The 41,695-nt window shown below is 69.2% G+C and carries 35 protein-coding genes; 31 read left to right on the top strand and 4 right to left on the bottom strand.

Annotated features, from left to right (window positions below):
- From D7V77_RS45675 to D7V77_RS11790, 20 genes are all read left to right on the top strand, one after another.
- Positions 1-1,879: tetratricopeptide repeat protein (locus D7V77_RS45675; RefSeq protein WP_147452045.1), on the top strand; the 1,879-nt coding region annotated here is incomplete at its 5' end.
- A gap of 3 nt (positions 1,880-1,882) precedes the next feature.
- Positions 1,883-3,001 carry a DUF4388 domain-containing protein gene (locus tag D7V77_RS11700; protein ID WP_120576352.1) on the top strand — a complete coding sequence of 373 codons (1,119 nt, stop codon included), beginning with the start codon at positions 1,883-1,885 and terminating at the stop codon, positions 2,999-3,001.
- A gap of 95 nt (positions 3,002-3,096) precedes the next feature.
- The gene (locus D7V77_RS11705; protein WP_120576353.1) at positions 3,097-4,176 is read left to right on the top strand and encodes a PhoH family protein; all 1,080 of its coding nucleotides are present in this window, start codon (positions 3,097-3,099) and stop codon (positions 4,174-4,176) included.
- Positions 4,177-4,390: 214 nt separating this feature from the next.
- Positions 4,391-6,904, top strand: a complete 2,514-nt coding sequence (locus tag D7V77_RS11710) for an HDIG domain-containing metalloprotein (protein WP_120576354.1) — start codon at positions 4,391-4,393, stop codon at positions 6,902-6,904.
- Positions 6,901-7,782 carry an rRNA maturation RNase YbeY gene (ybeY, locus tag D7V77_RS11715; protein ID WP_167548707.1) on the top strand — a complete coding sequence of 294 codons (882 nt, stop codon included), beginning with the start codon at positions 6,901-6,903 and terminating at the stop codon, positions 7,780-7,782. The genes D7V77_RS11710 and ybeY overlap by 4 nt, the downstream gene beginning before the upstream one ends.
- 51 nt (positions 7,783-7,833) lie before the next feature.
- Positions 7,834-9,156 carry a DUF4105 domain-containing protein gene (locus D7V77_RS11720; RefSeq protein ID WP_120576355.1) on the top strand — a complete coding sequence of 441 codons (1,323 nt, stop codon included), beginning with the start codon at positions 7,834-7,836 and terminating at the stop codon, positions 9,154-9,156.
- Positions 9,157-9,206: 50 nt separating this feature from the next.
- A protein-coding gene (gene prfB, locus D7V77_RS11725) for a peptide chain release factor 2 (RefSeq protein WP_233596844.1) occupies positions 9,207-10,329 on the top strand; the annotation gives its coding sequence in 2 pieces (ribosomal slippage) (positions 9,207-9,275 and positions 9,277-10,329; 1,122 coding nt in all).
- 156 nt (positions 10,330-10,485) lie between these two features.
- On the top strand, positions 10,486-11,118 hold the full coding sequence (locus tag D7V77_RS11730) for an RNA polymerase sigma factor (protein WP_120576356.1): 633 nt from the start codon (positions 10,486-10,488) through the stop codon (positions 11,116-11,118).
- Positions 11,115-11,495 (top strand): anti-sigma factor, encoded by a 381-nt coding sequence (locus tag D7V77_RS11735; RefSeq protein WP_120576357.1) that lies wholly within the window; start codon positions 11,115-11,117, stop codon positions 11,493-11,495. Before D7V77_RS11730 ends, D7V77_RS11735 begins: the two co-directional genes overlap by 4 nt.
- 89 nt (positions 11,496-11,584) lie before the next feature.
- The gene (gene lysS / locus D7V77_RS11740; protein WP_120576358.1) at positions 11,585-13,144 is read left to right on the top strand and encodes a lysine--tRNA ligase; all 1,560 of its coding nucleotides are present in this window, start codon (positions 11,585-11,587) and stop codon (positions 13,142-13,144) included.
- A gap of 12 nt (positions 13,145-13,156) precedes the next feature.
- On the top strand, positions 13,157-15,526 hold the full coding sequence (locus D7V77_RS11745) for an ABC transporter permease (protein ID WP_120576359.1): 2,370 nt from the start codon (positions 13,157-13,159) through the stop codon (positions 15,524-15,526).
- 2 nt (positions 15,527-15,528) lie between these two features.
- The gene (locus tag D7V77_RS11750; protein ID WP_120576360.1) at positions 15,529-16,203 is read left to right on the top strand and encodes an ABC transporter ATP-binding protein; all 675 of its coding nucleotides are present in this window, start codon (positions 15,529-15,531) and stop codon (positions 16,201-16,203) included.
- Between the two features lie 76 nt (positions 16,204-16,279).
- Positions 16,280-18,751, top strand: coding sequence for an outer membrane protein assembly factor BamA (gene bamA / locus D7V77_RS11755; protein ID WP_233596847.1), 2,472 nt, complete (start codon positions 16,280-16,282; stop codon positions 18,749-18,751).
- A 119-nt stretch (positions 18,752-18,870) separates the two neighbouring features.
- On the top strand, positions 18,871-19,437 hold the full coding sequence (locus tag D7V77_RS11760; protein ID WP_014395493.1) for an OmpH family outer membrane protein: 567 nt from the start codon (positions 18,871-18,873) through the stop codon (positions 19,435-19,437).
- Between the two features lie 15 nt (positions 19,438-19,452).
- A complete protein-coding gene (lpxD, locus tag D7V77_RS11765; protein ID WP_120576382.1) occupies positions 19,453-20,517 on the top strand; it encodes a UDP-3-O-(3-hydroxymyristoyl)glucosamine N-acyltransferase in 1,065 nt (354 codons plus the stop codon).
- Complete coding sequence (gene fabZ, locus D7V77_RS11770; protein WP_206797923.1) at positions 20,514-20,984, top strand: 3-hydroxyacyl-ACP dehydratase FabZ; 471 nt, start codon at positions 20,514-20,516, stop codon at positions 20,982-20,984. The genes lpxD and fabZ overlap by 4 nt, the downstream gene beginning before the upstream one ends.
- Before the next feature lie 34 nt (positions 20,985-21,018).
- Positions 21,019-21,795, top strand: coding sequence for an acyl-ACP--UDP-N-acetylglucosamine O-acyltransferase (gene lpxA / locus D7V77_RS11775; RefSeq protein ID WP_120576362.1), 777 nt, complete (start codon positions 21,019-21,021; stop codon positions 21,793-21,795).
- 30 nt (positions 21,796-21,825) lie between these two features.
- Entirely contained in the window at positions 21,826-22,629 is an 804-nt protein-coding gene (locus D7V77_RS11780) for an LpxI family protein (protein WP_120576363.1), read from the top strand.
- 74 nt (positions 22,630-22,703) lie between these two features.
- Positions 22,704-23,729: an OmpA family protein gene (locus D7V77_RS11785; RefSeq protein ID WP_120576364.1), complete on the top strand. Its 1,026-nt coding sequence runs from the start codon at positions 22,704-22,706 to the stop codon at positions 23,727-23,729.
- An 8-nt stretch (positions 23,730-23,737) separates the two neighbouring features.
- Positions 23,738-24,208 carry a hypothetical protein gene (locus D7V77_RS11790; RefSeq protein WP_120576365.1) on the top strand — a complete coding sequence of 157 codons (471 nt, stop codon included), beginning with the start codon at positions 23,738-23,740 and terminating at the stop codon, positions 24,206-24,208.
- Here the strand turns inward: D7V77_RS11790 and D7V77_RS11795 are convergent.
- The 3 genes from D7V77_RS11795 to lpxB form a co-directional block, all read right to left on the bottom strand.
- Complete coding sequence (locus tag D7V77_RS11795) at positions 24,201-24,830, bottom strand: MarC family protein (protein ID WP_120576366.1); 630 nt, start codon at positions 24,828-24,830, stop codon at positions 24,201-24,203. The genes D7V77_RS11790 and D7V77_RS11795 overlap by 8 nt on opposite strands.
- Positions 24,831-24,842: 12 nt before the next feature.
- Positions 24,843-25,547 carry a polyprenol monophosphomannose synthase gene (locus tag D7V77_RS11800; RefSeq protein ID WP_120576367.1) on the bottom strand — a complete coding sequence of 235 codons (705 nt, stop codon included), beginning with the start codon at positions 25,545-25,547 and terminating at the stop codon, positions 24,843-24,845.
- Between the two features lie 71 nt (positions 25,548-25,618).
- Positions 25,619-26,779 carry a lipid-A-disaccharide synthase gene (gene lpxB / locus D7V77_RS11805; RefSeq protein WP_120576368.1) on the bottom strand — a complete coding sequence of 387 codons (1,161 nt, stop codon included), beginning with the start codon at positions 26,777-26,779 and terminating at the stop codon, positions 25,619-25,621.
- 63 nt (positions 26,780-26,842) lie between these two features.
- Between lpxB and D7V77_RS11810 the strand changes: the two genes are divergently transcribed.
- The 9 genes from D7V77_RS11810 to D7V77_RS11850 all read left to right on the top strand — a co-directional run bounded on the left by D7V77_RS11810 (position 26,843) and on the right by D7V77_RS11850 (position 37,836).
- Positions 26,843-28,729 (top strand): DUF4388 domain-containing protein, encoded by a 1,887-nt coding sequence (locus tag D7V77_RS11810; RefSeq protein WP_120576369.1) that lies wholly within the window; start codon positions 26,843-26,845, stop codon positions 28,727-28,729.
- A 2-nt stretch (positions 28,730-28,731) separates the two neighbouring features.
- Entirely contained in the window at positions 28,732-30,516 is a 1,785-nt protein-coding gene (locus D7V77_RS11815; protein ID WP_120576370.1) for an ABC transporter ATP-binding protein, read from the top strand.
- Between the two features lie 220 nt (positions 30,517-30,736).
- Complete coding sequence (locus D7V77_RS11820; RefSeq protein ID WP_120576371.1) at positions 30,737-31,912, top strand: PHP domain-containing protein; 1,176 nt, start codon at positions 30,737-30,739, stop codon at positions 31,910-31,912.
- A gap of 20 nt (positions 31,913-31,932) precedes the next feature.
- Positions 31,933-33,201: a 3-deoxy-D-manno-octulosonic acid transferase gene (locus D7V77_RS11825; RefSeq protein WP_120576372.1), complete on the top strand. Its 1,269-nt coding sequence runs from the start codon at positions 31,933-31,935 to the stop codon at positions 33,199-33,201.
- Positions 33,198-34,199 (top strand): glycosyltransferase family 4 protein, encoded by a 1,002-nt coding sequence (locus tag D7V77_RS11830; protein ID WP_120576373.1) that lies wholly within the window; start codon positions 33,198-33,200, stop codon positions 34,197-34,199. Before D7V77_RS11825 ends, D7V77_RS11830 begins: the two co-directional genes overlap by 4 nt.
- The gene (locus D7V77_RS11835; RefSeq protein WP_120576374.1) at positions 34,199-35,230 is read left to right on the top strand and encodes a glycosyltransferase; all 1,032 of its coding nucleotides are present in this window, start codon (positions 34,199-34,201) and stop codon (positions 35,228-35,230) included. The genes D7V77_RS11830 and D7V77_RS11835 overlap by 1 nt, the downstream gene beginning before the upstream one ends.
- Positions 35,227-36,306, top strand: coding sequence for a tetraacyldisaccharide 4'-kinase (gene lpxK, locus D7V77_RS11840; RefSeq protein WP_120576375.1), 1,080 nt, complete (start codon positions 35,227-35,229; stop codon positions 36,304-36,306). Before D7V77_RS11835 ends, lpxK begins: the two co-directional genes overlap by 4 nt.
- Before the next feature lie 31 nt (positions 36,307-36,337).
- Positions 36,338-37,351: a bifunctional heptose 7-phosphate kinase/heptose 1-phosphate adenyltransferase gene (locus tag D7V77_RS11845; protein ID WP_120576376.1), complete on the top strand. Its 1,014-nt coding sequence runs from the start codon at positions 36,338-36,340 to the stop codon at positions 37,349-37,351.
- Positions 37,348-37,836 carry an adenylyltransferase/cytidyltransferase family protein gene (locus D7V77_RS11850; protein ID WP_120576377.1) on the top strand — a complete coding sequence of 163 codons (489 nt, stop codon included), beginning with the start codon at positions 37,348-37,350 and terminating at the stop codon, positions 37,834-37,836. Before D7V77_RS11845 ends, D7V77_RS11850 begins: the two co-directional genes overlap by 4 nt.
- Positions 37,837-38,005: 169 nt before the next feature.
- On the opposite strand, the gene D7V77_RS11855 is transcribed toward D7V77_RS11850, so the two are convergent.
- Entirely contained in the window at positions 38,006-39,115 is a 1,110-nt protein-coding gene (locus tag D7V77_RS11855) for a glycosyltransferase family 9 protein (protein ID WP_120576378.1), read from the bottom strand.
- Between the two features lie 82 nt (positions 39,116-39,197).
- Between D7V77_RS11855 and D7V77_RS11860 the strand changes: the two genes are divergently transcribed.
- Complete coding sequence (locus tag D7V77_RS11860) at positions 39,198-40,076, top strand: YicC/YloC family endoribonuclease (protein ID WP_120576379.1); 879 nt, start codon at positions 39,198-39,200, stop codon at positions 40,074-40,076.
- Positions 40,073-40,696, top strand: coding sequence for a guanylate kinase (gene gmk / locus D7V77_RS11865; protein WP_120576380.1), 624 nt, complete (start codon positions 40,073-40,075; stop codon positions 40,694-40,696). Before D7V77_RS11860 ends, gmk begins: the two co-directional genes overlap by 4 nt.
- Positions 40,697-41,695 lie beyond the last annotated feature (999 nt).

The following is a 41,695-nucleotide window of genomic DNA, read 5'->3' on the forward strand; positions in this document are numbered from 1 at the left end:
CCCGCCCGTCATCGTCCCGTCCCGTCCCGCGCTCACCCCGGTGATGGCGCCGAAGGTGACGGACGCGGAGCTTCTGGCCACCTGGGAGAAGTGGAAGTCGGCCCGTTCCCGCAATGATCTCGCCGCGGCGGAGGCCGCCCAGAAGGAACTGCTCACGCTGCGCGAGGAGGTGCTCGCCTCCGACCTGGAACCCCTGAGCATGGGCTTCGTGCGCGAGGCCGGGGTCCGCCGCCGCGCCGGAGACCTGAAGGGCGCGCTCGCGCTCCTGGACGTGGCCGTGACCCTGTCGCCCGGGCTGCCCGCCGCGCGCTTCGCCCGGGCGGAGGCGTACGTGGTGGAGGAGCCGCTGAACGTGCCGCGCGGGCTGGGCGAGTGGAAGACCGCCCTCGTGACGCTGCTCGGAGACGCCCGCTACCGCCGGCCCGCGCTCACGGACCTGGGCGCGCTGGTGCTCGCGGCGTGGGCGGCCACGGCGGTGGCGGTGGTCGCGGTGCTGTTCCTGCGGCGGATCCGCTACGCGCTGCATGACTTCCACCACCTGCTCCCCCGGGCGGTGACGCGCTGGCAGTCCGGGCTCCTGGGCTTGATGCTCCTGTCGCTGCCCGCGGTGCTGGGCGCGGGGCTGGTGCCGGTGCTGCTCCTGCTCTTCGCCTCGGTCGCGCTGTACGTGGGCCGCGCCGAGCGCTGGGTGGCCGCGGTGCTGCTCATGGGCCTGGGCGTGATGCCGCTGGCCGCGGGGACGCTGACGCGCTTCACCGTCTTCGCCGGCACGCCCGCGGAGGACGTCTATCTGCTGGAGCGCGGGGGCCTGTCCGCGGGGGGCGCGGCGGCCCGCGTGCGTGCCCGCGCGGAGGCTCGCACCGCCCGCTTCCAGGAGCTGGGCGCGCTCGCCTGGTACGAAACGCGCCGGGGACTGCTGGAGGCGGCGCGGGCGGACTTCAAGGCCGCCTCCGCCCTCAAGTCAGGCGACGCGCGGATGCTCACGCGCTTCGGCAACGCGCTCATGGGCCTGGGCGACGTGGACGGCGCGGTGCTCCTCTACACGCAGGCGTCCAAGGCGGATCCGTCCATGGCGGATCCGCACTACAACCTGGGGCAGGTGTACCGGCGCCGGGCCCGGCTCCTGCCGGATGATCAGCTGGGCAAGGAGCTGGACCGCTCCACCTCCGCCATCGCCCAGGCGCAGACCCTGGACAACTCGCTGCTGCGCCGGGATCCGCCCCCGGAGGACCGCCCCCTGCTCAACCTCCTGCTGCTGGCCCCGACGGTGCCGGAGCGCGACTGGATGGAGCTGGCGGACGGCACCCAGGAGGGCGCCCGCGTGGAGGGCCAGGTGGGCCGGTGGCTGTCGCCCATCCTGCCTGCGGGCCCGGTGGGCTGGGGGCTGACCGCGGCGCTCGCGGCCCTGGTCGCCGTCTTCGGAGAGGCCTCCTGGCGCATGAAGGCGTCGCGCGGCTGCGAGCGGTGCGGAAACGCCGTCTGCCTCCGCTGCGACAAGGACCTGTCCGTGGGCAGCGCGATGTGCGGCCAGTGCGTCCACGTCTACGCGCGCAAGAGCCAGGTGCCCAAGGAGTTCCGCTCGCGCAAGCAGGGCGAGGTGGACCGCCACCAGGCCTGGACGAAGCGGGTGACGTACGCGCTGGGCAGCCTGGTGTCCGGCGCGGGCCACGTGGGCACGGGCCTTCCGGTGCGGGGCGCCCTCTATGCCTTCCTGTTCAGCTTCGCGGTGGCCGCGCTGGTGCTCCACCGGGGCCTCGTCCGCACGCCGTACGGGGATGCTCCGCTGTACCTCAAGCTCGTGCCCGCGGGCACGGTCCTCTTCTTCGTCTACCTGCTGACCCTGCGCGGCCTGCGCCGCCACCAGCGGGGGGAGGCCTGAGCCATGGCCCTCAAGGGCACCCTCAAGGATTTCGGAATCGGCGACATCCTGCAGCTGATTGGTCAGCAGCAGAAGACGGGCACGCTCCACCTGCGCAACAAGGACCAGGAGGTGCGCGTCGGCTTCCAGGACGGCCACATCATCAAGGCCGAAAGCCTCACCCGGAAGCGCAAGGAGCTCATCGGCGCCATGCTCGTGCGCGCCGAGATCATCACGGAGACGCAGCTGGTGGCCGCGCTGGAGGTCCAGAAGCGCACCCTCAAGCGGCTGGGTGACGTGCTGGTGCAGAGCCACGCCCTCACCGCGGAACGCTTCCAGCACATGGCCCAGCTCCAGGTGACGGAGACGCTCTACCGCCTCTTCACCTGGAAGGCGGGCACCTACGAGTTCATCCAGGAGCCCGTGGAGCCCGGCCCCGAAGGCATCACCCCGCTGCGCGCGGAGACGGTGCTGATGGAGGGCTTCCGGATGGTGGACGAGTGGCCCGTCATCCGGAAGCGCATCCACCGCGACGACATGACCTTCGAGCGCGTCAAGGCGCTCCCGCCGCCCCGCGCCAACGCCGACGAGGGCGGGGAGCTGGGCGTCATCGGTCCGACGGAGCGCCACGTCTACGAGGAGATCGCCGTGGGGCGCGACCTGCGCCGCATGGTGGACCTCAGCGGCCTGGGCGAGTTCGAGACCTGCAAGGCGCTCTACAACCTGGTCAAGGGCGACTATGTGCGCGCCATCGACCCGGAAGGCCGCGCGCCCGTGCCGGAGGACAACCGCCTCGTCGCGCGGGTGGCCGGCCCCCTGGGGCGCATCGCGGTGACCATGGCGGTCATCGCGGGGCTGGCCTTCATCGCGTCCCGCTGGGTCGGGGGGAGCGGGCACGAGCCCGGCGCCTCCCGCCTGGGGGATCCCGCCGCCCAGCGTCAGATTGCCCATGCGCAGCGCGTCCGCATCGAGGCCGCGCTGGAGGTGTTCCAGCTGGAGAAGGGGACCCTCCCGGAGCGGTTGGATGCTCTGGTGGATGCCGGATTGTTGAGTCCGGAGGAACTGCGCTACCCGTGGCGGGAGGAGTACTATTACCGTCGCACGGACGCCCGGCAGTTCATCCTCCTACCGCCCGTGCGCTAGCCCGGGGGCAGGCTCGCCGTCGAGAGATGGCGGGCGTGGGGGGAGGGGTGGCGTTAAATTAGGGCAAGCGATCACTGAACGAGGAATGACGCGCATTGCGAAATCCCGCCACGCTGGAAGTGCCCGCAGCCCGCGCTGAAACCACTCCCACCTCCGCCAAGGTGGACGTCCGTGACAACGAGACGACCCTGGCCCTTTGCGGAAATCAGAACGAAAACCTCAAGCTGATGGAGCGGCGCCTGGGGGTCCGGGTGGGGCAGCGCGGTACGGAGCTGCTCCTATCGGGGCCCGCGGACGCGGTCGCCTTCGCGGTGCGCCTCGTGGAGAACCTGGAGGGGATGATCCGCGCCGGACGCCCCGTCTACCGCGAGGACGTGGAGCAGGCCATCAAGGTCCTGGGCCGCGGCACGGAGTCGTTGCAGGAGGTGATGCTCGGCACCGTCCTCAAGAGCTCCGGCAACCGGCAGATCGCCCCCAAGAGCATCGCGCAGAAGCGCTACGTGGACGCCATCCGCAACCACGACATCGTCTTCGGCGTGGGCCCCGCCGGCACCGGCAAGACGTACCTCGCCATGGCCATGGCGGTCGCCTTCCTCCAGGAGCGCAAGGTCAAGCGCATCATCCTGGCGCGCCCCGCCGTGGAGGCCGGTGAGAAGCTCGGCTTCCTCCCCGGCGACCTGGCGGAGAAGGTGAACCCGTACCTGCGCCCGCTCTACGACGCGCTGCACGACATGATGGCCGTGGAGCGCGCCCAGGCCCTGGTGGAGCAGGGAGTGGTGGAGGTCGCGCCGCTCGCGTTCATGCGCGGCCGCACCCTCAACGACGCCTTCGTCATCCTCGACGAGGCGCAGAACACCACCGTGGAGCAGATGAAGATGTTCCTCACCCGCCTGGGCTACAACAGCAAGGCGGTCATCACCGGCGACGTGACGCAGGTGGACCTGCCCACGGGCAAGCTGTCCGGCCTGAACCACGCGCGCTCCGTGCTGAAGAACATCGACGGCATCCACTTCTCGGAGTTCTCCGACGTGGACGTCGTGCGCCACCCGCTCGTGCAGGAGGTCATCCGCGCCTACGAGCGCTCCGAGGCCGCCCAGAAGGCCGCCCCGGCGGCCCGCGAGGCTGCCTCGGCCTCCGAAGGCGCTGCCCCCGCGGTGGAACGCACGGAGTCCTGACGTCGTGACGCCGCACCCGCCACCCCCGCTCCCAGCCTTGCGCCGGGACGGGGGTGGAGTCGCTGGGTAACCCACACTGCTGCCTGTTGGCTTACCTGCAAATATCGCAGAGCGAACTGGCGTCCGGGCGGCGGCTGTCCCACCCTCACGAATTTTCCCCGTCGCTGCTTCCTTCTAGGGAGCCTGACGTCTTCGCAGGGTGAGGAGTTCCCCCATGGCCGATCCTGAATCACCAACCCCCGGGCCCAGTCCGCTGGACGCGCTCGCGGTGCGCCTGGGGCTCGGGCGGCGTGGGGAGTGGGGTCGGCGCATCGTGCAGGCCTTGTTGCTGCTCGTCGTCTCGGTGGGGGCGGGCTTCGTCATCTCCCCGGGCCTCTACAGCCAGCAGATTCCGGCGCTCACCACGGAGAACCTGGGCAAGCCCTTCCGGGCCAACTCGCCCGCCGGCTTCAAGGCCGCGCGCGACTACGACATCGTCCACCAGTCGATGACGGAGCAGCGCCGCCGCGAGGCCCGGAGCGCCGTGCGCCCGGTGTACGACCTCAACCCGGCGGTGGTGGGCAACCTGCGCGCGTCCGTGCGTGCGGGCTTCGCCTCCGCTCGCGAGCACCTGGAAGAGGAGAAGGACGCCCGCGCCGAGGAGACCCCGCAGGAGGACGGCCAGACCAAACGCCGCCGCGCCGCGCCGCTCACGCCGGAGGCCCTGGAGCGCCAGCGCCGCGACCGCGAGGAGATGCAGGCCCGGTTCCAGGAGCAGCTCTTCGGCCAGAGGGACGCGGGGCTGGAGTCCGAGGACTTCCAGGCGCTCGTCGCCAACGGCTTCTCGGAGGAGTCGGAGACCGCCACCCTGGTGCTGCTGGACCGGGCCTACCGCGCGGACGGCAGCCAGGTGTACGTGGCCGGCTCGCGGGAGGAACTGGTGCGTGAGGCACCCCAGGGCCTCACAGTGCGCGACGTGCAGCACAAGAACGAGGAGACGCTGCCCGCGGGCGCCGCCCAGGTGGTGGACATGCGGGAGGCGCACCAGGAGATGGACCGGTTCGCCTCCGTGCCCGGCAACGTGATGCCGGAGGCCCCGGCGGTGCAGCGCCGCGCGGTGCTGCGCATCGCCAAGCGACTCGTGCGCCCCAGCCTGACCATCAACATCGCGGAGACGGACCTGCGCCGCCGGCTCGCGGGCGACGCGGTGAAGGACGCCGTCATCGCCATCAAGAAGGGCCAGCGTGTCATCGGCGACGGCGAGCTCGTCAACGAAACGCACCTCGTCATGCTGCGCGGGATGCGCGCGCAGACGGACCGACTGGACCTGCTCCAGCTCCAGGTGGGCGGCACGGGCCTGGTGGCCCTGCTGGTGGTGGCCTTCTACGGCTTCTGCCGCGCGGCCTTCCGCCGCTTCCGCCCCACGCGCAAGGATGGCATGTTGCTGGGCCTGTTGCTGGTGGGCCTGTTGGGCCTGCTCCAGGTCTGGGTGTCCATCGCGGACGCGGTGCAGGACCGCTACACGGCGCTGCCGATTGAGGCGTTCTATTACGCCTTCCCGGTCGCGGCGGGCGCCATGCTGGTGCGCTTCATCCTCGCGCAGGAGCTGGCGCTGTTCTTCGCCATGGTGTTCGCGTGCCTGGCGGGCGTGATGCTGGGCAACTCGCTGGCGTTCGGCATCTACACGCTGGTGGGCTCGCTGGTGGCGGCGGACCGCATCGTCAAGGCGAAGGACCGCGTGGGCATCTTCCGTGCGGGCCTCGTCACAGGCATCGCCAACCTCATCGCGGTGATCTTCCTGTTCCTCGTGGAGGGCAAGGGCCTGGCCGGGGACACGCTGATTACCGCGGTGTGTGCGTTCTTCGGCACCGCGCTCGCCGTCCCGGTCATGGTGATGGCGCTGACGCCGCTCATCGAGGCCACGTTCGGCTACGCGTCGGACATCAAGCTCTTGGAGCTGGCGAACCTGAACCACCCGGCGCTCAAGGAGCTCATCGTCCAGGCGCCCGGCACGTACCACCACTCCATCATCATCGGCACGCTGGTGGAGAACGCGGCGGAGACGATTGGCGCGAACCCGCTGCTGGCGCGCTCGTGCGCGTACTACCACGACATCGGAAAGGGCCGGAACCCGCTCTACTTCGGGGAGAACCAGAAGGGGGAGAACCGGCATGACGGGCTGGCGCCCGCGATGAGCGCGGTCATCATCAAGCGCCACGTGACGGAAGGCCTGGAGATGGCCCGGCAGTACCGCCTGCCCAAGCTGGTGGCGGACGCGATTCCGCAGCACCACGGCACGCGCACGGTGGGCTTCTTCTTCCACAAGGCCATGAAGGAGCAGGAGGGCAAGGAAGGCGCGCCCCCCATCGACGAGAGCATCTACCGCTACCCGGGCCCCAAGCCGCAGTTCCGCGAGGCGGCGCTGGTGATGATCGCCGACGCGGTGGAGGCCTCCACGCGCTCCATGCCGGACCCCACCAGCGCGAAGCTCCAGGCGCAGGTGCAGAAGATCATCAACATCATCTTCTCCGAGGGCCAGCTCGACGAGTGCGACCTGACGCTCAAGGACCTGAACCTCATCGCCCAGTCCTTCCTGCACACGCTGGAAGGCATCTACCACACGCGCCCCGTCTACCCGGCGGGCGCGATGGGTGGGGGCAAGGGCGGAGGCGCGCCGCTGATGATGGCGCCCGCCCCCGCCAAGACGGAAGCGAAGGACACGAAGGTGCGAACGGCGGGCATGTCATGAGCCGCAAGGTGGAGGGCGTGAAGCTGCGCAAGGGCAAGGTGATTCCGCGCGACGACGGCAAGCGCATCGAGGAGTTCGTGGGCGTGGCCAGCACGCAGACGGAGTCCGCGTCCGTGGCGCGCATGCGGGCGCCTCCGGGCTGGAGCGAACCCGCGCAGAAGCCTGAGTTCGACGAGGTGGTGCTCGTCCTCACGGGCGAGCTCACCCTGGTGGTGGACGGCAAGCGCGAGCGCATTGGCGCGGGCGAAGTGGGCCTGGTGCCGCGCGGCAAGCGCGTGGTGTACCGCAACGACTCGCAGGGCGCGTGTGACTACTGGTCCATCTGCGCCCCGGCGTTCCGCGTGGAGCTGGCGCACATGGAGAAGCCGGCGCCCAAGGCGAAGGCCGCGGACAACCACGTGACGGTGCAGGTGGCGCACGGCCAGGGCGCGGACTACGAGCGCCTGCTCACCACCTGGTCCCGCGACTACCTGAAGCGACTGGGCCTCACCGACTGCGAGCTGTCGCTGTCGCTCGTGGGGGACCGGGCCATCCGCCGGCTCAACCGCACCTGGCGCCAGAAGGACAAGGCCACGGACGTGCTGTCCTTCCCCGCGGGCGACCTGCCCAAGGGCACCCCGGGCCCGCGCCCGCTGGGCGACGTGGTCATCTCCCTGGATACGGCGAAGCGGCAGGCGAAGGAGTACGGCCGCACGCTGGAGTCGGAGATGGGCCGCTACCTGGCGCATGGCCTCCTGCACCTGCTGGGGCATGACCATGAGAAGCCTCGCGACGCGAAGCGCATGGCGGCCCTGGAGGAGCAGCTCCTGGGTGAGCGGGGCATGGTGGCGGACTCGCTGACCATCGACTCGCGCGCCCGCCGCGCGAAGCTCATCTGAAATCCCCGCCGGGGGGCTTGCGGCCCTCCGTGCCTCGTGTTGGATGGAACGATGCCCCGCCTGTCGTCTCTCATCGTCGCAAGCCTGTTGGGTCTCCTGCTGTCCGCGTCCCCCGCGCGCGCCGCGTCGGTGCCGCCGTGGGGCACGGGCGAGAGCCGGGGCGAGGACCTGTCCATCTGGCTGGTGACCTTCAGCCCAGGTGACGACGTCTTCTCATGGTGGGGCCACGGCTCGCTGGTGGTGGAGGACCGCGCCCGCCACATGCAGCGGCTCTACAACTACGGGATGTACTCGTTCGACGACCAGACGGTGGTGCACTTCGCCAAGGGCCGCCTGGAGTTCTGGGTCGGTGAGTCGAGCGTCAACGGCACCTTCCGCTTCTACAAGTCGCTGGGGCGCGACGTGCGCGTGCAGGAGCTCAACCTCACGCCGGAGCAGCGCGTGACGGTGGCGAAGAAGCTGGCGGACAACGTGCTGCCGGAGAACCGCGACTACCTCTACGAGCACTACAGCGACAACTGCGTGACGCGGCTGCGCGACATGATCGACGTGGCCGTGGGTGGCCGGCTGTCCGAAGCGGAGAAGGCCCCGGCCCGCATGACGCTGCGCGAGCACACGCGGCGCTACACGTCGGTGAGCCCGCCCGTGAGCTTCCTGCTCGACTTCATGATGAATGACTCCATCGACAAGCCCATCACCCGCCGCGAGGAGGCCTTCCTCCCGGACGAGCTGGAGCAGCAGGTGGCGGAGCTGAAGGTGCCGGGCCCGGACGGGCAGCCGGTGTCGCTGGTGGAGAAGCAGTGGGACTTCTACGCGTCGCCCACGCGTCCGCGGCCCCCCGCGCAGCCCCCGAACTTCGGTCCGTGGATCCTCGCGCTGGGCGTGCTCCTGGGCGGCGCCGCGCTGGGCCTGGCCGCTTGGGAGAAGAAGGGCAGTCGCGCGGCGCGCATCCTCCTGGGCCTGGAGAACGTGGTGGTGGGCCTGGTGCTGGGCATTCCCGGGCTGGCGCTCGTCATCATGTGGGTGGGCACGAACCACGTCGTCACGCACCACAACGAGAACCTCTTCCTCGCGAACCCGCTGACGCTCCTGGCCGTGCCGTACGGCCTGCGCCTCACCTGGAACAGCGCGAAGGCGCGGGCGCGGCTCAAGTGGGTGTGGGGCCTGCTGGTGGCCACGGGCGCGCTGGGACTGGTGCTCAAGGTGCTGCCCTGGTCCGACCAGGACAACTGGCGCGCCATCGCGCTCATCCTGCCCATCTCCCTGGGCATGGCCGGCGCGTTCTGGCTGGACCGGCTCCGGGCGCTCGTGCCAGGAACGGCGCGCACGCCGCCCCGTCAGGACGCGCAGGTGTCCTCGCTCAAGGCCTCCTGAAACACCCCGGCTTTCCCAACTGTTTCGCAACGAAGGAGACGACGAACACCATGGCGAACGATTCGATGGAGAAGATCCACGCCCTGAAGGAGCGCCTCAACGCGCTCCGGGGGCATCTTTGACCTCGACCGCAAGCGGTCCCGCATTGCGCTGATCGAGCGTGACTCCACGCAGCCCGACTTCTGGAACGACAACACCAGGGCCCAGGGCCTGCTGAAGGAGAAGTCCGCGCTGGAGGCCAGCGTGGGCGCCTTCGACAAGACGATGCGTGGGCTGGACGACGCGCAGACGCTGCTGGAGCTGGCGGCGGAGATGAACGACGAGGCGAGCGCGCAGGAGGCGGAAGGCACGCTCGCGTCGCTGGAGGGCGAGGTCGCGAAGCTGGAGCTGGCGCGGATGCTCTCCGGGCCGCAGGACCGCAGCAACTGCTTCATGGACATCAACCCGGGCGCGGGCGGCACGGACTCCATGGACTGGGCCGCCATGCTCCTGCGCATGTACACGCGCTACGGTGAGACGAAGGGCTGGAAGGTCGAGATCAGCGACGCGTTGCCGGGCGAAGAGGCGGGCTTCAAGAACGTCTCCCTGCGCATCGAGGGCGAGAACGCCTACGGCTACCTCAAGGCGGAAGTGGGCGTACACCGGCTGGTGCGCATCAGCCCCTTCGACGCCAACGCGCGCCGGCAGACGGCCTTCGCGTCCGTGGACGTGTACCCGGAGGTCGACGACAGCATCCAGATTGACCTGCCGGAGAAGGACTACGAGTTGAAGTTCATCCGCGGCAGTGGCGCGGGTGGCCAGAAGGTCAACAAGACGTCGTCCACGGCGCAGCTGCGGCACCTGCCCACGGGCATCATGATCACCTGCCAGACGGAGCGCTCGCAGTCGGCCAACAAGGACATGGCCTTCCAGATTCTGCGCGGCCGCCTGTACGAGCTGGAGATGAAGAAGCGCGACGCCGAGCGCGACGCGGCCGAGGCGGCCAAGAAGGACATCTCCTTCGGCTCGCAGATCCGCAGCTACGTGCTGGCGCCGTACCGCATGGTCAAGGACCTGCGCACCGGCGTGGAGACGGGCAACGTGGACAAGGTGCTGGACGGTGACCTGGAGGAGTTCGTCACCGCACAGCTGCTGGGCGTGAAGAACCCCAACCGCAACGCCGCCGCGGACTAAGGACAGGGCGCCCTGTCCGGATGCATCCCACCCCTCCCGGGCCTTGAGTCCGGGAGGGGTTTTCCATGTCCGGGAACCTTTTTTCCGGGGCCGGTGTCAGGGGGCGGGGCAGGGTGGTGCGGTAGGATGGAGTAGGCCCTACACGGGGAGGCGCGGGTGTCACCGGGCGGAGTGCTCGACGTCGGACAGCAGGCCCTGGCCCCCGAGGCCCAGGCCGACCCGCGCCGCGAGGAACAGGCGCTGCTCGTCCGGCTGCGGCGCGGGGACCCGGAGGCCTTCGAGTCACTGGTGCACCAGCACCAGGACCGCCTCTACGACTTCTGCTTCCGCATGGTGGGCGACCGCGAGGAGGCCCACGACCTGGTGCAGGAGATTTTCGTCAGCGTGCACCAGAACGTCCGGCGCTTCCGCGAGGACGCGCGCCTGTCCACGTGGCTGTTCCGCATCTCCAAGAACCACTGCCTCAACCGGCTGAAGTACCTCCAGCGCCGGGGGCGGGGCCGCTCGGAGGTCTTCGACGAGATGAGCGCCGCCGCCATCGCGGAGGGTGGGGGAGCCCCGCCTCAGCCGGACGCCGCCCTGGACGCGGCGCGTGAGCGGGCCCGGGTGCAGCGGGCCATTTCCCAACTGGACCCCGATGCGCGCATGCTGGTGGCGCTGCGAGACATCGAGGGCCTGAGCTACGACGAGATTGTCGACATCACCGAGCTGCCCGAGGGAACCGTGAAGAGTCGGCTCCACCGGGCACGCGAGAAGCTGGCGGACCTGCTGGGGCGCTTTGAACCATGAGCGGCGGCGGGTGGAGGTCAACGGACGTGGAACCTCGATTGGATCACCGGGAGGCGAAGGCGCTGTTCCTGGCGCTCGCCGACGAACAGCTGCCTGCCCCCCAGGAGCAGGCGGTGCGCAGCCACCTGGACGGCTGTGAGGAGTGCCGCCAGGGGTGGGACCGGTACGCCCGCACGGTGGAGCGGGTGCGCACGGTGGAGCGGGAAAAGGCCCCGCCCGCGCTCGCGTCGCTCGTGGCCGCCCGCGTGCGCCGCCAGCGCCGCTTCGGCCTGAAAGGCCTGCACCTGGCGCATGCCCAGCACCGCTTCCCGGTGGAAATCCTCATCCCGCTGCTGTTGGCCGCGGCGGTGGGCGCATTTCTCTTGATGTCTTCCTGACGGTCATTTCCGGGGCCGCTACCCCCTGGGATGCGTTGCGTACCGGGGGAGGCTTGGCTACGGTGCCGCGCCTTTCACACGAGCGCGTCATGGCCGACACCGAGAACAAGACCCCCCCAGGTGAGAAGAGCGGCGAAGCGGCGGACTCCAGCTCCAAGGAGCAGGAGATCTACCAGCAGCGGTTGGACAAGGCCGCCAAGTGGCGCGAGGCCGGCTTCAACCCCTACGGCAACGGCTACGCGCCCAAGGACGTGGCGCAGCGGCTCCACGACGACCACGGCCAGAAGACCGCCGAGGACCTGGACAAGGAAGCCCCCCAGGCGGACGTCGCCGGCCGCATCGTGGCCATGCGCTCGTTCGGCAAGGCCGCGTTCATCAAGCTTCGCGACCGCTCCGGCGAAATCCAGGTGCACGTGAAGAAGGACGCGCTGGGGGACCTCTATGAGGTCTTCAAGCAGTGCGACCTGGGTGACTTCGTCGCGGCGCAGGGCACCGTCTTCAAGAGCAAGACGGGCGAGCTGTCCATCGCGGCCGCGAAGTTCATCCCGCTCACCAAGTCCCTGCGCCCCATGCCGGAGAAGTGGCACGGCCTCACGGACGTGGAGGTCCGCTACCGCCAGCGCTACCTGGACCTCGTCTCCAACCCGGACGTGAAGCAGGTCTTCCTGAAGCGCAGCAAGCTGGTGAAGTTCATCCGGAGCTTCCTCGACGGGCGCGACTTCGTCGAAGTGGAGACCCCGATGATGCACCCGCTGGTGACGGGTGCGGCGGCGCGGCCGTTCGTCACGCACCACAACACGTACGACATCGACCTCTTCATGCGCATCGCGCCCGAGCTCTATCTGAAGCGGCTCGTGGTGGGTGGCATGGACCGCGTCTACGAAATCAACCGCAACTTCCGCAATGAGGGCATCAGCACCCGGCACAACCCGGAGTTCACGATGCTGGAGTTCTATCAGGCGTACGCCACGTACGAGGACCTGATGGACCTCACGGAAGAGATGCTCTCGGAGGCCTCCCGCCACGTCACCGGCGACTCCAAGGTGAAGTACGGCGAGCACACCATCGACTTCGGCAAGGGCTGGAAGCGCATCCCCATGCCGGAGGCCATCCGGGAAGCCGTCCCCAGCCTGTCCGACAAGGACATGGTGGACGTGGACCGCCTGCGTCACGAACTGCTGAAGACGGTCCACTCGGAGGCAGAGCGCCGCGCCGTGGACGCCATGAACCACGGTGAGCTGGTGGGCGCCCTCTTCGAGGCCCACGTCGAGCACACGCTCATCCATCCCACCTTCATCACCCAGTATCCCACCGCCGTCTCCCCGCTCGCCCGCCGCAACGACCAGAACCCGGAAATCACGGATCGGTTCGAGCTCTTCGTCGCGGGCCGGGAAATCGCCAACGCCTTCTCCGAGCTGAACGACCCCCTGGACCAGAAGGGCCGCTTCCAGGCCCAACTGGACGCGAAGCAGCGGGGCCAGCAGGAGACCATGGACTACGACGAGGACTACATCCGCGCCCTCGAACACGGCATGCCGCCCACGGCCGGTGAAGGCATCGGGATTGATCGCGTCGCCATGTTGTTCACGGACGCCGCCAGCATTCGTGACGTGATTCTCTTCCCCCTCCTCAAGCCGCTGGCGAAGTAGCCACGAGGCCTCGTGCACCCCGCCGAACGGCAGACCGATTATCGCTGGCCCCTCCTGTGGGCCGGCGCCCTCGTGGCCCTCGTGGGAGCCATCCTCCTGGGGGTGGCCATCTCCGAGTCCGAGGCGTGGGCCGACGTGGCCGGCGCCCTGGGCCTCTCCTTCGTGGGGTGGGGCGGGCTCGTCCAGTCCTTCGACGCCGGGGCGCTCGCCCTGGGCGCCCAGAAGGCCTCGGCCGTGGCCGGACCCAAGGCGCTGGTGGCCGGGACGCTCGTCTGGCTGGCCGGTTGGGGCCTCATCGCCGCCGGCATCCGCCGCGCGCCGGCCTCCGGTGAAGGGCCCAGCCCCGCCGCGGGTGCACCCCTGTACCCGCGCCTGGCGCGCTACCGGGACTTCTACTGGAGCACGCTGGGCGCCTACGGCGGCGGCATCCTCCTGGCGGAGCTGGCGCTGCTGCTGCTCCAGACCGTGCTCTCCAGCGGCGTGCCGTCGGATCTGGGCGGCGCGGCGCGCGAGGCGAGCGGGGGGCTGTCGCTGCCTCCCACCATCGCCTTCGCCATCGCCTTCATCGTGAGCATGGGCGTGGCGTTCGCGTCCGGCTTCGTGGGCGCGTCCCGGGCGCAGCGGCTGTCGTTCCCGGAAGCCACCATCGGCGTGTTCTACCTGGGCCTGCCGGTGCCCATCCTCCTGTCGCTGATGGAGCGTGTGCCGTCGCTGCAACTGGCGCTGGGCTACCGGCTGCGCGAGGTGACGTACGTCGCGGGGCTCATCGGCCGGCCGGAGCTGGCGTACTGGCTCGTCTTCGCCGCGCTGGTGCTGGCGCTCGTGCTGGGCATCAACACGGGCTTCATCGCGGCGGGCAGCGGCCGGGTGGACCTGCGGCTGGGCTTCGAGCTCTTCGTCGCGCGCCGGCACGTGGCGGTGTTCCGCCCGTCGCTGCTGTTGGGCGCGCTCGCGGTGCTGATGTTCGGCATCGTCCCGCCGCTCATCGTCTACTTCATCATCCGCGGGGCGGAAGCCGCCGTGGAGCGCACGCGCGTGAAGTCCCTGGGCCTGGCGGATCCGCTCGCGGCCGCGTCCGCGCAGCACCGCATGAAGCTGCATGAGCAGTCGCCCACCATGATGATGACCGCGCTGTCCGTGGGCGGCGTGGGCGTGGGCGTGATGGCGCTCATCATCGTGCTCAGCGTGATGAGCGGCTTCGAGGCCGACCTCCAGCAGAAGATTCTCGGCACCAACGCGCACGCGGTGGTGTCGCGCTACGCCGGCGATTTGCCGGACTACGACAAGGTGATGCAGCAGGTGAAACGCGTGCCCGGCGTCGTGGGCCAGACGCCCTTCATCATCAACCAGGTGATGATTGCCTCGGAGGGCAACGTCGACGGCGTCATCATCAAGGGCATCGACCCGAACACGGTCGGCTCGGTGACGGACCTGCCGCAGAACATCCTGCCCGGTGGCGACCTGGGCCACCTGGAGCAGCCCGCGAAGATCCTCCCCAGCAGCGCGGTGGAGGACGCGGAAGGCAAGAAGGACGCCGAGGAGGAGGACCCCATCATTGGCAAGCCCTCCAAGCCCGCGAAGCCCACGGTGCTGCCGGGCATCATCATCGGCCGGGAGCTGGCGGCCTCGCTGCGCGTGGTGGTGGGGGACCGGGTGAACGTGGTGTCCCCGCTGGGCACGGAGCTGGGGCCGTCCGGTCCCATCCCCAAGAGCCGCGCGTTCCGGGTGGCGGGCGTCTTCTACTCGGGCATGTACGAGTACGACTCCAAGTTCGTCTACATCCTGCTCAAGGAAGCGCAGGACTTCTTCGCCGTGAAGGGCGCCACCGGCATTGAACTGAAGGTGGCGGACATCGACGACGCGCGCCGCATCGCCAACCAGGTGGTGCGCGTGCTGGGCGGCTACCCCTACCGCGCGCGCGACTGGGGCGAGATGAACAAGAACCTCTTCTCCGCGCTGCGCCTGGAGAAGCTGGTGATGGGCATCATCCTGTCCATCATCATCATCGTCGCCGCGGGCCTCATCGTCGCCACGGTCATCATGCTGGTGCTGGAGAAGCGGAAGGAGATCTCCGTCCTCAAGGCGCTGGGCGTCCCGGACGGCGGCATCGTGAAGATCTTCCTCGCCGAAGGGCTCCAGATTGGCGTGGCCGGCGGCGTGCTGGGCCTGTTCTCCGGCCTCGCGTGGTGCCTCTTCATCGAGAAGGTCGGCATCAAGCTGGATCCGGAGGTCTATTACATCCCCGCGCTGCCGGTGCGCATCGAACCGGTGCAGACAGCGCTGGCGGTGATCATCGCGGTGCTCGTCACCTACCTGGCGTCCATCTACCCGGCCCTCAAGGCGAGCAGCGTGGAACCGGTGGAAGGTCTGAAGGCGGAGTAGCCATGGCGCTGTTGTCCATCCGCAACGTCTTCAAGAGCTACTTCCTTCACGGCAAGCGCATTGACGTGCTGCGCGACGTGTCCCTGGACATCAACGCCGGCGAGCTCGTCTCCATGATTGGCGCGTCCGGCGCGGGAAAGAGCACCTTCCTGCACGTGCTGGGCACGCTGGACGCCCCCGCCGCCGGTGAAGTCCTCTTCGACGGCAAGTCCGTCTTCTCCATGAACGACGCGGAGATCGCCGAGTTCCGCAACCGCACCATCGGCTTCGTCTTCCAGAGCCACTACCTGTTGCCGGAGTTCACCGCGCTGGAGAACGTGGCCATGCCCGCGCTCATCCAGCGCAAGGACCGCACCCCCGCCTACGCCTACGCCCGTGAGCTCCTGGAGCGCGTGGGCCTGGGCAGCCGCGTGGACCACCGCCCCGGTGAGCTGTCCGGCGGCGAGGCCCAGCGCGTGGCCCTGGCGCGCGCGCTGGTGCTCAAGCCCGCGGTGCTGCTCGCGGACGAACCCACGGGCAACCTGGATCCCACGACAGGCGAGGGTATCCACCAGCTGCTCCGGGAAGTGAACCGGGACCTGGGAATCACCGCCGTCGTCGTCACGCACAACGAGACGCTTGCTCGCTCCATGCCCCGCCGTCTGAGACTGGCCGGCGGGCAGGTGTCGGAGGCCTGATGGCCGCGCGCTTTTGGATTGAGGGGCCCTCCCCCCATCCCGTACATTGCCCCGCCTTTTCCTGGCCGGACTGCACTTGAGGCTCACCGTTCTGCGCAAGTCATTGCTCCCGCTGCTGGCGGTCGCCCTGTGGGCGTTTGGGCCCGTTGCTGCCTACGCCCAGGTGGACGTGGACGCGGGTTCGCCCGTCGTCCTCCCCCCGTCCACTCCCGCCGCCACGCCCGTATCGCCTCCGGATGGGGGCCCTCCCTCGGGCGCGGACGCGCCGCTGGCGTCCTCTCCGGACGACGAGGACACCAACGTCTCCCCCTCGGATCGCGTGGTGGAGATCCGCATCGAGGGCAACCGCCGCGTGGAGTCGGAGGCCGTCCGCCGCGCCATGCGCACCCAGGTCGGTGACGCGCTCACCCGCTCCGCGGAGGACCTCCGCGCCATCTGGGCCCTGGGCTACTTCACGGACGTGCAGCTGCTCGCGCAGCGCTTGGCCAACGGCATCGCGTACGTGGTGCGCGTGTCGGAGCGGCCCACCATCCGCGCCGTGGCGCTCCAGGGCAACGAGGAGCTCAACGCGGAGGACCTGAAGGAGCAGCTGGATCTCAAGGTCGGCACCATCCTCGACATCGAGGCCGTGCGCGCCACGCAGAAGAAGATCCAGGAGAAGTACGTCGAGAAGGGCTACTTCCTGGCGGAGGTGACCTACAAGCTGGAGCCGGTCGAAGGCGGCGCCGCGGTCACCGTCGTCTACATCATCAACGAGCACTCGAAGGTGATGGTGAAGCAGATCATCCTCCAGGGCGCGGAGAAGGTGTCCCCGGAGGAGCTCAAGGCGACCATGATCACGAAGGAGGGCGGCTTCCTGTCCTTCTTCACCGGCGAGGGCACCTACCGCGAAGAGGCCTTCCAGCGCGACCTCGCGGTCATCCAGATCGCCTACTACGACCGCGGCTTCATCAACGTGCGCGTGGACAAGCCCACCGTGCAGCTGTCCGCGGACAAGCGCGACATCTACATCACCCTGCACATCACCGAGGGTGAGTCGTACGACATCGGGAAGATCGACTTCGCGGGCGACCTGGAGCGCCCTCCGGAAGAGCTGCTGCGGCTGATGAAGTCGCGCCCCAAGGAACGCTTCAACCGCGGCCAGCTCTCCACGGACATCTCCGCCATCTCCGACGTGTACTTCGACAAGGGGTACGCGTACGCCAACATCAACCCCGTCACCTCCGTGAACGCGGAAGACCGGACGGTGGACCTCACCTTCGACATCCAGAAGGGCCCGCTCGTCAACATCGAGCGCATCGACGTCGTCGGCAACACGAAGACGCGCGACAAGGTCATCCGCCGCGAGCTGCGCGTCTACGAAGGCGAGCTCTACAACGGCACCGGCGTGAAGCGCAGCCGCGAGCGCGTCACCGCCCTGGGCTTCTTCGAGACCGTCGAAATCACCCAGCACCCGGGCAGCACCGACAACGCCATCGTGTTGCAGGTGGAGGTGAAGGAGAAGGCCACCGGCACGTTCCAGGTGGGCCTCGGCTTCTCCAACGTGGAGAACTTCATCTTCACGGCCCAGGTGTCGCAGAACAACTTCCTCGGCTGGGGCCAGAGCGTGTCCGCGTCCGCCCAGATCTCGGGCCTGCGCTCGCTCGTCCAGCTGTCGTTCTACGACCCGTACTTCCTGGACACGAACTACCTCCTGTCCGCGGAGTTCTTCCGCGTGCAGGCGGACTACGAAGGCTTCATCCGCAACTCCACGGGCGGCACCATCTCCCTGGGCCGCCAGCTGGTGGACGACGTGCTCGCCACGGTCGGCTACTCGCGTGAGTACGTGGACGTGCAGGCGGGGCAGGGCATTGGCGCGGTGCTGCTCGCCAACCAGTTCCAGTCCGGCGTCACCAGCGCGCTGCGCCTGTCCGTGTCCTTCGACCGGCGCGACAACCGCCTCTTCCCGTCGCGCGGCTTCATCCACTACGGCTCGGTGGAGACGGCGCCCTCGTTCCTGGGCGGCACGTTCCTCTTCAACCGCTACACCGCCTACTCGCGCCTGTACTTCCCCCTGCCGCTGGGCTTCGTCTTCAAGACGAACGCCACGATGGGCTACGTGCAGCAGCTGGACTCCAGCAAGCCGCTGCCCATCAGCGAGCTCTATTACGTGGGCGGCATCAACACGATCCGCGGCTACTACCTGCGCAGCATCAGCCCCACGCTGCTGGTGCCGCGCGCGGACAACCCGGACGCCAACGTCACCGAGTTCCGGGTGGGCGGCAACAAGCAGCTCATCTTCAACTTCGAGCTGGAGTTCCCCATCTTCGAGAAGGCCGGCCTGCGCGGCGTGCTCTTCTACGACGCCGGCAATGCCTTCGGCTCAAACGAGAAGTTCTTCGAGGACCGGCAGGACAAGCTGCCCCTGGGCCTCTTCCACGCGGCGGGCTTCGGCTTCCGCTGGTTCTCGCCCATCGGACCCCTGCGCTTCGAGTGGGGAATCCCGCTGACCAAGCGGCCGTCGGACGACTCCATCCTGTTCGAGTTCACGATCGGTAACTTCTTCTGATAGGCATTGACCCCAAGGCCTTCCCGGTACGTCCTTCTCCGCCCTACCCGGGCGGAAGTGAACAGGCCGGGATGGCGGACGTCGGAGCCTGCAGCACCCTTTCCGAGGAGCCTTGACCCATGTCGCTTCGAAGCACCCTGGCGGCCGCCGCCGCTGTCCTGTCGCTCGCCCTCCCGGTTGCCGCTTCGGCCGCCGAGCTCAAGGTGGCCTACGTCGACCTGCAGCGCGTGCTGCTGGAGGTGGATGACGGCAAGGCCGCCAAGGCCCGTCTCCAGAAGTGGCTGGAGGACCGCCAGAAGGAGATCGACAAGGAGCAGGAGACGCTCCGCAAGGAGAAGGACACCCTGGACAAGCAGGCCAGCGCCATGAGCGAGGCCACGCGCACCCAGAAGGCCACCGAGCTCCAGAAGAAGGTGATGGAGCTGGCGCAGAAGTACGAGCGCAGCCGCGCCGAGGCCGCCAACAAGGAGCGCCAGGAGATGGAGCCCATCGTCAACCGCATCGACCAGGTCATCGCTTCCATCGCGGAGCGGGACGGCCTGGGCATGGTGCTGGACAAGCGCGACTCCGGCATCGTCTTCGCGCTGTCCCAGTACGACATCTCCAACGAGGTCGTGCGCAGCTACAACAACAGCGCCTCCAAGAAGCCCGCGCCGGCGGCCAAGGACGCCCCGGTCAAGAAGTAGGCGTTGGACACCCCCGTGCCATCCGCATCCAACGCGCACCGGCTGGGGGACATCGCCACCCACGTCCGGGGTGAGCTCCTCGGCGACCCCGGACTGCTCGTCCATGGCCTGAACGGCCTGGAGGAGGCAGTCCCGGGAGAGGTGTCGTTCTACGGCAACCCCCGCTACCGCAAGCAGTTCGAGGCCACCCGCGCCTCGGCGGTGCTGGTGGGGATGGATGCCACCGCTCGCGACGGCGTGGCCCTGGTGCGGGTGCCCAACCCGCACCTGGCCTACGCGAAGCTCCTCGCCCTGCTCCACCCGGCCACGCGGCCCGCCGCGGGCATCCACCCGGCGGCCCACGTGCACCCGGAGGCCACGGTGCACCCGGAGGCCACGGTGAAGGCCGGGGCGGTGGTGGAGAAGGGCGCCCACGTCGGCGCCCGCACGGTGCTGCACTCCGGCGCCTACGTGGGTGAAGGCGCGCGCGTCGGCGACGACTGCGTGCTCTACCCGCACGCCACGGTGCGCGAGAACTGCGTGGTGGGCTCGCGCGTCATCCTCCACGCCTCGTCGGTGGTGGGCGCGGACGGCTTCGGCTTCGCGTTCGACGCGGAGGGCGAGGACGGCCCCCGCCACTTCAAGATTCCCCAGGTGGGCATCGTCCGCATCGAGGACGACGTGGAAGTTGGGGCCTGCACCTGCATCGACCGCGCGACGGTGGGTGAAACGGTGGTGGGCCAGGGGACGAAGCTCGACAACCTGGTTCAGATCGCCCACAACGTGCGCGTGGGTCCGCTGTCGCTCATCTGCGCGCAGGCGGGCGTTTCGGGTTCGGCGGAGGTGGGCACCGGCGTGGTGCTCGCGGGGCAGGTGGGCGTGGTGGGCCACATCCGCGTGGGAGACCTGGCCAAGGTGGGCGCGCAGTCAGGCGTCGCCCATGATGTTCCGGACGGGCAGGTCGTCAGTGGCAGCCCCGCCATCCCCCACAAGGAATGGCTGCGCGCCAGCGCCGCGTCGGGGCAGCTGGCGGACCTGCTCAAGGAAGTGCGCGCCCTTCGCAAGAGGGTGGAGCTGTTGGAGAAGGAGAAGGGCGGATGATGGACATTGGCGAGATCCAGGCGCTGCTGCCGCACCGCTACCCGTTCCTCCTGGTGGACCGGGTGGTGGAAATCGTGCCGGGCCAGAAGCTCACGGCCTACAAGAACGTCACCATCAACGAGCCCTTCTTCAACGGCCACTTCCCGGGGCACCCGGTGATGCCGGGCGTGCTGATCCTTGAGGCGCTCGCCCAGGCCACGGCCATCCTTGCGTATAAGACGGAAGCCATGGACCCGACGCGGCTCGTCACGTACTTGATGGGCGTGGACAACGCGCGCTTCCGCAAGCCGGTGGTGCCCGGGGACCGGCTCCAGTTGGACATTGAAGTCATCCGCCACAAGGGCGCCATCTGGAAGACGAAGGGTGTGGCGTCGGTGGATGGCGCCAGGGTGGCGGAAGGGGAGTTCCTCGCCACCGTGGTGGACAAGAACAAGGCCGCCAAGGGCGACGAGAGCGCGGCGCCGTAGGGCGCGTCATTCGCGCTGCTGAGGAGAGAAGGACATGGCGCAGGTTCATCCCACCGCGGTCGTCCATCCGGGAGCCCGGCTCCACGACACCGTGGAGGTGGGGCCGTTCTCGGTCATCGGGCCCCATGTCGTCATTGGCGCGGGCACCCGCATCGGGCCGCACGTCGTCATCGAGGGCCGCACCACGTTGGGGGAGCGCAACCACCTCTTCCAGTTCTGTTCCGTGGGCGCGGCGCCCCAGGACCTGAAGTACGCGGGCGAGGACACGGAGCTCGTCATTGGCGACGAGAATCAAATCCGTGAGTTCGTCACGGTGAACCTGGGCACGGTGGCCGGTGGTGGCGCCACGCGCCTGGGCCACCGCAACCTGCTGCTCGCCAACAGCCACATCGCGCACGACTGCGTCGTGGGCAATGAAGTCCTCCTCGCCAACGGGGCCGCGCTCGCGGGCCACGTGGTGGTGGAGGACGCGGTGAAGATTTCGGGCCTCGTCGCGGTGCACCAGTTCACCCGGCTGGGGCGCTACGCGTTCATCTCCGGCGGCTCCATGGTCACCATGGACGTGCCCCCGTACTGCACCGTGCAGGGCGACCGGGCCACGCTGGTGGGCCTCAACACCGTGGGCCTGGAGCGCGGCGGCTTCACCGAGGAGCAGATTGGCCGTGTGAAGGAGGCCTACCGCATCCTCTTCCGCTCCAAGCTGGGGCTTCAGGACGCGCTCGCGCAGCTTCGCGGGGAGCTCTCCAGCCACCCGGAAGTGGAGCACCTGGTGCGGTTCGTGGAGACGAGCAAGCGCGGCGTCACGCGCTAGGCCTCTTCACGAGGGAACGGAGGGGAGTGGGTGGAGCGCATCGGGCTCATCGCCGGTAACGGCCAGCTTCCCTTCCTCTTCGCGCGGGCCGCCCGTGCGCGCGGCCTGGAGGTCGTGGTGGCCGCGCACCGGGGAGAGACGGACCCGGCGCTGGAGCAGGAGGTCGGCCACTTCGCCTGGGTGCGCGTGGGGCAGGTGGGCCGCATCCAGAAGGTCTTCCGCCAGGCGGGTGTCACCCGGGCGGCCATGGCGGGCGGCATCGGCCGCGTGCGCGCTCTCACGGATGCCCGTCCGGACCTGGGCGCGGTGCGCATCATCTCCCGCCTGCGCAGCTTCCGGGACGACGCGCTCCTGCGCGCCGTGGCCGCGGACTTCGAATCCCAGGGCATCACCATCATCGCGCCCACGGACTTCCTGGGCGAGGTGCTGTGCCCCGAAGGGCACCTGGCGGGCCCCACGCTCAAGCCCGCGCAGGAGAAGGACGTGGCCCTGGGCCGCGAGGTGGCGGTGCTCCTGGGGCAGGCGGACGTGGGCCAGACGGTGGTGGTGCGTGACGGCCACGTGCTCGCGCTGGAGGCCGTGGAGGGCACCGACGAGACCATCCGCCGGGGCGCGAAGCTGGGCGGCCCGGGCGCGGTGGTGGTGAAGCGCTGCAAGCCGGAGCAGGACCTGCGCTTCGACTTGCCCGCCGTGGGGCCTCGGACGCTGGAGGTCATGGCGGAGGTGGGCGCCCGGGTGCTGGCGCTGGAGGTAGGGCGCACGGTGCTGTTGGACGCACCCGCACTCTTCGCGGGGGCCACCGCGCGAGGCATCACCCTGGTGGGCGTGCGGTAGGCTTCCGCGGGAATCCGTTCCCCCGGGCTGGAGTTGCCTCCCCACCTCCCCCGCGACGCCGAGGTTGACGCCGCATGTCCGTTCGACTCCTACCTCTCTTGGCCCTGCTGGGCCTGCCGCTCACCGCCTCCGCGGAGGCCATCCGGGTATCGCTGGAGGGCAAGGCGGCGCTGGGTGAAGGCGTGCCCACGCTGGTCATCCACATCGAAGAGCCCATCGACGGCTTCGAGGTGAAGCTCAAGCGCAGCGACGGCAAGGCGGTGGAGCTCAAGGGGGGCGGCAAGCCGGGCATCACCCGCCGCCTCGCCCTGGAGCAGCCGGAAGGGAAGTTCCACTACGAGGGCGAGCTCACCGTGCGGTTCCCGGGCGGGGCGGAGCCGGGCTCCATGCCTCTCTCGTTCGACACGGAGCTCAACGGCCCGCTGAAGCTGGAGGTTCGCCCGGAGGACGTGGACGTGCCCGGGCGCAAGCTGCGCTTCACGCTGTCGCGCCCGGCCGCGAAGACGGAAGTGACGGTGAAGATGGACACCGGCAAGACGGCCTTCGCGGGCGACGTGGACTTCAAGGGCGCGCCCGCGGGCACGCCGTTGGAAGTGAAGTGGCTGCCGGCGGAGGGCAAGGTGATGCACATCCGCCTGAGGGCCTACGACACCTCCGACTTCTACACGGGCGTGGACCTCTACCCGTGGCAGGTGGACATCCCGCACGAGGAGGTGACCTTCGCCTCCGGCCGCTCGGACGTTCCCTCGGCGGAGAAGGGCAAGCTGGACGCCAGCTACAAGAGCATCACGGAGGCGTTGAATAAGTATGGCCGCTGGGCGTCGCTGCGCCTGTACGTGCTCGGGCACACCGACACGGTGGGCAGCACGAACGACAACCGCGAGCTTTCGCTCAAGCGGGCGAAGAGCATCGCGACCTACTTCCGCCAACGCGGCCTGAAGGTACCAGTGTTCTACGAGGGCTTTGGTGAGCAGTCCCCGGCGGTGCCCACGCCGGACGAGACGGCGGAGGCGGGCAACCGCCGCGCCGAATACATCATCGCGGTGGAGGACCCGTCCCTGACGAACGCGCCCTTCGCCCCTCGCTGGCGCAAGCCTTGAGGTGTCACATGGTGGAACTTGCTCGCATCCGTTGGGCGCTCGCCGTGGCGGGCCTGGGCTTCTTGGGGACGGTGGGCTGCGCGCACTCCGTGCCCCTTGAGCAGCGCGTGCAGGCCGAGGACGAGAAGTGCACGCTCCTCCAGGCGCTGATGCGCCAGCCCGCGCCCGCGAAGGCCATCCAGAAGTTCGTCGCCGAGGGCAAGGAGGAGAGGGCCCCCGTGGTCGTCTACGTGCGCCACCCGGAGGAGGCCACGCTGGAGCGCTTCTTCACCGGCGACACCCAGTGCGCGAACGAGTCGTTCAAGGTCGTGCAGGAGAACGTCGTGGACGCCGTGGTGGTGTACCTGCAGGAGGTCCAGGGCGGCTACGCGTACGACGCGCAGCGCTCCAGCCCGGACCGCCTCACCATGGACGGCCGTCCCCAGGGCACCGTGCGCAAGGACGGCGCCGTGTGGGTGGCGGGCGCGGACGCTATTTGAGCAGGTCCTTCGCCCCGTCCGCGATGAACTGCACCGCGATGGCGGCCAGGATGAGGCCTGACACACGCTCCAGGATGGCGACGCCGGACTGACGCAGCACCCGCTGCACCAGGCTGGACGCGTTGAGGATGAAGTAGGTCGCGGTGAAGGTCAGCACCACCGCCGCGACCACCGGCAGCGCGGAGACGAAGGACGTCCCGGAGCGCGCCATCAGCACCATGGCGGTGGCGATGGCGCCCGGCCCCGCGAGCAGCGGAATGGCCAGCGGGACGATGGCCACGTCCTCCTTCACCACGCCTTCTTCTTCTTCCGTGGGGCTGGTGCGCGTGGAGGACGGACGGGCGCGCAGCATGTCCAGGGACGTAATCAGCAGCAGGATGCCGCCCGCCACGCGGAAGGCGCCCAGCGACACGGCGAACACCTGGAAGATGACGCGGCCGAAGACGGCGAAGAACAGCATCATCCCGCACGCCACCAGACAGGCGCGCAGGGCGGTGCTGCGAATCTGCTGCTTGGTGTCCCCCGCCGTCATCGCCAGGAACAGCGGCACGACGCCAATCGGGTCCACCACGAAGAAGATGGCGGACAGCGACACGAGGAAGGTGGACACCATCGCGGACATCGACATGGTGCTCTAGACCGTGAAGCGCAGCTTCCAGACCATGCCCAGCGCTTCGACGAAGATCTTCTTGTTCATTTTCGAGTGCCCCACACGCCGGTCCTCGAACACGATGGGGACCTCGCGCACGGTGAAGCCCTTGCGCAGGGTGCGGTAGGTCAGTTCAATCTGGAACGCGTACCCGGTGCTGCGCACCTCATCCAGGTTGATGCTCTCCAGCACGCGGCGGTTGAAGCACTTGAAGCCGCCGGTGAGGTCGCGCACGTCCACGCCCAGGATGCTGCGCGCGTAGAGCGAACCGCCGCGGCTGATGATCTTCCGGCCCACGCCCCAGTTCACGGTGCCGCCGCCATCCACGTAGCGCGAGCCCAGCACCAGGTCCGCGCCGCCCTCCGCGGCGTCCATGAAGGTGGGCAGGTAGCGCGGGTCGTGGCTGAAGTCCGCGTCCATCTCCAGGATGTACGTGTAGCCCTCGGCCAGGGCCCACCGGAAGGCGGCCAGGTACGCGCGGCCCAGGCCCTCTTTCTTCTCGCGGTGGAGCACGCGCACGCGCGGGTCCTTCGCGGCCAGCTCATCCGCGAGCTGTCCCGTCCCGTCGGGCGAGTTGTCGTCGACGACGAGGATGTCCACACGGGGGTCCGCCGCCAGCACCGCCTGGGTGATGGGGCCGATGTTGTCCCGCTCGTTGTAGGTGGGGATGCAGACCAGCGCACGGTTCATGACCCGGCGGACATACCCCAAACCCGGCGCTGGAACAGCACTCCCGACGCCAACCCGGTCGGTTCTCCGGGTCAGGAGACATGGCGCGGGGGCAACAGCTCCAGCACCGTCTGGGCCGCGCGGTGGGCGGCTCCCACCTCACCCAGGCGTCCGCGCACCTCGGCCAGGCCCTGGACCATGGCGTCGCGGGGCTCACCCGGCAGCCACACGCGCCGCACCTCGGAGGCGATGTTCTCCGGGGTCATCTCCCCCTGGAGCAGCTCCGGCACCACGCGCCGGCCCGCCAGCAGGTTGATGAGCGACACGAAGGCCACCTTCAGCATCAGCCGGCCCACCCAATACGTCACCAGCGACACGCGGTACACGACGACGAGCGGACGCTCCATCAGCCCCGCTTCCAGCACCGCCGTGCCGGAGGCCACCACCGCGGCGTCGCTCGCGCCCACCACCTCCGGGGCGCGCCCGTCCACCAGCACCGGCGTCACGCCGCTGCCCTCGAAGCGGGAGAGGATTTCCTCCTTGGCGATGGTGGGCGCCACCGGCACCACCACCTGGAGCCCCGGCCGCTCGGAGGCCAGCTGCTTCGCGGCCCGGACGAGGGTGGGCAGGATGCGGCGAATCTCACTCATCCGGCTGCCGGGCAGCAGCGCGAGCGTGGGCGCGTCCTGGGACAGGCCCAGGCGCTGCCGGAACTCGAGGGCGCTGGCGGCCTTGGGCATCTGCTCCAGCACGGGACTTCCCACGTAGCGTGCGGGCACCCCGGCCTCCCGGTAGAAGTCCTCCTCGAAGGGCAGGATGCAGAGCATCCGGTCCACCAGCCGCTGGATGGTGCGCACGCGGCCCCGGCGCCAGGCCCAGATCATCGGGGACACGTAGTAGGCCACGGGGATGCCCAGGGCCTTGAGCTTCTTGGCCAGACGCAGGTTGAAGTCCGGGATGTCCACCAGGATGGCGCAGACGGGACGGCGCTCCTCGGCGGCCTGGGCCAGGTCCTTCATGATCCGCAGGATGCGGGGGATGCGGGGGAGCACCTCGGTGATGCCCATGACGGACACTTCGCGGGCGTCGTGGATGAGCTCCACCCCCCGGGCGGCCAGCCGGGCGCCTCCCATGCCGAAGAAGGTGAGGTCGGGGCGCAGGGCCTGGAGTGCGGCGACGAGCTCCGAGGCGTGGGTATCGCCGGAGGCCTCGCCGGCCACGACGAGGATGCGGGGGGAGGATGGCTGCGTCATGGGAGGCAAGACCCTCATCGTAGCTGATGCGCGGAGGGAGGGAGGTTGTAGACTGCGGCCCCCTTGAAGACGCTTCTGCTCGCTGAGAGCCACCCCCCGACCCTGGAGCACCTGACGGGCTTGCTCTCGCAGGCCGGGTACACCGTTCGGGCGGTGAATGACGCCGTGATGGCGTTGGAGCACTTCTCGGCGGACAACCCGGACGTGGTGGTGCTGGGCGTGGACCTTCCGCGAGTGGAGGGACAGCACGTCGTGCACCTCATCCGAGGGCACAGCCAGGGTGGGCGTGTGCCCATCGTGGCCATCGACAAGGGGCACCTGGGCCGCGCGAAGGGCGTGAGCTCGGTGCTGGACCTGAAGGTCAACGCGTACATCCCGGATCCGCTCAAGCCGGGCGAGCTGGTGCCTCGCCTGGAGGCGCTGGTGAAGGCCGCGCAGGCCATCACGCTCACGGGCCTGTCCGCCACGCTGTCGAGGCCCGCGGTGGCGGCGGGGGACCTGAAGGCCTTCCCGCTGCCGGCGCTCCTTCATTCGCTCTACCGGCTGCGCCGTGACGGCGTGCTGGTGGTGGCCCTCAAGGGTCTGTCGCGCCGGGTGTTCTTCCTGCGAGGCGGGCCGGTGAACTTCGACTCCTCCGCGAAGGAGGACGCGCTGCCACGCTTCCTGCGCGAGCGTCGGGTCCTCACGGAGGCGCAGGAGCAGCCGGTGGTGGAGTCGCTCGCCTCCGGCCTGCGCATCGGCGCGGCGCTGGCGGACGTGGGCGTGGAGGCGGTGGGCGAAGACCTGCTGGCACTTCTGCGCGACTTCACCCGGGACCGGTTAGGGCGCGTGCTGGCCATGCGCGAGGGCCGGTACGCGTTCTACGCGGGCGACGAGTTCTCCTCCGAAGTGGCCTCCGTGGATCAGCCCGCCCTGGCCCCGCTGCTGGAGGCCGCGCGCAGGCGCATGCCCCTGCGGGTGGTGGCGAACGCGCTCAAGGCGCACCTGAACGAGTACCCGGTGCGCTCGGCGGACTTCGGCCGGGACCTCCAGTCGATGGCGCTGGACACGGAGGACATCAAGCTGGCCATGCAGGTGAACGGCCGCATCGTGCTCAAGGACCTGCTGGCGCACGGGCGCGCGGAGCTGCGGGCGGCGTACACGCTGCTGTGGTTCCTCAAGCTGACGGGCGGGGTGACGTTCTCCGCGACGCCGGTGGCCACGGGGACAGACGTGTTGAGCGCGGCGGCGGTGCCGGACGTCATCGCGCCGCGCAAGCGCAAGAGCCTGCCCGCGGAGACAGCGGCGGCGCTGCGCGAGGAAGCGGTGCGCATCATCACGCGCAGCTACTTCGGCGGGCTGGGGTTGGACCTCGCGGCGGACAAGGAGGCGGTGGAGCGCGCGTACCACGAGACGGCGATGCGCTTTCACCCGGACACCTACGCGGAGTTCGACCTCTCCGACCTGCGCGACCTGTTGGAGCAGGTGCAGGAGAAGCTGTCAGCGGCGTACCGCGTGCTGAGCGTGGATGAGAAGCGCCGCGCCTATCTCCAGTATTTCTTCAGCCGGCAGGAGGTGGTGGGCCGCGCGACCGCCATCAACGTGGACGCGGAGCTGGCACTGCGCCGGGGCGAGTCCGCGATGAAGCGGGGCGACTACAAGGCGGCCATCCAGGGCTTCGAGGAGGCGGTGTCGCTCAACGGCGGTGAGCCCGAGTACTACTCGTACCTCGCCTGGGCGAAGTACCGGGGTTCGCCCGGGCCGTTGATGCAGCGGGCGCTCGCGGCGCGCAAGGTGCTCAAGCAGGCGCTGACGTTGGACCCGTACCTGGAGCGGGCGCAGATCATCGCGGCCATCATCGAAATCGACCTGGACGACGTGCCGCTCGCGCGCAAGAAGTTGATGAAGGTGCTGGAGCTGAACCCGTATTCGGTGCTCGCGAGGGCGGCGTTGCAGAAGGTGGTGAAGTAGTCATGCATCACGCGCTCTGGCGGCTGCTCCGCTACGCGAAACCGCACGCGGGAATCCTCGTCCTGGCCTTCGCGTGCATGGCGGTGTTGGGGCTCGCGACGGGCGCGTACGCGTACCTGCTGGGCCCGGCGCTGCGCTTCCTGTTGTCGGGAGGCGAGGAGGGCTTCGCGAGCGCGCACCGGGTGCCCTGGCTGGCGAACCTGCCGCGCGAGGCGGCGCTCTGGGGTTTCCCGGTGCTGGTGCTGTGCGTGGGCGCGGTGAAGGGCGTGGGGTACCTGGGCCAGTTCTACTTCATGGGCCTGTTCGCGCAGCGAGTGGTGAAGGACCTGCGGCGCGACCTGTTCCTGCGGCTCACGGCGCTGTCGCCGTCGCAGCTGTCAAAGGAGCGGACGGGAGATCTGCTCAGCCGCTTCTCCTCGGACGTGATGGCCGTGGAGCTGGCCGCCATGTACACGGTGGGTTCGTACCTGCGAGACACCATTCAGGTGCTGGTGCTCGCGGGAGTGGCGCTGGCGATGAGCCCGATGCTCGGAGGGCTGATGCTGGCGGTGATTCCGCTGGCGGCGCTGCCCGCATCGAGGCTGACGCGCAAGGTGCTGAAGGGAACGCGAGAAGGGCAGGCCCACCTGGGCCAGCTCGCGGGCCAACTGCACGAAGGGCTGGGAGGACTGCGCACCATCCAGGCCTTCAACGGCCAGGAGGCGGAGCTGGCGCGCTTCGAGTCCTACGCGAGGGCCCACGAGGAAGCGGTGGTGGGCGCGGCCTGGGCGCGAGGAGGCGTGCCGGGGTTGATGGAGGTGCTCGCCGCGGCGGCGCTCGCGGGAGCGCTGGGGTACGCGGCGGCGACGCGAGCGATGGAGCCAGAAGCGCTCCTGTCGCTGCTGACGGCGGTCATCCTCGTGTACCAGCCTGTGAAGGACCTGGGCCGGGTGACGCAGTTCGCGGTGCAGGCGGGAGCGGCGGGAGAGCGCCTCTTCGCGCTGCTCGACCTGAAGCACCCTGTGGAGGACGCCTCCGGCGCGGGGCCGGCGCCAGCGCTGCGTGAGTCGCTGCGCATGGAGGGCGTGCGCTTCTTCTACGGCGAGCGCCGAGCGTTGGACGGGATGACCCTGGACCTGAAGGTGGGCCAGGTGGCTGCGCTGGTGGGAGGCAGTGGAGGCGGCAAGAGCACGGTGACATCGCTGCTGCTGCGCTTCGAGCGTCCCCAGCAGGGGCGCATCCTCCTGGATGGAGTGGACGCGGACACGTACACGGCGGCGAGCGTCCGGAGTCAGTTCGCGCTGGTGACGCAGGAGCCGCTGCTCTTCCACGGCACCGTGCTGGAGAACCTGAGGCACGCGAGGCCCGAAGCGACGAAAGAGGAAGTGGAGGCCGCGGCGAAGGTGGCGAACGCGGACGCCTTCATCCAGGGCCTGCCCCAGGGCTACGACACGCGCATCGGAGAGCGAGGCGTCATCCTGAGCGGAGGTCAGCGCCAGCGCCTGTGCATCGCGAGAGCGGTCCTATCCAAGGCCCCGGTGATGGTGCTGGACGAAGCGACCAGCAGCCTGGATCCAGAGAACGAGCGCGAGGTGCAGGCCGCGCTGGCGAAGGTGCTCCCCGGCAGGACGGCGCTGGTCATCGCGCACCGGCTGTCCACGGTGACGAGCGCGGACGTCATCCACGTGGTGGAGGCGGGCCGCATCGTGGAGAGCGGAAGCCACGCGGACCTGCTCCAGAAGGAAGGCCGCTACGCCGCCATGTGGCGCCTGCAGACATCAGGTCCCGTCGAGCGGGGAGCGGCGTGAGCAAGGCGGGCTCGGTGACGCGGCCCCTCGCTCTGGCGATAGCGCTTGGAAGGCCGCTGCGTCGCCACAAGGCGCCTGCGGACGTCAGGCCCCATCGAGCGGAGAGCGGCGTGACCAATGTCGTCACGGCGGAGCAGCCCCCCGACCTGGCGATAGAGCAAGGAAGGGCGCTCCGCCGCCACGTGTCGCTGGACGTAAGGCCCTTCGAGTGGGGGGCGGTATGAGCAAGCCAATCACGGCCAGGCGGCCCCTCTCCCTGGCGATCCGCGCGGTGTTCGGTGTGCTGTTCCTGCTCCTGGGAGTCGCGGGCTTCTTCGCCTTCGCGGCGGGCTTCGCGGACTACCCAGTCGTCGAGCCTGTCCCGGACGCGAAGCCGTGGATCCGCGGCGCGTACCACGTGCACACCACGCGCTCGGACGGGAACGGGACGCCCGCGAAGGTCGCCCGGGAGGCGAAGGCCGCGGGCCTCGACTTCGTGGTGCTCACCGACCACAACGACTTCAAGCCGCCCGCCGCGACCTGGATGGACGGCGTGCTGCTCGTCCCCGGGGTGGAGATTTCGACCAGCGCGGGCCATCTGGCGGCGTTCGGCATGCAGAGGCCCATCGAAGGCGTGAAGCCCTGGGGCCCACCGGAAGAGGCGGTGGCCGCGGTGGAAGCCGCCGGAGGCACGGCGGTCCTCGCGCATCCGGTCCAGACGAAGAACCCCTGGAAGGACGAAGCGACGGCGCACCAGGTCCCAGGCTTCGAGCTGTACTCCGCGGACACCTTCTTCCGGCAGGCGCTGCGAAGTCCGGTGAGCCGGCTCCTGCCCGCGGTAGGCGCCTCCCTGGTGAGCCCGGTGCACGGCGTGATGCTGCTAGCGGTCCCAGAGCCACGCCCGACAGAGCGCTACCTGGAGCTGACGCGAGAGCGAAAGCGCATCGCCCTGTGCGGCAACGACGCGCACGGAGTGCCCGCGTACGAGGACATCTTCAACGCGCTCGACATGGAGCTCCCGCCGGACGTGCTGCCGGGCCCCCTGTCCCAGAACGCGCGCGAAGCCGCGGCCCAGGTCACGCAGGTGCTGGCGAGCGGCCAGGCCCTCTGCGTCTTCCGAGCGCTCGGAGCGCCAGCTGGCTTCGCCCTGGAAGGTTTCGACGCGAACACGAGGGAAGCCCCCGTGGGCACGGTGCTGACGGTCCGCCTCCCGGAACACACCCCGGGCACGGTGGAGGTCCGGGTGTGGGGTGACGGCCGCCTGCAACCCGACGGGCAGCACATCGAGCTGACCGGTCCCGGAGCAGTCCAGGTGGAGGTCTGGGCCCACGCGCCCGGACGTTTCTTCGGCCACGAGTGGCGGCCCTGGCTTGTCCCCAGCCCGGTGCGAGTGGTGCCGAGACCGCCGGGCATCTGATAGAGCGCGGGACGTCGCCCATGCGCCTGCTCTACGTCGTCGCCACCTACGTCCTCTTCGCGCTGCTGTTCCCGGTGCTCTGCGTGTACCGGAAGACGCGTCACGGGCTGAAGCAGCGGCTGGGCTTCTACGGGCCGGGCGACCTGCCAAAGGGAGAAGGCCCGCTGCTGTGGTTGCACGGAGCCAGCGCGGGAGACCTGCTGGCCCTGGCGCCCATGTTCGGCCCCCTGCGCCAACGCTTCCCTGGCTGCCGCATCGTGCTCTCGACGATGACGGACAGCGGCCATGCGATGGCAAGGGACCGCCTGGCGAAGCAGATCGACGGAGTCGTGTACGTGCCCTACGACCTCTGGGGAGCGACGCGAAGGGCGGTGCGAGCCCTTCAGCCGGACCTCCTCATCCTCGAGTACACGGAGGTCTGGCCCAACCTCATCCGAGCCGCGAAGCATTCCGGAGCGAGCGTGGTGATGACCAACGGGCGCTTCTCCCCGGCGAACGTGGGGAAGTACCAGACGCTCTTCGGCCTCATCGAAAACCCGCTGAAGGACATGGACCTGCTGCTGATGCGGCAGGACGAGGAAGCCGAAAGAGCAAAGGCCCTCGGCGCACCGGCCGAGCGGGTCCTCACCACCGGGAACACCAAGTTCGACGCCCTCGCGGCGGGGCCAGCCCCGGAGGACGAAGCCCTGCGAACCGCCCTCGGTCTGTCTCCAGCGGATCCGGTGTGGCTCGCGGGAAGCACGCACGAGGGCGAGGAAGAAATCCTGTTGCAGGTGTATCAGCGTCTACGGGAGCGCTGGCCCACGCTGAGCCTGGTCATCGCGCCGCGCTACCTGAACCGGGCGGAGCGGATCCAGACCCTCGCCAGGGAGCGGAACCTGACCGTGGGCCTGCGCTCACAGGGCAACCCGGAGCGAGCGCCGGTGGTGGTGATGGACTCGATGGGTGAGCTGTCCCGAGCCTACCGCCTGGCGACGGTGGTGTTCGTGGGAGGCTCGTTCACGAAGCGAGGCGGCCAGAACATCCTGGAGCCAGCGGGGCAGGGCCGGCCGGTGTTGTTCGGCCCGCACATGGACAACTTCCGAGACAGCGTCGCGGTGCTGCAAGGCAACGGAGGCATTCAAGTGGCGGATGGAGAAGCCCTGCACGCCGCGCTGGAGGACCTCCTCGCCCATCCCGAACGCCGGCAGCAACTGGGAGCCCAGGCCGAAGCCACGGTGCGCCGCATCTCCGGAGCCAGTGAGCGCAACGCGGAAGCCATGGCCGCGCTAAGGAGGGCTCCTCGATGACGCTCATCGTCCATCCCCACTTCCACAAGCGGTACACGGGAGTGACCCGGCACGTGGAGTCCGTGGTGCCAGCACTGGCCCAGGGCGACGAGACACGGGTCATCGGCTCCGGCCTGACGGAGGCCCTGCCGCGCATCACCTGGGGAGAGCTGATCCGCCGCTCGCACCAGGAGCCCATCGTCTGGCACGCGCACCGGAACAACGAGCTGCTGGCGGGGATGCTCCTGAAGGCCTTGGGAGGAAGGGTCCAACTCGTCTTCACGAGGCATACGTCGGTGGCCCCCACGAGCTTCACCCGCTGGCTCGCCAGGGGCGCGGACGCGCTCGTGTCGCTCACGAAGCAGATCTCCGACGTCATCGCGCTCCCCTCCACGGTGATTTCGCACGGCATCGACCTCAAGCGCTTCCACCCACCGGAAGACCGCGACGCGGCCTGGGCCCGACTCCAGCAGGGAGGCCGTTACGGCATCGGCGTCATCGGCCGCATCCGCAAGGAGAAGGGGCAGGGCGACTTCATCGAAGCGCTGAGGCCGCTGTTGCCGCAGCGGCCGGACTGGCAGGCGGTGCTGGTGGGGCTCGCGAAGGGGCCGGACCTGGCATGGGTGAACGGGCTGCGCCAGGGCATCGAGGACCGGGTGCGCCTCGCGGGCCAGCAGTCCACCATCGAGCCCTGGTACCAGGGCCTGAGCATCCTGGTGCATCCCTCCTACGCGGAGGGCTACTCGCTGGTGCACGTGGAGGCGATGGCCTCCGGGTGCTGCGTGGTGGCCTCGAAGCTGCCGTACCTGGACACGCTCATCGAGCACGGCCGCACGGGCTTCTTCTTCGAACCCGGAGACGTGAAGGGCCTGCGCGACCTGTTGGACGAACTGACCCGCGAACCGGAGCGGGCCCGTCAGGTCGGCCGCAACGCGCAGGAAGAAGCGCGCAGCCGCTGCGGCGTCGAGCACGAAGCCCGGGCGCTCCGTGACCTCTACCATTCGCTGGTGAAGCGCTGATGCGCATCCTGCACCTGCTCGCGAGTCCCTTCTGGAGCGGCCCAGCGGAGAACGTCGCGCTGTTGGCCCAGGCGCAGCGGGCCCTGGGCCACGAGGTCACGGTGGCGGTGGACCGCAAGCGCCGGGACATCGCCGCCGAGGAACCCGCCGTGCCCCGCTTCCAGCAACTGGGCCTCCTGGACGAGGGCGGCCTGACGTTGTCCGTGAAGTCTCCACCGTGGGAAATCTGGAGCGACCTGCGAGCCCTCCGCCGCAGGACGGTGGACGTGGTCCACGCCCACTTCACCCATGATCATCTCGTAGCGCGCTGGGGAACGCCGAAGGGCGCGGTGCGGATCCGCTCCATCCACGCGCCCCGTTCGCTGCGTGCATCGCTGCCCGAAGCGAGCGCGTACACGGTGCCCGCGAGCCACCTGATGGAAAAGCTCGAAGGCAGGCATCGCCTCGTCCAGGTCCTGCCCGCGTTGGTGGACCCGATGTTCGAGCCCCCCCAGGACCGCCAGGCCCTCCGCCGGACGCTGGGCCTCGAAGACACGCAGCTCGTGGGAATGATCTCCACGTTCCAGCAGAGCCGCCGTCACGCGCTGGGAGTCGAAGCCTTCGCTGCGTTCCGCCAGCAACGTCCCGAAGCTCGCCTCGTACTGGTGGGCGACGGGGCCCTGCTCGAAGCGACGCGGACACAGGTGACAGAGCGAGGCCTCACCGAACAGGTGACGTTCGCGGGCTACCAGCAGGGAGCGGACTTCGCGAAGTGGCTGCAGGCCCTGGATGAAGTCTGGATCCTCGGTCTGGGAAACGACTGGAGCGCGAGGGCCGCGGCCCAGGCCAGGGCCTGCGGCGTCCGAGTGGTTGCGGTGAACGAGGGCGCGCTCCCGGAGCTGTCAGACGCGAGGGTGGAAGCGCCCACGGTGGAAGCCGTCCTCTCCGCCACGCTGTCCGGAGCAAAGGCGGGCACCCGGCACCCGACGAACGAGCACATCGCCCGGGACATCCTGGCCCTCTACCAGAAGGCAGCGGAGCCACGGCGATGACGGGCGGACCCACGGCCCTGGAGCGGATCTTCTATCCGCCGGCACCGGAGCCCTGGACCCGTCGTGCCCTCCTGTCACCGCTCACGCTGTTGTCCTGGACCTACAGCGGAGCGGTCCGCCTCCGAGGTGCCCTCTACGATTCGGGATTGAAGCGAGCCGAACAAGTCGAAGGCCTGCGGGTCATCTCCATCGGCAATCTCAACGTTGGAGGCACGGGCAAGACCCCTGCGGTCCTCCATCTCGCGGAGATGCTGATCAGCGAAGGACGCAAGGTCGGCATCCTCACCCGAGGCTACGGACGCGAGTCCCAGGAGCCACTCACCTTCACGGGCGCGGAGGCCCTGCCCGCGGTGACGGAAGCCGGAGACGAACCCCTGCTGCTCGCGCGCAGGTGCAAAGGGGCCCGGCTCTTCGTGGGAGCGGACCGCGTCGCGGCGGCATTCCGGGCCCGGGACGACTTCGGCCTCGACACGGTCCTGCTGGACGACGGCTTCCAGCACCGCCGCCTGCACCGTGACGAAGACCTGGTGGTCGTGGACGAAGCCGTGGGCCTCGGCAACGGCCAACTGCTCCCAAGAGGCCCGCTGCGCGAGCCCCCATCGGCCCTGCGCCGCGCCACGCTCCTTTGGCTGAGAGCCGCTTCCGGAGATGCCGCCCCCAATCCATGGCTCGAAGGCGTGACTGCTCCCAGGGTCCGGACGCGCTATGGACCCACGGCGTGGTGGGACCCTTCGGGGACCGAGCACGCGACGAAAGCGCTCGAAGGAAAGCCGGTGCTCGCCCTGGCGGGGCTGGCCCGGCCCGGAGGGTTCCTGAAGACCGTGACCACACTCGGAGCGGAGGTCCGGGACGCGGCCCTCTTCCCGGATCACCATCGCTTCACTGCGGACGAGCTTCGCCAGGTCGAAGCCCGGGCCCGCCAGCACGGAGCGCTCGTGGTGACGACGGAGAAGGACGCGGTGCGCCTGCCCGCCGGCTTCGAGGCCTGGGTGGTGCGCCTGGGAGTGGAGGTCCTGGAGGGCGAAGCGCATCTGAAGCGGGCGCTCGGGCTGCAGGGAGAGACGCGCGACTTGTGAGGGCTGGACCGCTGTGGGACAACGCGCGCCCATGCCAGCGGCCCCGTCTTCACGTCCGGCAGCTTCGTCTTCGCGCCTGCCACTCTCCTTCGCGCGCCGTCGGGTGTTGCTGGTGGGAGACCTGGTCGCCGACCACTACCTCTACGGACAGACGGACCGGGTGAGCCGCGAGGCCCCGGTGCTCATCGTCCGGTACGAGTCGTCGGAGGTGAATCTCGGAGGCGGGGCCAACGTGGCGGCCAACATCCGAGCGCTGTCGGGGCAGGTGACGGCGGTGGGCGCCCTGGGCGTGGACTCGATGGGCCGCGAACTGCGCAAGCTCTTCGATGCCGCGGACATCCGGCTGCACGCGGTCAGCAGCCGAAGCATCCAGACGGAGACGAAGACGCGCATCCTCGCGGGAGGCATCAGCACCACGAGGCAGCAGATGCTCCGCGTCGACCGGGGCCAGCGAGGCCCCCTCCCGCCCCGGATGCGCAAGGCCATCGCCAGGCAGGTCGAAGCCGCCGCGAAGGACGCGGACGCGGTGGTGGTCTCGGACTACGGAGCAGGCGTCGTCAGCGACGAAGTCCGGACAGCGTTGCGAAAGCTCGCCGCGGACGGCCTCCCGGTCTGCGTGGACAGCCGCTACGCGCTCATGGCCTTCGCGGGCCTCACGGTATGCAAGCCCAACGAGCCGGAGCTGGAAGCGCTCACGGGCCGTCCGGTGCGCACGAAGGAAGACCTGCTGGAGGCCGGTCACGAAGCGGTCCGCAAGCTGGGCTGCCAGGCCCTGCTGGTGACGCGAGGCCGGCACGGCATGGCCGTCTTCGACGCGAAGGGCGGCGTGGACCTCATCCCCGTGCACGGAGCGAAGTCGGCGGTGGACGTGACGGGAGCGGGCGACACGGTCATCGCGAGCTTCGCGTTGGCACTCGCGGCCGGAGCCTCGTTCGGTGAAGCCGCGAGGCTCGCGAACGTCGCGGGCTCGCTGGTGGTGCAGAAGCCCGGCACGGCGACGGTCTCCCGCGAAGAACTCCTCGAAGCGCTGCGGAGCCCACGATGAACACCCTGGACAAGCTTCGTCCCCTCGCCGCCATCGCGGAAGAGCGGGAACGCTGGCGCGAGCAGGGCCGCACGGTGGCCCTGGCCAACGGCGTCTTCGACCTGCTGCACGTCGGGCACGTCCGCTACCTGGAAGGGGCGAAGGCCCTGGCGGACGTGCTGGTGGTGGCGGTGAACTCGGACGCTTCCACCCGGGCCTACAAGGGGCCGGGCCGTCCGCACATCCCGGAAGCGGAGCGCGCGGAGTTGGTCGCGGCGCTGGCCTGCACGGACCGCGTCGTCGTCTTCGACGAGCCGAACGTGCGAACCATCATCCGCGCCCTCAAGCCCGACGTGCACGTGAAGGGGACGGACTACACGCCAGACTCCATTCCGGAAGGTGACGAGGTCCGGGCTTACGGAGGCAGGACGGCGGTGGCGGGAGACCCGAAGGACCACAGCACCACGGACCTGGCCCGCAGGCTCGGCCGCGAAGGCGCGAAGTAGCCCATGGACCTGGACCCGGTGCTGAGGTCCATCCTGGGATGTCCCCACTGCAAGGGCCCGCTCGAAGAGCACCAGGGCCCCCCGCCCGAAGTCCGCTGCGGCAGGTGCCTGCGAGCCTGGCCCGTGGAGGAAGGCGTCCCCCAGATGGTGCCCGAGCAGGAGCGACCGCTCACCCCGTGAGCGAGGCCCGCCCCGCGACGAACGACCGGACCTCCGAGGCCACGCGCTGCTCCAACCCCACGCCAGAAGCCCCATCCACGATGGGCGTCAGGTCCACCATCCGGTGGGGCGCCACCGCATGGCCCCATCGCTCCATGTCGATGCGCAGGAAGAACGCGAGCGTGGGTGCGCCCACGGCGACCGACAGGTGCATGGGCCCGGTGTTGTTGCAGACGGTAAGGCCGGCGGTCCGCATGAGCGCACCCAGCTCATCGATGCTCGTCGCCGGAGCCAGCTCCGCCCCAGGAGCGCCGGAGATCACGCTCCGAGCCAGGGCCTCCTCTCCAGGTCCCCAGGTCACGACCGGCGAATAGCCGAGCGAAATCAGCTCCCGGGCCGCCGCCGCGAATGCCTCGGCGGGGATGCGGCGCTCACCCAATCGTCCCCCCGGGTTGATGACCGCGCGCCGCGAACCCGTCCCGGAGAACGTCGCCAGATAGCCGCGGAACGCCTCGCCCAGCACCGGCTCCCGGAACGAAAGCCCCTCGGCGACAGCTCCCTTCGTCAGGGGCGTCAGCAGGTGGGTGCGCTGAATGGCCTCGTGCCGCGTGTCGGACCGGGCAGGCACGGACACCGACTGCAGCAGCGACACCGGCGAGATGCCGGGTCCAATGACGACCGCCTTGGGGCCCACCATCCGCGCGATGAGCGCGCTCGTCACGGATGGAGCACTCCAGTTGGCGCAGTCCACCACGGTGTCATAGCCCGCGCGACGGAGAGCGCGGATGCCAGGCGCCAGGGGCCCCAGCCAGAGCAGGCGCCGGTCGAACGCCAGGACTGCGTCCGCGTCAGAGTGTCCCTGGAGGACGCGAGCCACCTTGGCGTGCACCAGCACGTGCACTTCCGGAGGCGGGTGGAGATGTGCCTTGAGGGTCCGCATCAGAGGCGTGGTGAGAAGGGCTTCGCCCACGCGGTTGTCGGGCCGGACGAGCAGGACCTTGCGCGGATGGGGGAGGGGCGTTCCGGGAGAACGGCGACGTCCGGGGCGCCAGAACAGGAGGGAAGCCAGGAGCGTCAGTGCCAGCTTCGCCCACGTTTCAAGCCGCTTGTGCCACGCCATCGGCGGCGGACCCTACCAGAATTGGAACGGGCACAAGACGCTGGCTTGACCTTGGGACCGAAAGCCCCTAGCACCCGGCCCGATGCTCAAGAGCATGACCGGATTTGGCTCGGGCCGCGCCCGCGTGGGGGACGAAGAGGTCTCCGTGGAAGCACGCTCGCTCAACCACAAGTTCTGTGAAGTGAAGGTCCGGCTGCCGCGCGAGCTGTCCGCGCTCGAGCCCGCCCTCGTGAAGCAGGTGAAGGACCGCCTCGCGCGAGGCTCGGTGGAGATTTTGGTGCGCCGGCAGGCCGCCACCGTCTCAGGCAACGTCCCCACGGTGGATGTCGCCCTGGCCCGCGAATACGCACGCGCCTTCCGCGAAGTCGCCGAGGCCATGGGCCAGTCGGTGGAGATCGCCTGGTCGCAGGTGGCCAACCAGCCGGGCGTCATCCGCTTGGAAGAGAAGGGCGTGGACGTGGAGTCCGCCACCCAGGCCACGCAGACCGCGCTCCAGCAGGCGCTCGCGGCCCTGGAGACGATGCGGAACACCGAAGGCGAGTCCATTAACGCGGACCTGGACGCCCGGATGAAGCTCATCGAGGGCTGGAGCCAGGACGTGGCCCGGCTCGCGCCTCGCGCGGTCAGTGACTACCAACAGCGGCTCACCGAGCGTGTCGCGGAGCTCGCGCGCGGCGTCGCGGTGGATCCGCAGCGCCTGGCGCAGGAAGTGGCCCTGTTCGCCGAGCGCACGGACATCGCGGAAGAGGTGACCCGGCTCGCGACCCACCTCGAGCAGTTCCGGCTCCTGATGGCGAGCCCCGAGCCGGTGGGCCGGCGCATGGACTTCCTCGTGCAGGAGATGCACCGCGAGGTGAACACGACAGGCTCCAAGAGCCAGCACGCGGAAATCTCCGCGCGCGTGGTCTCGATGAAGGCCGAGGTCGAGCGCATCCGCGAACAGGTGCAGAACGTCGAATGAACGAACCCACTGGACTCCAGCCTGGCCTGCTCCTCGTCCTCTCCGCGCCGTCCGGAGCGGGAAAGACCACCCTCGCGCACCGCCTGCTGAAGGAGATGCCGGACGGCATCTTCTCCACCAGCGTCACGACCCGGCGCCCCCGGGGCAAGGAGCAGGAGGGCGTGGACTACCACTTCGTGGGCGTCGCCGCCTTCCAGGAGAAGATCGAGAAGGGGGAGTTCGTGGAGTGGGCCGAGGTCCACGGCCACTTCTACGGCAGCCCCCAGTCCGTGGTGGACGAAGCCCGCACGCGCCATGGCACCGCCATCTTCGATATCGACGTCCAGGGCGGGCAGGCCATCAAGCGCAAGCACCCCGACGCGGTCCTCATCTTCGTGCTGCCCCCCTCCATGGAGGAACTGGAGCGGCGGCTGCGAGACCGTCAGACGGACGCGGATGAGACCATCCGTCGCCGGATGCTGGCTGCCCGCTCGGAGATCGAGCGGGGAATCGCGTCCTACGACTACATCGTGGTGAACGACGACTTCGAGCGCGCTTATCAGGAGCTGCGCTCGGTGGTGGTCGCGGAGAAGTGCCGGCGGGGGAGGGTGGACCTCTCCAAGCTCAGGTTCGGGAGCTGAAATCCGCCTGGGGAATGGGTGGAACCGCCCCACGGGTTCCCCCTCCACCACGTCGCACCGCGCCGGCAGTCTGCATCAAATTTCTTGCGCTGGCCGATCGCCTGATGGATAAGCCGCCCACCTCGCGGCGACACGCAGGCGCCACTCCGGTGGCACCTGAGCGACGCAGAAACGGGGAGAGGCGCAGTCGGCCTCATCGGTGACGGGAAGTTGACATTCTCCGAACCGATTCTTAGATGGTGCCGCAGCAGGGCAGTCGATCAGCGGGCGTTGAAGGTGTCGGAGCGGGTTGCCGCCTCACGGGAGGCGGAGCAGATCGGGAAGTAGAAGCAGCGGTCGAACGGTTGACACAGGATGCGGCGGTGGTAGAAGCCGCGCCCCTCACCTCGAAGCCCGCGCACTGGCGCGGAAGGCACTTCGAGGAGAGAGCAGCACCGACAAGGAAATAGGGCAGTCAACGAGCGGGTTGACAGCGAACGCGGCGAAGAGATAGAAGCCGCGCCCCACCGAGGAAGCAGCAGTCCGGAAGGCAACACAACGGACGCAAAGCGGTGAGGAAAGCTGACAGCAAGCGGTTGACAGGGAAGACGGCACTGAAGTAGAAGCCGCTCCCCTTCGAAAAGAAGCGGCGGAAGTCACTGGACGGCGCCGATGAATTTCGAAGCAGCCCGCAGGACGCAAAAAGCGAAGTTGACGCTGAGTGCGAACTGAAATAGAAGCTGCATCTCGCTGGTTGAAGCAAAACCAGCGACGAAGTAGATGGTAGCAAAAGTCGCGAAGCAAGACAAGCGGCTCGGTCTTTGAAAACCAAATAGCAAGCCCAAGCAGTAATGGATTGCGGAAACCCGCAGTCAATTTTTTGAGGGCGCTTTACCTCAAGAGCAGCGCTGAAAAGCGCAGCGAGAGGGAAGTGCCGACGAATCAGCGAGCCGAGACTCCTTAGCCGGGTCTCGGGGAACGCCGGTTCAAGCAAACCAAGAATACAATTGGAGAGTTTGA

Origin of the sequence: Corallococcus sp. CA041A, assembly GCF_003612075.1 — a bacterium.
Lineage (GTDB): Bacteria > Myxococcota > Myxococcia > Myxococcales > Myxococcaceae > Corallococcus > Corallococcus exiguus.

What these genes read in the sequence shown, in the direction of transcription:
- D7V77_RS11700 (WP_120576352.1), top strand. Translation starts at nt 1,883, where the DNA reads ATGGCCCTCAAGGGCACCCTCAAGGATTTCGGAATCGGCGACATCCTG.
- D7V77_RS11710 (WP_120576354.1), top strand. Translation starts at nt 4,391, where the DNA reads ATGGCCGATCCTGAATCACCAACCCCCGGGCCCAGTCCGCTGGACGCG.
- ybeY (WP_167548707.1), top strand. Translation starts at nt 6,901, where the DNA reads ATGAGCCGCAAGGTGGAGGGCGTGAAGCTGCGCAAGGGCAAGGTGATT.
- D7V77_RS11720 (WP_120576355.1), top strand. Translation starts at nt 7,834, where the DNA reads ATGCCCCGCCTGTCGTCTCTCATCGTCGCAAGCCTGTTGGGTCTCCTG.
- D7V77_RS11735 (WP_120576357.1), top strand. Translation starts at nt 11,115, where the DNA reads ATGAGCGGCGGCGGGTGGAGGTCAACGGACGTGGAACCTCGATTGGAT.
- lysS (WP_120576358.1), top strand. Translation starts at nt 11,585, where the DNA reads ATGGCCGACACCGAGAACAAGACCCCCCCAGGTGAGAAGAGCGGCGAA.
- D7V77_RS11750 (WP_120576360.1), top strand. Translation starts at nt 15,529, where the DNA reads ATGGCGCTGTTGTCCATCCGCAACGTCTTCAAGAGCTACTTCCTTCAC.
- D7V77_RS11760 (WP_014395493.1), top strand. Translation starts at nt 18,871, where the DNA reads ATGTCGCTTCGAAGCACCCTGGCGGCCGCCGCCGCTGTCCTGTCGCTC.
- fabZ (WP_206797923.1), top strand. Translation starts at nt 20,514, where the DNA reads ATGATGGACATTGGCGAGATCCAGGCGCTGCTGCCGCACCGCTACCCG.
- lpxA (WP_120576362.1), top strand. Translation starts at nt 21,019, where the DNA reads ATGGCGCAGGTTCATCCCACCGCGGTCGTCCATCCGGGAGCCCGGCTC.
- D7V77_RS11785 (WP_120576364.1), top strand. Translation starts at nt 22,704, where the DNA reads ATGTCCGTTCGACTCCTACCTCTCTTGGCCCTGCTGGGCCTGCCGCTC.
- D7V77_RS11790 (WP_120576365.1), top strand. Translation starts at nt 23,738, where the DNA reads ATGGTGGAACTTGCTCGCATCCGTTGGGCGCTCGCCGTGGCGGGCCTG.
- D7V77_RS11795 (WP_120576366.1), bottom strand. Translation starts at nt 24,830, where the DNA reads ATGTCCGCGATGGTGTCCACCTTCCTCGTGTCGCTGTCCGCCATCTTC.
- D7V77_RS11800 (WP_120576367.1), bottom strand. Translation starts at nt 25,547, where the DNA reads ATGAACCGTGCGCTGGTCTGCATCCCCACCTACAACGAGCGGGACAAC.
- lpxB (WP_120576368.1), bottom strand. Translation starts at nt 26,779, where the DNA reads ATGACGCAGCCATCCTCCCCCCGCATCCTCGTCGTGGCCGGCGAGGCC.
- D7V77_RS11815 (WP_120576370.1), top strand. Translation starts at nt 28,732, where the DNA reads ATGCATCACGCGCTCTGGCGGCTGCTCCGCTACGCGAAACCGCACGCG.
- D7V77_RS11820 (WP_120576371.1), top strand. Translation starts at nt 30,737, where the DNA reads ATGAGCAAGCCAATCACGGCCAGGCGGCCCCTCTCCCTGGCGATCCGC.
- D7V77_RS11825 (WP_120576372.1), top strand. Translation starts at nt 31,933, where the DNA reads ATGCGCCTGCTCTACGTCGTCGCCACCTACGTCCTCTTCGCGCTGCTG.
- D7V77_RS11830 (WP_120576373.1), top strand. Translation starts at nt 33,198, where the DNA reads ATGACGCTCATCGTCCATCCCCACTTCCACAAGCGGTACACGGGAGTG.
- D7V77_RS11835 (WP_120576374.1), top strand. Translation starts at nt 34,199, where the DNA reads ATGCGCATCCTGCACCTGCTCGCGAGTCCCTTCTGGAGCGGCCCAGCG.
- lpxK (WP_120576375.1), top strand. Translation starts at nt 35,227, where the DNA reads ATGACGGGCGGACCCACGGCCCTGGAGCGGATCTTCTATCCGCCGGCA.
- D7V77_RS11845 (WP_120576376.1), top strand. Translation starts at nt 36,338, where the DNA reads ATGCCAGCGGCCCCGTCTTCACGTCCGGCAGCTTCGTCTTCGCGCCTG.
- D7V77_RS11850 (WP_120576377.1), top strand. Translation starts at nt 37,348, where the DNA reads ATGAACACCCTGGACAAGCTTCGTCCCCTCGCCGCCATCGCGGAAGAG.
- D7V77_RS11855 (WP_120576378.1), bottom strand. Translation starts at nt 39,115, where the DNA reads ATGGCGTGGCACAAGCGGCTTGAAACGTGGGCGAAGCTGGCACTGACG.
- D7V77_RS11860 (WP_120576379.1), top strand. Translation starts at nt 39,198, where the DNA reads ATGCTCAAGAGCATGACCGGATTTGGCTCGGGCCGCGCCCGCGTGGGG.
- gmk (WP_120576380.1), top strand. Translation starts at nt 40,073, where the DNA reads ATGAACGAACCCACTGGACTCCAGCCTGGCCTGCTCCTCGTCCTCTCC.